Below are 54,995 nucleotides of genomic sequence, written 5' to 3'. Positions count from 1 at the left end.
GAAAACTTCGTCCATCGCATTGCCGGTATCGAGGGCGACTGGACGATGTCGGCCTATCGCGAGCAGGCCGTCAATGCCATCCGCAAGCAGGTGGGCGACAAAAAGGTGATCTGCGCGCTTTCGGGCGGCGTCGACTCCTCCGTGGCCGCCCTTTTGATCCACGAAGCCGTCGGCGACCAGCTGACCTGCATCCTTGTGGATCATGGCCTGATGCGCAAGAACGAGGCCGCCGACGTCGTTCAGATGTTCCGCGAGCACTACAATCTGCCGCTCATTCTCGTCGACGCCTCGGAGCGCTTCATCAGTGCGCTCGAAGGCGAATCGGACCCTGAAAAGAAGCGCAAGACGATCGGCAGGCTTTTTATCGAAGTCTTTGAGGAAGAAGCCAAAAAGCTCGGCGGCGCCGATTTCCTCGCCCAAGGCACACTTTACCCGGACGTCATCGAAAGCGTCTCCTTCACCGGCGGTCCGTCGGTGACCATTAAGTCGCACCACAATGTCGGTGGTCTGCCCGACCGCATGAACATGAAACTGGTCGAGCCCTTGCGCGAACTCTTCAAGGATGAGGTGCGCGTGCTCGGCAAGGAACTTGGGCTGCCGGACCATTTCATCGGGCGCCACCCATTCCCGGGTCCGGGTCTTGCCATCCGCTGCCCGGGCGGTATCACGCGTGAAAAGCTCGAAATCCTACGCGAAGCCGACGCCGTCTACCTCGACGAAATCCGCAAAGCCGGTCTCTACGACGTGATCTGGCAGGCCTTCGCCGTCCTTCTGCCGGTGCAGACCGTCGGCGTCATGGGCGATGGGCGCACCTATGAGTTTGTCTGTGCGTTGCGCGCGGTTACCTCCGTCGATGGCATGACGGCGGATTTCTACCACTACGATATGGGCTTCCTCGGCCAAGCGGCGACGCGGATCATCAATGAAGTCAAGGGCATCAACCGCGTTGTCTATGACGTGACTTCAAAGCCGCCAGGCACGATCGAGTGGGAGTAGACTTTTCCCGCCGAGCCTCGCTCGTCTAAAAAATCTCGACCTTGTCGGTTTCCGAAAGCCCCGTTCGTCGTTTCTATGGATGGCCGATGACATCGGCTCAAACAAGGAGACAGACGATGCGTGTGATGGTTTTGGTAAAGGCGACCGAAGACAGCGAAAAGGGGCTTCTTCCCAAGACCGAGATGTTCGAGGCCATGGGCAGGTATAATGACGAACTGACCAAGGCGGGAATCTTGCGCGACGCCGATGGGCTCAAGCCGTCCTCGCAGGGCAAGCGCGTTGCGTTCGATGGCGCGAACCGCACGGTTATCGACGGTCCCTTCACCGCACCGCGCGAACTGGTCGCCGGCTTCTGGCTCTGGGACGTCAAGGATATGGACGAAGCGGTTGCATGGGTGAAGCGCTGCCCCAACCCCATGCCGGGCCCCAGCGAGATAGAAATCCGTCCGCTATATGAGATGGCCGATTTTCAATGACGAGCAGACGGTGGTCGTAGGTTGAGCGCGTCCTCACTTTAACATGGTGTGTTGCGACCCCCGGGATCTCGCCGGGGGGGTATGGGTTTGCAAACGCGAGGCCAAGCGAAAGCCTTTTCGGCGTCGGTCACGACCGACACTGCGTCGCCGATAGCCGCATGGCTTCAACCACCATCTATATTCGCTTCAAATGCGCTTCAACTTATAAATTAGTGTTGACTAATGAATTAGCATTCACTAATGTATTCTCATGCTCGAGGCTGCTCCCATCACCAACGTCATGCGTACGCTCGCCGATCCAACCCGGCGCGCCGTGTTCGAGCGGATCGTTCGAACCGATGAAATCACGGTGGTAGAGCTGACGCGGGGAAGCGGCGTGACGCAGGGCGCCATATCGCAGCACCTGAAGTCGCTGAAACGTGCCGGCCTGGTTGCCGAACGGCCCGAGGGGCGCAACGTCTATTATCGCGCCAGGCCCGAAGGGCTGGAGCCGCTGTTCGACTGGATGAACCACTACGGCGTCTTCTGGCGGGAGCGTTTTGCCAATCTTCGCAGTCTTCTCAAGGAGATCGATCCATGAACGAAGCCGCATTAAACGCCGATACACACGACATCGTCGTCGACGAGGTCTTCCCGCATGCGCCGGAGACGATCTGGAAAACGCTGACCACCGGCGCATTGATCGGCCGCTGGATGATGGCGGCCAAGGATTTTGAACCCGTGAAGGGCAACCGCTTCACCTATCAGACCACACCGGCGGGAGAGTGGGACGGCACCATTCACTGCGAAGTGCTCGAGGCGATACCCAATCAACGCTTCGCCTATGCCTGGAAAGGCGGTCACGAGAGCAACACCGGCTATGGCTCGCGCCTCGACACGATCGTAACATTCGTCCTGAAACCGGTCGAAAACGGCACGCGGCTCACGCTGACCCATTCCGGCTTCATCGCGCCGAAGAACGATACAGCGTTCAGGAGCATGAGCGAAGGCTGGAGAAAGATTATCCCTCGTATCGGCGATGTCGCCGACGAAACGAACTAACTTCCCGATCCTGACATAACCATCTTTGGAGGAAACTCATGAGCAAGCCCTATACCGGCGGCTGCGCCTGCGGCGCCGTTCGCTATGAAATCGCGGCTGAACCCGTATTCTCTAACGATTGCCAATGCCGCGACTGCCAAAGGCGCAGCGGCACCGGACACGGATCCTATATGACCTTTGCCGGCGCGAACCCGAAACTCAGCGGCGAGGCGAAGCTGTGGGCGCTTGCCGGCGACAGTGCCAACATCAAGTCGCACGCCTTTTGCCCGACCTGCGGATCGCCGGTCTATCTGACCTTCGCTACCATGCCGGAACTCTTTACCATCCATGCGGCAAGTCTCGACGATCCGAACCGCTACGTACCGCAGGTCGTGACCTACGCCATGCGCGCGCTAACCTGGGATCATGTCGATCCGGCCCTGCCAAAGTTCGACAAGATGCCGCCGGACATGTGATCTCGTTCCCTATTCTGGCCGGATGGTTGCGGTTCGCATGGCGACCGCCAGTGCGACGAGCGCCAGAATCGCAGCAGCCGCGAAGGTCACCTGCATGCCTGCGATGATCGCATCTGCAGGTGCTGCCGCGATATCAAGCGCCGAGGATGCCCGGGCAAAAACCGCCCCCATCACCGATGCGCCGGTGATCAGGCCAAGATTGCGGGAGAGGCTGAGCATGCCCGAGATAACGCCGCGCTGGTCGGCGGCGACGTCCTTCATGGTCGCGGTATTGTTGGCCGCCTGAAACAGGGCATAGCCCGGCGTGAGGATGGCGATGGCGGTTACGTAGCCGGCAATGCCGAACGTCGCCGGCATCAGGCAAAGCGCAAGTGAACCCGCCACCATAAGGGAGAGGCCGGCAATAATGATGGTGCGCGTGCCGCGACGATCGACCATGCGCCCCGCCGGCACGCCGCTCAAGGCTGAGATGATCGGCCCGCCCGACATGACAATGCCAACGAGGGCGGCGCTCAGCCCAAGCCCGCGCGCCAGGTAGAAGGGGCCGACGACCAGCGTCGTCATCATGACGGTCGAGACGAGCCCGTTCATGGCAAGGCTGCCGCTCAAAACCCGGCTGCGCAGTATCGCCAGCCGAACCAGAGGAGATTTCGTCCATTTCTCCACAAGCACAAAAAGCATGCCCGCCACAACCGCAAGCCCGATCAGGCCTGCGCTGAAGCCGCCGAATCGGCCTCGACCAATCGTCATCGCCAGGGCATAGGCGGCAAGTGTCACCGCCAGCAGCAAGGTGCCCGGCATGTCGAAGCCGGTGCGGGTTGAAAGGCCTTTGCGGCTTTCGCCCGGCAGATAGCGATAGGCTAGAACGAAGTTGCCAACGCCGAGCGGCACCATCACCAGAAAGATCGCGCGCCAGCCAGCGCCGGCGATCAACACGCCGCCGAGCGAAGGACCGAGCGCCGTTCCGATTGCCGACATCGTTCCGAGCAAGCCCATTGCGCTGCCGATCCTTTCCTTCGGAATCGTTTCGCCAACAAATGCGATGCTGAGCGACATCAGGATAGCCGCTCCAAGCCCCTGCGCCGTGCGGGAGGCAACCAGCATCCACAATGTGGGGGCCGCGGCGCATAAGGCGGAGGCAAGGGTGAACAGCAGGATTCCGGCGAGGAGCACCTGCCGATGGCCGACAACGTCCCCGAGGCGTCCCACGCTTACGATGCAAACCGTGACGGCAAGAAGATAGGCGAGGATGATCCATTGCACGTGCTGGAATGGCGCGGAGAATGCCTGCGCCAGCGTCGGTAACGCGACGTTGGCGATGCTGACGCCAAGGGCGGAAAGCAGCGTCGAGAGTGCAAGCGCGGTGAGCGTCAACCGAGCGGATACCTCCTTGCTTCCGGCTGCCGGTTCCGTTCGATCAATCGCCATCTGGTCCATCCTTGGGCTCCTTGCCACTTCGCCCGGTAGGCTAAGCGCTTGCGACAGATGGCGGAAGACGCAGCATTTGCACTTCAATCGTGCGTTTGACGCCATATCTTGAAGTCCTTATTGTTGTGACATGACGCCGCCCGACCTGAACCTGCTCGTTACGCTCGATGTGCTCCTAGCGGAGGGCAGCGTCGCGCGCGCCGCCAAACGCCTGAGACTGAGCCCATCGGCGATGAGCAGGGCGCTCGCGCGTCTGCGCGAGACGACTGGCGACCCGCTCCTTGTCCGTGCCGGGCGTGGTCTAGTCCCGACACCGCGTGCGCTTGAACTGCGCGAGCGGGTGGGTCCACTCGTGGAGGATGTGCGGGCCGTTCTGCGCCCGCAGGAATCACTCGACCTCAGGGGCCTCAAGCGAAGCTTTACCTTGCGCACAAGCGACGGCTTCGTCGAAACGTTCGGGCCGCAACTGATGGCACGGGTCGGCACAGAAGCGCCGGGTATACGCCTGCGTTTTGTGCAGAAAGCCGACAGGGAAAGTGCCCCTCTTCGCGACGGCGGCGTCGATCTGGAAACGGGCGTCGTCGGCAAGGCGACGAGCCCGGAATTGCGCATCCAGACGCTGTTCCGCGATCGGTTCGTCGGTGTGGTTCGCAAAGGCCACGCACTCGCCGCGGGCGAGGTGACCACCCGGCGCTACGTCGGGGGGCGGCATGTCAGTGTTTCGCTGCGCGGGCTCGACAGGGGACCTATCGACGAGGGCCTGGAATTGCTGGGGCTTGAACGAGAAATCGTGGTGACCGTCGGCGGGTTTGCGAGTGCGCTCGCGCTTGCCCGCGGTTCGGACCTGATCGCCAGCGTGCCAGAACGGCACACGAGCGCCTTGCGCGCTGGCATGCACAGCTTCCCGCTTCCGGTTTCGATGCCTGTCGTCACCGTTTCGCTGCTTTGGCATCCACGCCACGATGCCGATGCCGCGCACCGCTGGCTCCGAGGCTGCGTGCAGGAGGCCTGCGCCGAACAAACCGAGCATGAATAAACTGGCTCGCTTGACATTGAGATAAGTGTTTGCTTATCTCAATCCATGGAACAAATCGTTTTCAAGGCTCTTGCCGATCCCACGCGCCGGGCCATTTTTGAAAAGCTCGCAACCGCGCCGCAAAATGCCACCGAGTTGCGTCAAGGCTTCGGCATAACCCAGCCTGCCATGTCGCAGCATCTTTCGGTCCTGCGCGAAGCGCGGCTTCTGAAGGAGCGCCGCGAAGGGCGGTTCACCCAATATGAAGTCGAGCCCGATGGCCTTTTGATATTGGTCAACTGGCTCGCCAAATATCGCACCTATTGGCCTGATCGCGCTGCCGATCTGGCGGACCTGCTCAAGGAGATGGACCAGTGAATGAAGCCCCGTCACGTTCCGAGCCACAACTCGAGTTTAGCTTCGAATTCGAGGCCGACCCAGAAAAGGTGTGGAAGGCGATCAGCGTCGAAGCCTTTCGCAAGCGCTGGCTCCCCGATCAGAATGTGCTCGAGATCTTGCACGAAACGCAACGCGAACAACTTGAGTTGCTCATCGAGGAGACCGAGCCGCCGCACCACCAAGGCATCGTGACTTTCAGCATACGTGCAAATGGCCGTGGCGGTACCATTTTTGGAATCGTTCACCGGCGAACCATAGCCCGGGTGGCTGCTAACGACGCCATGCCAAGAATGCTGCTCGCCGCCTAATACTCAAAACATCAATCGGAAATCTGGAGGTTGCGCATGCGCGACACGATGCAACTCGTCCCCATGGTGGTGGAACAATCCTCTCGTGGAGAACGCTCATTCGATATCTATTCGCGCTTGCTGCGCGAGCGCATCGTTTTTCTGAACGGCGAGGTGAACGATGCCATGTCGGCAACGGTCTGCGCGCAGCTGCTTTTCCTCGAAGCGGAAAACCCCAAGCTACCCATCGCGCTCTACATCAATTCCTATGGCGGCGTGATCACCAGCGGGCTTGCCATGTACGACACCATGCAGTTCATCCGCGCGCCCGTACACACATTGTGCATGGGAACCGCACGATCGATGGGGTCTTTTCTTCTCATGGGCGGCGAGCCGGGGCACAGGGTTGCGTTGCCGAACGCCAGCCTACATGTCCATCAGCCGCTCGGAGGATTTCAGGGCCAAGCGTCCGATGTCCTGATCCATGCCGAGGAAATGGCGCAGGTCAAACATCGCATGATCACACTTTACGCCAAGCATTGCGGGCGAACCTACGAAGAGGTGGAACGGACACTCGACCGCGACAAGTTCATGAACGCCGAGCAGGCCGTGGAGTGGGGGTTGATCGACCGGGTGCTGACGTCACGAAACAATGACATGGAGGCGCGCTAGGGAGGGACGCTCCTCCCTGATCGGCCGATGGGTAGGAGCCGCTGGCTTGCCCTGTCGCATCAACAAATTTTGACCGACCGTGGCTCGCGTTAAACGTGCAAGCACTTTCAATTTTTTAAGGGGTATGAATCGGCCCTTGTTTGGCTATTGAGGAAGGCGTTATCTGGATTTCGAGGCCCGCCTTCGGCGGGAGACGCAGAGGAAATGGCCATGGCTCAACGAACCTATTCCGCTCCCCACGGGGGCGCACCCGCACAGACGCAGCTCCTGACAGACCGCGCGGTGTTTACCGAAGCCTATGCCTTGATCCCGAAGGGAGTGATGATGGATATCGTCACGAGCCTCCTTCCATTCTGGGACGACACCCGGCTTTGGGTGCTTTCGCGTCCGCTCTCCGGCTTTGCCGAGACATTCTCGCAATATATCATGGAAGTAGCGCCCGGCGGCGGCAGCGAGCGGCCCGAACTCGACGCTGGCGCCGAGGGCGTGCTTTTTATTCTCGAAGGCGAACTGAGCGTCACGCTCGATGGCAAGATGCAGGTGGTGCAGCCGGGCGGCTTTGCTTTCATCCCGCCGGCAAGCAACTGGAAAGTTCGCAACGAGAGCAGCGCCCCGGTCCGCTTTCAGTGGATCCGCAAGGCTTACGAAGCCGTCGAAGGTATCGACATGCCGGAAGCCTTTTTCGCGAATGAAGCGGATATTGCGCCGGCTCCGATGGCGGGCACAGAGGGCAAGTGGGCGACGACGCGTTTTGTCGATCCGTCGGATCTGCGTCACGACATGCACGTGACGATCGTGACTTTCGAGCCTGGCGCCGTCATTCCCTTTGCCGAAACCCACGTCATGGAACATGGCCTCTACGTGCTCGAGGGCAAGGCAGTCTACCGGCTCAACCAGGATTGGGTTGAAGTGGAGGCGGGCGATTTCATGTGGCTCCGCGCCTTCTGTCCGCAGGCGTGCTATGCCGGCGGTCCGGGCAAATTCCGCTATCTGCTCTATAAGGATGTCAACCGCCACATGAAGCTCAGCCTGACGCCGCGGCGCTAGGCTCGGTTTTTAGTTTGTATCTTCGAGCGACTTCGGCGTCTCGAACCGCTTGAGTTCGCCGCGGTCGGTATCAACAGCTGTCCAGTCCTTGGCATTGAAATCGATCACGGCAATGCCGGCGGTCGGGAATTTTTCGCGCAGCCGCGAAAGATCGGGTTCGGGCCCACCAGCGACGTGCTGACGTGCGAATTCTTCAAGGCCGGGATTGTGGCCGACGAGCATCAGGGTCGAGATGGTGGCGGGTGCCTGCCTGACAACGTCGAGGAGTGCGTTAATGGGGGCATCGTAAAGGCGCGGCTCTGCCCTCCAGTCGAATTTTGCTCCAAATTCGGCGGATGCCAGTTCAAAAGTCTGCATGGCTCGTCGCGCGGTGGAAACGAGGGTAAGATCGGGAAGCAGATCCTGACGCGCGAGGAACGCACCCATCAATGGCGCCGTACGCCGGCCCCGTTTGGCGAGCGGCCGTTCATGGTCCTCGACGCCGGCCGGCCATTCCGATTTTGCGTGCCGAAAGAGGATGAGCCTGCGCATCGAAGTCCTCGCATTTACGACGTTATCCGAAATTCCCCCGAGAGATTTTTCGGCTCCGCAATCTCGGACACGACATAATTTACCGACGCACCGGGCGGACCCTGCCAGAACCGATCGAGCATCGAGGATACCGCATTGTCCGGCCCCTCGATAAAGGCCAATACGCTCCCGTCCGGTTCGTTGCGGACCCAGCCCCCCAATCCGAGCTTTCGCGCTTCCATGCGCGTCCAGACGCGGTAGCTCACGCCCTGTACGCGGCCCGATATGCGAATAAGCTTCGCCTGATGCTCCTCCGGCATCGCGCCTCCCTGCCGATTATTCGGTGGCGGCCCCGAATGTTATCAGTCCGACCGCAAGTATAGCAAAGATGATGCCGAAGGATTGAACAATCGACAGCTTCTCGCCAAAGAAAACCAGCGCGATGAGATTAACCGCAATAAGCTGGATGACAGCCGAGAGGCTGAAAGCCGATGCCATGCCGAACTCGCGCACCAGGCGCAGCATGATGAGATTGCCGACGGAATAGAGAACAATGGTTAGAACCAGCTTCGCATTGCTCGGCGCCAGCGCCCATGCCTTTGCGCAGGTTGCGGCGAGCAGGAACGTGAATGTCGAAGCGGTGAGCTGCAAAAAGCCCGTCAAGGTCATGTCGATCTCCGGTCGATAGGTGCGTGTTACGTCTCGGTCAGTCTGCTGTTAAAGCGGTCAGATCGACATGTCGATGCTAATGGTGCGAGTTCTCGATTGCAATATTGTCGACAATCTGATTTTCTTGCTTCGGAACGAGGATCCATCCATGAGCGCTACGGATTTTGACCCCATTGTCGATACGACCCGCAGGGCCGAAATCGTCAGCCTGCTCAAACGGGCGATCCTTACCGGCAAGCTCGAACCTGGCCAGAAACTCAACGAACTGCGCATCTCCGAGCAGATGCGGGTGAGCCGCGCCCCCTTGCGCGAAGCCATGCGTGAGTTGGTCCAGGAGGGCATTCTTACCAGCATCCCCTATGCGGGCACATTTGTGATCGAAGTGACGGCGAAGGATATCGAAGATGCCTATTCGCTCAACCAGGTTCTCGACGAATTTGCCATCGAAAGAACGTGGCCGCTCCGCACCGAGGTTTTCTTTGCCGAACTTGACAGACGTCATGCTGCGGTGAAGCAGGCGACCCTCGACATCGACACGACCAGGCAGATCGAGACGGCGCTGCAACTGCATGGCCTGATCTATGAATGGGCCGATCACCCGCTCCTGCTGGATACGTGGCAGCGCCTCACCAGCCGCCTGCAGATGTATTTCGCCTTGCATCAACGGGCACGCAACGAACCGGTGCCCTCGCTCGACGTGCACGAGGAGTATGTCCGTCTTCTCAAAGGCAAGGACATGAAAGCGGCGCAGCGGCACGCCCGTGAGCACATCGCCCTCGATTTTGAGGAACTTGTTGCTTTCGCGCGCGGGCTTGAGGAGAGGCAGGCCGCCAAGAAGCCGGGGAGCCGCAAACGCCTCGACAATTGAGCGCGGACCGGAGGCGCTCTCCACACAAAAGAACACGGGAACGGTTATCGTGCAGATCAAGTCCATCAAAGCCTACAGTCTTATGCAGCCCTTCGTCGGCGGCCGCTACAATATGTCGAAGGGGCGTGGTGCGGACGGTTTCGATGCAGTCCTCGTGGCCATTACCTCAGACACCGGGGCGACCGGCTGGGGCGAAATGGCGCCGCTTGGAAACTTCTATTCGGCTGCCTTTGCCGCAGGCGCCAGGGCAGGGGTTCCGGAAATCGCACCACATCTGCTCGGCAGGGATCCTCGCGGGCTCGCGCAGATAAACCGCCTGATGGATACTGTCTTCAACGGCCACCCCTATATCAAGGCGGCCTTCGACATGGCCTGCTGCGACCTCACGGCCCGCGGCGCCGAAGTGCCGCTGGTGACGATGCTCGGCGGCCGCGAAAGCGATATGGCCGATCTCTACAAGGTCGTCACCCACGGCTCCGTCGACGCGATGGTTGGTCTTGCCAGGCGCATCGTCGGCGAAGGGTTTCATCGCCTGCAGGTCAAGGTCGGCGGCAAGGTCCACGACGATATCGAGCGGGTCACCGCCGTCGCTGCCGCGGTGCCGAAAGGTACCGTGATCTTCTGTGATGCCAATGGCGGTTGGACCGCTTATCAGGCACGCCAGTTCGCCGATGCGACACGCGCCATCGACTACACGATGGAGCAGCCGTGCCTCGCGATCGACGATTGCCTCTCCGTCCGCCGTTCGCTCGATAAGCCCATGGTGCTCGATGAATCGGTTACTTCGCTCGAACAGATGCTCGAAATTCATCGCAAGGGCGCGGCTGACGGACTGACCCTCAAGATCTCGCGGCTCGGCGGCGTGACCAAGACCCGCCAGATCCGCGACCTCGCGGTTGATCTCGGCTTCATGATCACCGTGGAAGACACGGGCGGCGCCGAGGTCGATACCGCTGCCATGGCCCACCTCTCGCTGTCGACGCCAGAAGAACGGCGCATGCATGCCATAGCCTTTCACGAATGGGTAACGGTTCGCACTGCGCGCAACGCGCCCCCCGTCGTTGGTAGCCGCATGGGCGTGCCGGACGGTCCGGGGCTCGGCATCGATGTTGATCCCGATCTCCTCGGCAAGCCGTTTCTCGAACTGAGCCACTGACAATGAAAATCCGCCGCATTACCGCAACCCCGATCAACCTGACGCTCGAAGCGCCCTATGTCTGGGTGTTCGGCGAACTCGATGGCTTTTCGCCAACCATCGTTGAAGTCGAAACCGATGATGGGATTATCGGGCTCGGCGAAGCGCCGAGTTCGGCCGTCGCCGCGATCATCAATGACACGCTGGCGCCTCGCCTGATCGGGCGCGATCCGATCGATATTGCCGGCGCCGAGAACGTTTGCCTCCCGTTCTGGACCGGCGTCCAGAGCATCAACGATCGCACGCGCATCCTCGCCTTTGGCGCAATCGAGATGGCGCTCTGGGACATACGTGGCAAGGCCTGGAACCAGCCGCTCTATCAATTGCTCGGCGGGGCGGTGCGCAAGGAGATACCTTTCACCGATTATTTCTCCCTGCGCGGCGATGGCGCGACCAAGATTGGCGAGAAGACACCGGAGGAAGTTGCCGACTATTGCGTCGAGCTCAACGAGCAGTTTGGGACCACATTTTTCGAGGGAAAGTTCTCGACCGAAGACCCGAAGGTCTCGCTGCGTATGCTGGAACTCATCCGCAAGAAGCTCGGCGACGACGTGATGCTGCGAATCGATTCCAACCAAGCTTATTCACTTGCAACTGCTCGGCAACTTGTGCGAGCCTTGGAACAACTGAACGTTCGCAACTGGGAAGATCCTGTCGCGACAATCGAGGAAATGCGTGAATTGCGTCGCCATTGTTCGATACCGTTCTCGACGCACAACATCGACATTGCCCGCGCCATGGAATTGCGGGTGCCGGACGCGATTGTCGGCAACCCCGCGACCCACGGCGGCATCGGCCGCCTCGTCCGCTTCATTGGCGCCTGCGAACACGCCGGCATCGATTTCTGGTGCTATAGCGGCGATTCGGGCGTCGGCAGCGCCGCTTACCTTCACCTCTGCGCGGCGCTCGGCTGGATAAGGGAGCCAAATCAGTCGCTTTTCCGAATGCAAACCACCGACGTCATCGAGGAAGGGCCGTTTTCACCGCGAAACAATGTCGTTCCAGTGCCAGAAGGGCCGGGACTGGGGGTTACACTCGATCGGGACCGCCTTGCTGCCTGCCACAGGGATTTTGCAGAGAACGGCCCGAAGAACAAGTATCACGACCCTGCGAAGCCCGGTACCTACCGGCGCTTGCCGCTGAACTGAAAGGAGAATTTTCGCTTGCTGCCTGACCCGGCGCCAAGACCGGGCATTACGCGATCGGAGGAAAAGGCATCTTAAGTTTGTCGGTCACGGACGATCCGGCAACTCGGCGACCAGGAGCGCTGCCTAACTCATCGTCCGGTTAAAACATGATCCAGGGGAAAGAGCAGAAGCCATGAAAAACTATAAGTTCCTCGATATGCTCCGGCGCGGCCGGACCGATCTCGAAAACCATCTCATCGACGGCCTGGTCGACGGCAGGGTAAGCCGCCGAGAATTCATTCGTCACGGCAGCCTGCTTGGCCTGTCCCTGCCTTTCCTCGGCAGCGTCGGATTTGCCGCTGGGATGGGCGGCATGCCCAGTCTTGCGCGCGCGCAAGGCACGGCCGGAGCGACGATCCGCGTTGCCAGCAGCGTGCCTGCCGCAGCCATCGAACCCGTCAGCGTCGCCGATGCCGGCGGCCTCCTCATGTTGCAGCAGTGCGGCGAGTTCCTGTGCCTCGATGGCCCGGATCTCGTCCTGAAGCCGATGCTGGCCGAGAGCTGGAAGCCCAATGACAAGGGTGATGTCTGGACCTTCAATCTGCGCAAGGGCGTCAAGTTCCACAGCGGCGGCGAGATGAAGGCCGACGACGTCGTGGCGAGTATCGATCGCCTCGCCGACCCGGCGAACTCGTCCAATGCGCTTTCGGTCTTTACCGGGTTCCTGCAGAAGGGTGCTACCAAGAAGATCGACGATTATACGGTCGAGTTCCATCTCGACGCGCCAAACGGCAACTTCCCCTACATGGTGTCGTCGGACAACTACAACGCGATCATCATTCCTGCCGATTACAAGGGTGATTTCGAGAAGAACTTCAACGGTACCGGGCCGTTCAAGCTGGAGAAGTACACGCCGAAGGTCGGCGCATCTTTTGTGCGCAATGAGGACTACTGGGGCGAAAAGGCACTCCCGGCACGGACGGAATTCACCTTCTTCGGTGATATCCAGCCGATGATCCTTGCGCTTCAGGGTCGTCAGGTGGACGTAATCAACCAGATGCCGGTGCTTGCCGGCGTCGCACTACTCACAGATCCGAACGTCGAAATCATCAGCCTGAAATCCGTGGCCCATCACCAGGTCCACATGCGCACGGACATGGACCCGTTCAAGGATCCCCGGGTGCGCCGCGCCGTAGCGCTCAGCATCGACCGCAACAAGCTGCAAAAGGGCCTGATGCGCGGTCGTGCCTCGCTTGGCAATGACAGCCCGTTTGCGCCGGCCTTTCCGTCAACGGATACGACGGTTGCGCAGCGCCAGCAGGATCTGAAGCAGGCCAAGGAACTGATGGAGGCGGCTGGGGCCGGCAAGGGCTTCAAGGTTACGCTAACCACCGAGCGCTATCTTGAGATTCCGGAATATGCCCAGCTCATCCAGAATGCGGTCAAGGAGATCGGCATCGACCTCCAGCTCAACATTCTCGATCAGGGCGCCTATTACGGCGATGCGGTGTTCGGCAAGTCCAACTGGCTCGATTCCGTCATGGGCATCACCGACTACGGCCATCGCGGCGTGCCGAACGTCTACCTCTCCGCGCCCTTGAAGAGCGAAGGAACGTGGAACTCGGCGCACTTCAAGAACAAGGACTACGATACGCTCGCTGCCGGATACATCGCTGCGCTCGACCTTGAGGCGCAGAAGGAGACGGCCGGCAAGATACAGCGGCTGCTGCTCGATGAAACGCCGGTCATCTTCGGCTATTTCTTCGACTACCTCACGGCGACGGCAAAGGGCGTTTCCGGCGTACAGCCGACGGCAATGTCGCAGAACTATCTCGACCGCGCCTCGAAGGCGTAAGGGAGGAACGGACATCCTGCAACAGCCAGCTCCGCGCAGGTGGAGCTGGCTAACATGGGAGCTAGAGCCATACTTTCCTTTCTGCTGAAGCGCATTGCCCTTTCGATCGTAACCCTGTTCCTGCTCAGTATCATGGTGTTCCTGGGAGGGCAGGTGCTGCCCGGGAATGTCGGGCGAGCCATATTGGGACCGCTCGCCGACCAGCGTGCCGTCGACGCGCTCAACCATTCGCTCGGCCTCGACCGGCCGCTGCTTGTACAATACTGGGACTGGATTTCCCATTTTGTTCAAGGCGATATGGGCACTTCCTATATTTTCCGGGCGCCTGTTGCGCCTTTCGTCATCGATGCCCTCGGCAATTCGATGAAGCTTGCGCTCGTTGCTTTCATCATGGTGGTGCCGCTCGGCATTCTCGGCGGCATCATCGCCGCGCTGAATGTCAATCGGCCCATCGACCGCATCATCAGCCTGGGGGGCCTTTCGGCAACCGTTCTGCCGGAATTCGTCACCGGCATCATCTTCATTCTACTCTTCGGCGTCTGGCTGAACTGGCTGCCCATCGCAGCCGTCTGGCCGCCGGGTTCGGGCGTCTTCACCCAAATCTACTATTTGATCCTTCCGGCATTGCCGCTTTTCCTCGTGCTCTTCGGCTACATCGCGCGCATGGCGCGATCAGGCATGATCGAGGCGCTCGATGCCGACTATACGCGCACCGCCGTCCTCAAGGGCCTGCCCTGGCATACGGTCATCTGGCGGCACGTGCTGCGCAATGCGCTGCTGCCGACGATCACGGTGATCGCCACCCAGACCGGCTACCTCATTGGCGGGCTCGTCGTGGTCGAGACTCTCTTCCGTTATCAGGGCATCGGCTCGCTGATCTTCACGGCCGCACGCGGCAAGGATTTCCCAGTGCTTGAAGCCGGCATCCTGACGATCGGCATCGTCTATGCGGTGGCGACGCTGATTGCCGATCTTCTCTATTCCGTCCTCAATCCACGCATCCGACTGGGGACCGATCAATGACGGCGACCGATATCAAACAGCCCGACCTGCCCGCACCGCCCATCAAGCGTAGTCCCGCAATGGAAGTGGTGGCGGCGCTCGGCCGCTCCGGTTCTTTCATCACGGGTCTTGTCATCGTTGTCTTCTGGGTCCTCTGTGCGCTCTTCGGCGAATATTTCACGCCGCACGATCCGCTGGCGGATGACATTATCAACGCGCTCATGCCGCCCTCCGCCGATAACTGGTTTGGCACCGACCAGCTCGGTCGCGATGTGTTCTCGCGCGTCATCGTCGGGTCGCGCGATATATTGACGGTTGCGCCGCTGGCGACGTTGCTGGCCACCATTGCCGGCACAACGCTCGGCCTGTTCACCGGCTATTTCCGCGGGCTTGTCGATGATGTGATCAGCCGCATCCTCGAGGCGTTCATGGCAATCCCGGTCGTGATCGTGGCACTGCTCGCCATCGTTGCGCTCGGAACGTCGAAGACCACGGTCATCATCGTCATCGGCCTGAGCTTTGCGCCGATCATCGCCCGCACCGTACGTTCGGCCGTCCTGTCGGAGCGCGAGCTCGACTATGTCGCGGCGGCGCAATTGCGCCGCGAGAGTGCGTTGCACACGATGTTCGTGGAAATTCTTCCCAATGTCATACCGCCAATCCTTGTTGAGACCACCGTGCGTCTTGGCTATGCCATCTTCGCGGTTGCGACGCTGAGCTTCATGGGCTTCGGCATCCAGCCGCCATCGCCGGACTGGGGTCTGAGCATTTCAAGCAATTACGGGATGATCGGCGGCGGCTTCTGGTGGACCGTGCTCTTCGATGCGTTCGCCATCGCCTCGCTGGTGATCGGCGTCAATCTTGTGGCCGACGGCGTGCAGGGGGCCTTGAATGACTGACTTATCGACACCCAATGCGCTCGAACTGCATCATCTCTCCGTCGCCTATCGGGTTGGCGGCCGCAACCGCGCTGTGCTGCGCGATCTGAGCCTTACCATTCGCCCGGGCGAAGCCTACGGCCTTGTCGGCGAATCCGGCTGCGGCAAATCGACGGTTGCCCTGTCTGTCGTGCGCTATCTTCCCCGCAACGGGGTCATCACAGCCGGCGAAATCGCCCTTGCCGGCCACAATGTCATGAAGCTCGATAACGAGTCGCTGCGCCGCATGCGTGCCGAAAGCGTATCGATGGTCTATCAGGATCCCGGCAAGGCGCTGAACCCGTCGATCCGCATCGGGCGGCAAATGACCGAGATTTTCGAGCTGCGCGGAATTTCCGGCCAGGCTGCGGTCGATCAGGCCATCTCCATGCTCAACCGCGTCCGTATCTCCGATCCGGTACGGGTCATGCAGCGCTATCCGCATCAGCTTTCCGGCGGCATGCAGCAGCGCGTCGGCATTGCCATGGCGCTCGCCAGCGATCCGACAATGCTGATCCTCGATGAGCCGACCACCGGCCTCGACGCGACAGTCGAGGCGGAGGTGCTCGACCTCATTGCCAAGCTCAGGCAGGAACTTTCGGCGTCGATCCTCTTCATCAGCCACAACCTCGCGGTGGTCTCGCGCATGTGCGACCGCGTCGGCGTTCTCTACGCCGGCATGCTTGTCGAGGAGGGGACGACCGCGGAAGTTTTCAACAATCCGCGCCATCCCTACACTGTGGCACTGTTGCGCTGCCTGCCGCGGGGCGGCCAGCGCAAGGACCAGATCAGGCTCGACACAATTCCAGGATTTCTACCGGCGCCCGGCGCAACGATCACCGGCTGTCCCTTTGCCGATCGCTGCGCCCTTGCCGACAGCCGGTGCCATAATGAACTGCCGCCGCTGCACGACCTCGGTGGCCGCCTTTCTCGGTGCCACTACTACGAACGCGCGCAGGACCTGCCGCGCACGACGCCGGGAAGCATTACAGCAGCGCCGGCGGCCCATGGCCGGGAGCCGGTCTTGCGCATCAAGGACCTCAACAAGACCTATGCTGCCCATGGCCACTCCTTGCGTGCGGTCAACGACGTTTCCCTTGATCTGATGCCGGGCCAGACCCTTGGCCTCGTCGGGGAATCGGGAAGCGGCAAGACAACCTTTGCCCGGCTCCTCCTAGGTCTCGTCCCGGCCGACTCCGGCGGCTCGATGCAACTCGATGGCCAGCCGCTTGCCTCGAAACTCGAAAGCCGCAGTGCCGATCAGGTCAAGGCGATGCAGATCGTTTTCCAGAATCCCGATTCAGCGCTCAATCGCGCGCATTCGATCCGCCACATCATGGGCCGTGCCTTGCAAACGCTGGCCGGCCTGAAAGGCGCGGCGCAACAAAAACGCCTCATCGAGCTGGTCCGCTCTGTCCGGCTGACAGAGCGTCATCTCAGCGTAAAGCCGCGCCAGCTTTCGGGTGGCCTTAAACAGCGTGTGGCAATCGCCCGCGCCTTCGCCGGCGATCCGCGCATCGTCGTGTGCGACGAGCCCACCTCGGCGCTCGACGTGTCGGTGCAGGCGGCGATCCTCAATCTCCTTGCCGATCTGCAGACAAAGGAGCATGTCAGCTACATCTTTATCTCGCACGATCTCGCCGTCGTTCGTTACCTGTCCGACCATATCGCGGTGCTCTATCTCGGGCGGATCATGGAGATCGGCCCGTCCGAACGCGTGTTCTCCGGGCCGCACCATCCCTATACCGAAGCGCTGCTTTCGGCCGTACCGAAGCTCGACGAGACCGAACCGAGCCGCGTCCGGCTCGACGGGGAAATTCCAAGCGCCGTCAATCCGCCTTCCGGGTGCGTTTTCCATACGCGCTGCCCGCGCAAGATCGGCGCGATCTGCGAGGAAAAGGAGCCGCCGCTCTTCGATTCCGAACCCGAACACAGGATCCGCTGCCACATTCCGTTCGAGGAATTGGCGCGGCTGCAAAAGAAGCAAGAGGTGATACCGGCATGAGCGACGAGAGGGTGATGACCTATGACGAAATCGAAACGCTCGCGGCGAGGGCCCTGATCGCCTCTGACGTTGCTCCGGAGAATGCGGCGGCGGTCGCAAAATCAATCGCGGCGGCGGAACGTGACGGACAGGCGATCGTCGGCCTCTCCTATCTTCCGACTTATTGCGACCATGCCGCCTGCAAGAAGGTGGACGGCCATGCGCAGCCGCGCCTCGAGCAACTGTCGCCTGTTGCGATTCGCGTTGACGCCGGCACCGGCTTTGCCCATCCGGCGATCGCGCTCGGACTACCGGCGCTCATCGATGCGGCCCGGCAATCGGGCATTGCGGCGCTGTCGGTCACAAATTCCTATGCCTGCGGGTCGCTCGGCTATTTTGTCGAGGATCTTGCAGCCGAGGGGCTCATTGCGCTGATGACGGCCAATGCCTCACCCTCGATTGCGCCCTTCGGCGGCAAGACGCCGTTCTTCGGCACCAATCCGCTCGCTTTTGCCGTCCCACGTGACGGGCATTCGCCGCTGGTCATCGACCAGTCATCGAGCGTCGTTGCCAGGGTGGCCGTCATCGACGCCTATAATCGCGGTGTGCCGCTGCCTGACGGCTGGGCTATCGATGCGCAGGGCGTGCCGACCAACGATGCCGCCGCTGCGATGGAGGGTAGTCTTCTGCCGATCGGAGGCTACAAGGGTTTCGGGCTTGCACTGATGGTCGATATTCTTGCTGCCGGTCTTGGCGGCGCGCACTGGTCCTATGAAGCGTCATCCTTTGGCGATTGCGAAGGTGGGCCGCCGCGCACGGGCCAGTTCATCATCGCCATTGATCCCGACATGTTTGCCGGGCCCGGCTTCGCCGGCCGGCTCGAGCAGATGCTGACGGCGGTCAAGGAAACGCCTGCCGTGCGGCTTCCGGGCGACCGGCGTCTCGAAGCACGCCGCCAGCATGCCAACGGTGTAGCGCTGGCGGCCGCCGTGGTGGCGACCGTCGAGCGCTATGCGCGCGACGGCTCGCCGATGCCGGCTAAATAGGCCGAGTTACATTTCGCTCTTGATATAAGTGACCAGCTGGTCGAGCACGGTGCCCCAGCCATCGTGGAATCCCATCTCCTCGTGCTGCTTCTTGCCCGCACTGTCGCGATGGATCGCGATGGCCCGGTAGCGCGTGCCGCTTCCTTCGGGTTCCAACGTCAGATAGGCGGTGAAAAAGGGTTTTTCCGACGGGCGATAGCCGGGCAGCAGCGCATCGGTCCACACCAGTTTCTCATTTGGAACGACTTCGAGATAGCAGCCGACATTCGGAAACGACTGGCCTTCGGGGGAGAGCATGGTCGTCCGGAACACGCCGCCCGGCCGAAGATCGATCTCGCAATCGGTGGTCTGCCAGGGCTTCGGCGTGAACCATTTGACGATATGTTCGGGCGTCGTCCAGGCCTTCCATACAAGCTCGCGCGGCACATCGACAACACGTTCAAGAACGAGATCGAGTTCCGGATTTATTGCGGGTAGCTGCGTCATTTATCCTGCTCCTTGAGTTGAATGAGATAGTCGTCGAGCTGATCGAGGCGGCGTTCCCAGAGGGAACGTTGCTTCGCGAGCCAATCCTCGATCAATTGCAGCGGCTCCGGTTCGAGCCGGTAGGTTCGCACGCGGCCGGTTTTCGCCGACCGCACGAGGCCGCACCCTTCGAGCACCTTGAGGTGTTCGACGAAGGAGGGCAGCGCCATATCGAATGGCGCTGCAAGTTCGCTGACCGAAGCCGGGCTGTTTCCAAGCCGTTCGAGCACGCGTCGCCGCGTCGGGTCTGAAAGCGCGCGGAAGATGCCGTCTATCGGCGCCATCGCTTGTGCAGCGCCATGGGTAGCACCAAACATAATCGCACCTCCTTCCTTGCGGATGAACACTTAGGATATTTCCTAAGTGTTGGCAAGCCGGTTGCAATCGATCGCCGCAAATAACCCAACCATCAAATTTATTGGCTTGTCAGTGTGCACTGCAGCGATAATGTCCCGCCATGCAATCGCAGACCTCACCCTCCGTCCGGCTTGCGCTTGGCGGGCTTGTTGCCATGGCCGTCGGCATGGGTATCGGCCGCTTCATCTTCACGCCGATCCTGCCGGGCATGATGAGCGATCTCGGCCTGTCGCCGGGCGATGCGGGCCTTATCGCCTCCGCGAACTATGTGGGATATCTGCTCGGCGCGGTGGTGGCGGGCTTCAGCTGGTGGTCCGGCTATGAACGGCCGCTCGTCTACCTCGCGCTGGCATCGAGTGCCGCGCTCTGCTTCATCATGAGCATAAGCGATGGCGTCATCGTCTTTTCGCTGGTGCGGTTCCTTGCCGGCATGGCCAGCGCCTTTATGCTGGTCTTTGCGGCGACGATCGTCTTCAGCCACCTTGCCGCGGCCACCCGCCAGGACCTGCAGGCGATCCATTTCGGCGGGGTCGGCACCGGCATTGCCGTTTCATCGCTGCTCGTCGCCTTCAGTTCCGCCAATGGCTATGGTTGGCGGGAGGACTGGATTGGCGCTGCGATCCTTTCGCTACTGGGCCTCCTGGCCGTACTTATGCTCATCAGGACCGGTCCCGTTCGCAGTGGCGCCGCGGTAGAGGAGCCGCCGCTTGCCTGGACCCCCGCTTTCATCAAGATCAATGTCGCCTATGGCATATTCGGCTTTGGCTACATCATTACGGCAACCTTCATCATCGCCATCGTGCGCTCCAGCCAGGGCGGGCCGTGGATGGAGGCGCTGGTCTGGCTCCTGACCGGCCTCGCCGGGGCGGTATCGGTCTGGCTGTGGACGCCGCTTCTGCACCGGACCGGCCCGTTCATCGCCCTTGCGCTCGGATGCGCGGTGCAGGCGATCGGCGTTGCGGCAAGCGTCGTCCTGCCGGCGCCCTATGGTCCGATAATCGGCGGTCTCCTGCTCGGACTGACATTCATCGTCATCACCGCCTTCGGCTTCCAGGCGGGCCGGGTACTCTTGCCGCATTCGCCGCGCAAGGTCATGGCCGTAATGACGGCGGCTTTCGGTATCGGCCAGATCATCGGTCCGCTCGTGGGCGGCTACCTCGCCAACATCACCGGCGACTTCATCTTCGCGACGCTCGCCGCGGCGGCAAGCCTCATCATTGCCGCAGCCTTTGCCTATTCGGCGCGCCGCGGGCAGGGCGGCCGCTAGCTGGTTCGGCCGGCGTCCTGCGCCAATTGGTGCAGCAAGTTCATCGCCTCCTCGGCGCGATCTTCCGGCACGAACAGGTGATCGTGGTAATAGCCGGCGACCGGATTGACGCCCATGCCGGCCTTCGCAAGGCAAGCAGTGATCGCCGCCAGAAAGCCGACGGCCTCCAGCGAGGAGTGAACGTCGAGCGTTATCATCCGCGATCGGAATATCGCTGGAAGCCCGAATTGCTTAGCGATGGCTTCATCGACGATCAGCGTCAGGCCTTCCGCCTCGCGAAACATCATCACCGGCTCGACGCCAGCCGGGGCCGGGTCACTCTTGGCGATGGTCGCAAACATATACACGCCCTCGGCGAGAACCGGACGCATCGTTGCCAGAAGCTTGCCGAGATCCGTTTCACCAACCATCGCGTCCTCCATTGTTCCCTCATGCAACCAGCGACCTGGGCAAAAGTAAACGTCGAGCCTTGCCTAACTGCAGACACCGTGCACTAGGTTTAAGAAGAGTATTATCTAACCAACTGATTTTACAACCATAAATTGCTGTAGATTGTATAAGGAACGCGCCGCGTGTTTGTATCGTTTTTTCCCAAGCCCAAACTCTTCTTTATTTCTGCCGTGCTCTGGTCGCTTGCTGCATTGCTCTTCTGGTTTGCCATAGGTGAACAGCTTGGCGCCCGGTTCGGCCTGCCGCCTGCGGCGCCCGATGCGCCGCCGATCATCGGCATTGCCAGCTTCTGGTCGACGCCATTCATCTGGTTCTACATCTACTTTGCCATCGTCGTCGTTATCTTCGCCGCATTCTGGGCCTGGTTCTCCCCGCACCGCTGGCAGCGCTGGTCGGTGCTTGGCTCGGCCTTCATCCTGTTCGTCACCTATTTCCAGGTGCAGGCTACCGTCGCCGTCAACAACTGGTACGGACCGTTCTACAATCTCATCCAGACGGCAGTGTCGAAGTCCGCGCCGGTTACCTACGAGCAATTCTATGAGGGTGTGAGCCAGTTCCTCGGCGTCGCCCTTGTCGGGGTCACCGTCAGCGTGCTTCTCGCCTTCTTCGTCAGCCACTACATCTCCCGCTGGCGCACCGCGATGAACGAATTCTACATGTCGCACTGGAGCCAGCTTCGCCATATCGAAGGTGCCTCGCAGCGTGTGCAGGAAGATACGATGCGCTTTGCCGAAACCATGGAAGGGCTTGGCGTCCGGCTCATCGATTCCTTCATGACCTTGATTGCCTTCGTCCCGGTGCTGATCGCGCTTTCGGCCAATATCACCGAACTGCCAATCGTCGGCGAAGTGCCGCATCCGCTGGTCTTTGCCGCTGTTTTCTGGTCGATCTTCGGAACGGTGGTGCTCGCGGGCGTCGGCGTCAAATTGCCGGGACTACAGTTTCGCAACCAGCGTGTCGAAGCTGCCTACCGCAAGGAACTCGTCTATGGCGAGGATCACGACGACCGCGCGCAACCGCCGGTGGTGAGGGAGCTATTCGCCAATGTCCGGCGCAATTATTTCCGGCTCTATTTCCACTATATGTACTTCAACGTCGCCCGCTATCTCTACCTGCAGACCGACAATATCTTCTCGCTGATCGTGCTGATCCCTTCGATCGTCGCCGGCAAGATCACGCTCGGGACGATGAACCAGATCAGCGGCGCCTTCTCGCAGGTAACGTCGTCGTTCCAGTACCTCGTCAATTCGTGGACGACCATCGTCGAGCTTATATCGATCTACAAGCGCCTGCGCGCCTTCGAGGCGGTGATCTATGACGAACCGCTTCCGGCAATCGATCAGGCCTATGTGGCGACGCAGTCGGAGAACAGCTGAGGCATTCCGGTAAAGGCGGGCGATTGCAAATCGCCCGCCTGTGGCCTCGCCATCCTCACTTTCCAGTCGCCAGATCATTACAGCAATTTAATCGCTGTTGAGCGATGTTTGACCAATTCGTGCTGTTAAGTGCAATTCAGAACAACTATGAATTGCGCAACTTTTCACACGGAGAACGTGTCACTGTGTTCGTTTCATTCTTCCCAAGGCCGAAGCTCTTCTTCATTTCGGCAGTGCTCTGGTCGCTCCTCGCCGTCCTTTTCTGGTTTACCATAGGCGAACAGCTTGGGGCCCGGTTCGGCCTGCCGCCGGCGGCGCCCGATGCGCCTCCGATCATCGGCATTGCCAGCTTCTGGTCGACGCCGTTCATCTGGTTCTATATCTACTTTGCCATCGTCGTCGTTATCTTCGCCGCATTCTGGGCCTGGTTCTCCCCGCACCGCTGGCAGCGCTGGTCGGTGCTCGGCTCGGCCTTCATCCTGTTCGTCACCTATTTCCAGGTACAGGTCAGCGTCGCCGTCAACAACTGGTACGGACCGTTCTACAATCTCATCCAGACGGCAGTGTCGAAGTCCGCGCCGGTTACCTACGAACAATTCTATGAGGGCGTCAGCCAGTTCCTCGGCGTCGCCCTCGTCGGGGTGACCGTCAGCGTGCTTCTCGCCTTCTTCGTCAGCCACTACATCTTCCGCTGGCGCACCGCGATGAACGAATTCTACATGTCGCACTGGAGCCAGCTTCGCCATATCGAAGGTGCCTCGCAGCGTGTGCAGGAAGATACGATGCGCTTTGCCGAAACCATGGAAGGGCTTGGCGTCCGGCTCATCGATTCCTTCATGACCTTGATTGCCTTCGTCCCGGTGCTGATCGCGCTTTCGGCCAATATCACCGAACTGCCAATCGTCGGCGAAGTGCCGCATCCGCTGGTCTTTGCCGCTGTTTTCTGGTCGATCTTCGGAACGGTGGTGCTCGCGGGCGTCGGCGTCAAATTGCCGGGACTACAGTTTCGCAACCAGCGTGTCGAAGCTGCCTACCGCAAGGAACTCGTCTATGGCGAGGATCACGACGACCGCGCGCAACCGCCAGTGGTGAGGGAGCTCTTCGCCAATGTCCGGCGCAATTATTTCCGGCTCTATTTCCACTATATGTACTTCAACGTTGCCCGCTATCTCTACCTGCAGACCGACAATATCTTCTCGCTGATCGTGCTGATCCCTTCGATCGTCGCGGGCAAGATCACGCTCGGGACGATGAACCAGATCAGCGGCGCCTTCTCGCAGGTAACGTCGTCGTTCCAGTACCTCGTCAATTCGTGGACGACCATTGTCGAGCTTATATCGATCTACAAGCGCTTGCGCGCCTTCGAGGCGGTGATATATGACGAGCCGCTGCCGTCGATCGACGAGAACTACCTGCGCACGCAGACCGAAGACGCTTGAGACTGACGAAGTGAGGGGCGGCTCAGATGCCGCCCTTTGCGGTGGGTTTTGAGACTTCCGCCCGGGCAAGAGGCATGGCAACACCGCCCGTTTCCTTCAAATATTGACTGTACGTCGTGCACCGCACATCGGCTTTGGTGCAGACCTCTTCGGTAAAGCGCTCCAGCGCCCGCCAATAGGCATCGCCATTCATCAGCGTGAAGTGCAGCCCGATCTGGAAGGGGATGCGCTGGCCTTGATATTGCCGGTCGAAAGCGCCCTTGAAGGCGTCATAGGCGCGGCCCTCGAACACGTTCAACTGGTCGGGGCGCTCCACCGCGCCCGAATGGCGAACGTAAAGATTATAGTCCATGGCGATCACCGGGCGATTCTGCGGGCCTTCGCTGATCGTCGGCAGCCCGAACTGATAGATGCCGCTCGAATGCACCGGCAAGGCCGGCCCCCGCGAAACGCCGCTGCCGTCGAAGGCATAACCCTGATCGCGGAGCGCCGATATCAGCGCGGGACCCTCGGAAAGATAGGGCGCGCGGAATCCGCGTATCTCGTCGGCGACAAAATTCCTCCAGCCTTCGGGCTCCGCATCGCTTCCATATTTCGCCCAGGCGCCGGTCAGCACCTGCTTGTAGGTGACAAGTTCCCGCTGCCAGTCCGCCTTTGTCCAGTTCTTGCCGTCAAAGTGCCCGCAGGCATGGCTCGCGATTTCATTGCCTTCGTTGCGCGCCCGCCAGATATTGTCGAGGCGCTTTGCGATATCCTGTTTCGATGTGGCGAAGCCGATGTTCGAACGGCCCGGCGCCTGGCCGGGAGCCTGATAGGACTTCCGGTCCGACTGGTCGATCAGGAAGACGCAGGAAAGAAAATAGGTAAACTTCGCATTGCTGCGCTGCGCGAGTGCGCGGCTGCGATCCCAGAGCTCGTTGCTGCCGGAATTGTCAAACGAGATCAGCACATATTGCGGTTTGGTGCCCGGCGTATCGCGCGCCGCCACGCCGCCGTCGGCCAAGGCCGGCATCGAAAACAACAGGCTCATGGATGCGGCGGCGAGGATGGTCGAACGCATGATGGGGTAACGCGGCTCCGGGAAGGGAAATAACGTCGCTACAGGGCAATTGTGGCGATGATCGGACGCGGCGATCCACCGCAACCGATCAGCTTGGAACTATTCCAGTGCCGCTATAGTCTCAGGCATCTTTCGGGGAGGGCGGCCATGCTGGTACTGATTCTTGGGATCATTGTTTTTCTCGGCGTTCATTCGGTCCGCATCGTTGCGCCGCAATGGCGGCTCGCCAAGATCGAGCAGTGGGGCGAGAACAAATGGAAGGGCTTCTATTCGGTACTCTCGCTTGCCGGCTTCTTCCTCCTGGTCTGGGGATACGGCCTTGCCCGTCCCGACGCCCCGATCCTTTATGAACCACCGGTCTTCATGAAGCATATCGCCGGTCTCCTGATGCTGTTTGCCGCGATCTTCCTCGGCGTCTTCATCGCGAAGCCCGGCAGGATGAAACCCGCGCTCAAGCACCCGATGCTTATTGCCATCAAGACATGGGCATTGGCGCATCTTCTTGCCAACGGCGATCTGGCCTCGCTGATCCTGTTCCTGTCGTTCCTCGCCTGGGCGGTGGCCGATAGGATTGCCATCAAGCGGCAGGAGCGCGCCGGCCTCGTTAGCGCCCCCAACATTGTGGCAGGCCCGGTGTCCAACGACATTATCGCGGTCGTCATTGGCGTCGTACTCTACGGCCTGTTCGTGTGGAAATTGCACGCTTTGTTGATCGGCGTTCAGCCGATGTAACCGGCGGAGATGACCTAATTTTCGTTTGCCACTTACATCCTTTGAGTTTTCCGACTAAAAGCGCCTGAACTCCATGCGCGGGCGGCTCTGCTGCACCGCGTTTTTAACAATTGTACTTTGGCGCAAGCTGAACCAAGAGGCACTATGACTGACGACGGCTTTTTCCGTGAAGTGAATGAGGAACTGCGTTCCGACAAGGTGAAGGCTTTCTGGAAACGCTACGGCTCGCTGCTCATCGGCGGCGTAGTGGCAATCGTCGTCGGCACCGCGGCCTTCTCCTTCTACGAATACTGGACCGAGAGGCAGGCTTCGCAATCGGGCGACAAGTTCCTGGCTGCGCTCAACCTTGTTCGGGACGGCAAGAACGACGACGCACTCAAGACGCTCGATGAACTCGAGAAGGATGGCTATGGCGCCTATCCAGTGCTCGCACGCATGCGCGCCGCAGGCGTTCTTGCCCAGAAGGGCGACACCGCCGGCGCGGTCGCCGCCTTCGACAAGGTCTCCGCCGATAGTTCGATCCCGCAGGCCATTCGCGATCTTGCCAAGCTGCGCGCTGCCTTCATTCTCGTGGACACCGGTTCCTATGAGGACGTGGCAAGCCGCGTCGAGACGCTGTCTTCCGATTCAAGCCCGATGCGTCACTCCGCGCGCGAGGCGCTGGGTCTTGCAGCCTGGAAGGCTGGACGCGGCGCCGATTCCGCCAAGCTGTTCCAACAGATCGCCGACGACAAGTCGGCTCCCGCCAATGTTCGCCAGTTCGCCGATACCATGCTGGATATGTTGCGCAGCACCGGTGCGGCGCCTGCTGCAACAGCCGGCTGAGACAGGAAACCGAACGGATGAGTTTCACCCTTGCCATCGTAGGGCGCCCGAACGTCGGCAAGTCCACGCTTTTCAACCGCCTTGTCGGTCGCAAACTGGCACTCGTCGACGATTTGCCGGGCGTGACCCGCGACCGGCGCATTCATTCGGCCAAGCTGTACGATCTGAATTTCGATGTGATCGACACGGCCGGCCTTGAGGAAATGCCGAGCGAATCGCTCGAAGGCCGCATGCGCGCGCAGACCGAAGCCGCCATCGGCGAAGCTGACCTCATTCTGTTCCTGGTGGATGCCAAGGCGGGTGTCACGCCCACCGACGTCACATTCGCCGATCTCGTGCGCCGTTCCGGCAAGCCCGTAGTTCTCGTTGCCAACAAGGCGGAAGCGCGTGGCGCAGAGGCCGGGATGTACGATTCCTGGCAACTCGGCCTTGGCGAGCCTTGCCCGATATCGGCCGAACACGGCCAGGGCTTTCCCGATCTGCGCGACGCAATTATCGAGGCGATGGGCGAAGAGCGCGTCTTCCCGGACGAACATGCTGAAAAAGACGCAGATGATTCAGTCGCTGTCAGCATTCCGGCTGCGCCTGGGCCATCGGCGGATCTGATCGGCGACGATATTGACGATCCGGATGCCGAGGACGTCCCCGACTACGATTCGTCGAAGCCCTTGCGCATTGCGATTGTAGGCCGACCGAATGCCGGCAAATCCACGCTGGTCAATACGATGCTTGGCGAAGACCGTCTGCTGACTGGACCGGAAGCCGGCATTACCCGCGACTCCATCTCGGTCGACTGGGAATGGAAAGGCCGCAAGATCAAGCTATTCGATACGGCTGGGCTGCGCCGAAAATCCCGCGTCCAGGGCAAGCTTGAAAAGCTCTCGGTCGGCGATGCACTGCGTGCGATTCGCTTTGCCGAAGTGGTTATTATCGTTCTCGATGCGACGATCCCCTTCGAAAAGCAGGATCTGCAGATCGCGGACCTTATCATTCGCGAAGGTCGCGCCCCGGTCATCGCCTTCAACAAATGGGACCTCGTCGAGAACCGCCAGATGGTGCTCGCCGATCTCCGCGAGAAGACGGAACGCCTGCTGCCGCAAATCCGCGGCATTCGCGCCGTGCCGATTTCGGGCGAACGCAATCAGGGCATCGACAAGCTGATGGCGGCCGTCGCCACCACCGACGAAATCTGGAACCGGCGCATTTCCACTGGCCGTCTCAATCGTTGGCTCGAGGGTGTGACGACGCATCATCCGCCGCCCGCTGTTGCCGGACGCCGCCTCAAGATCAAGTACATCACACAGGTCAAGACCCGCCCGCCGGGCTTCGTCATCTCGTGTTCGCGCCCGGAAGCCTTTCCGACATCCTATGTGCGTTATCTGTCGAACGGCCTGCGCGAGACATTCGACATGCCGGGTGTGCCGATTCGCGTTGTGTTGCGCGCATCCGACAATCCGTTCGCGGGCCGCGCCAGGAAGAAGCGCTGAGGATCGCCGGATAAGATCCGGCGTGGGCCCGTTCGCTAAACTTCTGCCTGCGCCGTTAACTCTCCATCAAGGTTAATGCTTCATTTTTTAGCTCGAACTGTTCGGTTTGAGTGGGGTTATCGGCGTGCGTTTCTCTGAGTATGTGCGGGCATTGCGTTCCCTGCGAACCAACCAGACCGGTAAGAGCTATACGGCGCCTTTGCTCATTGGCGCGGCGCTTTATCTCTTTTCCCCGACCGTGACCGCATATCAGGATATGACGAGCCTCCTTTCCGGATCCGAATCGGGGCAGGGGCGCTGGAGTTCCTATCTCGAAAAATCGCCGGCAGGTTCAATCCAGAAGGCCAACATGTCGTTCGTCGATGAAAAGGCGATCACGGGTTCGATTCCTGCAAGCGGTGTCGATGCGCCCGGCATCGGTCCGATCGCCATCAAGGGTACGCAGAAGTCGCGTGGCGCCACTCCGGACGAGGAGCGGATCAACCGCGCCGAAAAGCAGGGGCGAATCGTTTCGATCAGCAAGAAGGCGCCGCCGAAAGCCTTCAACGCCGGCTCGATCCTTCAGCGCCAGAGCATGCTGGTTCGCCCGTCCAAGGATATTGAAGTCGCAATGGCATTCACCAAGCCGAATATCGCTGGCAAGGAATTTCAGATCGCGCTCGCATTTCACAACCGGGCTGCGGAAAAGCCGGCTTCCGACATGCCACCAATGCTTGCGAGCCTCGTCAATAATGACAAGCCTGATGTTCTGGCACTTGGCTACGCGCCGGCGACGCCGGATTATTCGAAGACCTCGCCGTTCGATTCGATCCTGAACGAGCCGAAATCGCCGGGACGATTTGTCCCGCAGCTCGGTGCCGGCGACCATTATTGGCTGGCAACGCCTTTGCCTCCCGTCGTTTTCACCAAGGAAGAACAAAAATGCCTGGCGACAGGCATTTATTTTGAGGCGCGCAGCGAGAGTATCAAGGGACAGGCGGCAGTGGCGCAGGTCATTCTCAACCGCGTGCGCAACCCGGCCTATCCGAAGACGATTTGCGGCGTCGTCTACCAGAACGATGACTGGATCAATCGCTGCCAGTTCTCGTTCGCCTGCGAGGGCCGCAAGCTCCACGTCACGGAGCCGAGGGAATGGAAAGTAGCGCAGCAGGTGGCGCAGGCCGTGACATCCGGACAGATTTTCCTGCCTGAAGTTGGGTCCGCCACCCATTACCATGCAGTCTATGTTCGCCCGAACTGGGCGCGAACAATGAAGCGGGTCGACAAGATCGGCGCGCACATCTTCTACCGCACATTTGGCGGCGGCTGGATTTGATCCGACTTTCGTCGTCTTGGAATTGGTGCGAGAACTGCTATATTGCTCTTGGAGTGGGGAACGAGCTTTCGCCCGCCCCCCGTTCCTGATTAGTTGAATTGAACCCGGATCGTGACTTGCCAGCCAGTCCGGGTTCTTTTCATAATCAGGGTGATGCTAAGTGGCTTGAACCACATGCTTCACCTCCAAGTTCGAGGGCAAGGCCTTTGCCATGGTCGAAGCGGCCCATCCTCCTCGATACGCCGGCTGGCTCGGCGCACCTGCTTCCCCCTCAAACTGTCGGTGCCGCATTTATCGGAAAGTTCGCTGTTGCCCGCAAGAAACGCAGGGTTGCGAATGCCTGTTGCGGGGCGTGCGTCTGGTTGGTGCACGGCAGAACAGATGCTCAACGGGCGGCGATCGGCGAGGATTCGAACCCGAATTTTCGCCAAAGAGGTGAGACATAAAGTCATATTTGCCTAACATATTGAATTTTACGGTGAAAATTACCCTTGAGAGTCTCCTTCCAGCGCCTTGACTAGCGCGGATCGGGACAATATGTTGCGCGCGACTTCGAAGCGGGGGTGAAGCCTCGCATTCAGCGTGTAAAGGACATGCCATTGGCCAACGGGAAAGAACCCGATAAGTCAGGTCCTGTCGGTGACACGCCGGGTGCTGGACGCAGACTGACTTCGGATGAACTGGAGAGTCGCAGTCGCTCTCTGGCGGCAAAATTGGCTGCCAGGGGTGTAGGTCTCAAGCCCAGTTCGCAAGACAAGGGGACGGAAACCGCCTCCGGTGTCGCGCAGGCCGTGAAATTGTCGAGCGAGTTCATCGCCGGCGTTCTGGCTGGTGCGGGGTTGGGCTGGTTAGCTGACCGATTTTTGGGTACTTCACCTTGGGGGCTGATCGTGCTGCTCCTCCTTGGTTTTTGTGCTGGAACGCTGAACATCCTGCGCTCGACGGGACGTGTGGCGGAGAACCAAGGTGCGGAGCTCGGCAAGGGTTCGGACACCAAGAAACCGGAATAGGCTTCGGCCAAGGTCGCAAGACTGGACCCGCAAGTAGAGACATTACAGACGAGGTTAGAGTGTCAAACGATCCGATTCATCAATTCCATATCAACAAGTGGATTCCCATTGATGTGGGTGGAGTCGACCTCTCCTTCACCAACTCGTCGGCCTTCATGGTCGCGACTGTTGCTGTCGCTTCGGCATTTCTCTATTTCACCTCGTCCAACCGCGGACTGATCCCGACCCGCCTCCAGTCGGTTTCCGAGATGGCCTACGAGTTCGTGGCCTCGACGCTGCGCGATTCGGCTGGCAGCGCCGGAATGAAGTTCTTCCCGTTCGTTTTCTCGCTTTTCATGTTCGTGCTCGTTGCCAACATGCTCGGCATGTTTCCGTACTTCTTCACGGTCACGAGCCAGATCATCGTTACATTCTGCCTCGCAATCCTCGTCATCGGTACCGTGCTGGCCTATGGTTTCGCCAAGCATGGCTTCAAGTTCCTCGGCGTCTTCGTACCGTCCGGCGTTCCCAAGCTTCTGCTTCTGCTCGTGGTGCCGATTGAAATCATTTCGTTCCTCTCCCGTCCGATCAGCCTTTCAGTTCGTCTTTTCGCCAACATGCTTGCTGGCCACATCACGCTGAAGGTTTTTGCCGGCTTCGTTGCCTCGATGAGCGCGCTCGGCGCTCTCGGCATTGGCGGCTCGATCCTGCCGCTCGCCATGACGGTCGCCCTGACGGGCCTCGAATTCCTGGTGGCTTTCCTTCAGGCCTACGTCTTCACCGTGCTCACCTGCATGTACCTGAACGACGCAGTACATCCTGGCGGTCACTGAGAAAACTTCACCGGCGGTCTCCGCCAAATGCAAATCTATCAATGAGAATTCTATCCAAAGGAGTTTAATATGGATCCGGTAGCAGCAAAGTACATCGGTGCAGGTCTCGCCTGTTTTGGTATGGCCGGCACGGCCCTCGGCCTCGGCAATATCTTCGGCAGCTATCTCTCCGGTGCACTGCGCAACCCGTCGGCAGCTGACGGCCAGTTCGGCCGCCTGGTATTCGGCTTCGCCGTTACCGAAGCTCTGGGCATCTTCTCGCTGCTCATTGCTCTTCTGCTTCTCTTCGCTGTTTAATTCACGACAGCGCACTGTTACTGGCTGCGCTGCGCGCGGCCAGTAATCTTATGCAGCAAACCAGTTTGCTGATTTGGGAAACGCCCGAACCCAAGGGGACAACATATGTTTGTGTCTTCGGCGCATGCCGCATCCACAACGGAAACAATCGTCGCTCAGACCGATACGCATGGCGCTGCCGGGACGGCCGCTCCTGCGGCACCTGACGCTCATGCAACCGAAACCCATACCGAAACCGGTGTGGCGCATGAGAAGGCTGTCTTCCCGCCCTTTGATACGACCCACTTCGCCTCCCAGGTTCTGTGGCTCGCACTGACATTCGCGGCGTTTTACCTCTTCCTCTCTCGGGTGATCCTGCCTCGCCTCGGCGGTATCATCGAGACGCGCCGCGATCGTATCGCGACCGATCTCGATCAGGCTGCCCGCATGAAGCAGGATTCGGACGAAGCTCTCGCCGCCTATGAGCAGGAACTTGCCGACGCCAAGAAGAAGGCAGGCTCCATCGCCCAGACCGCGCAGGACGAAGCCAAGGCCAAGTCCGATTCGGAAATGGCGAAGATTACCGCCGAACTCGAACAGAAGCTCAGCGAAGCCGAAGCCAGCATTGCCGCCATCAAGGACAAGGCAATGAAGGAAGTCGGAACCATTGCCGAGGACACGGCGACCGAGATCGTCAACAAGATCATCGGTGGCAATGTCGACAAGGCAAGCGTCTCTGCCGCTGTCAAAGCCGTCCGGGGCTGAGGAGAACGATAATGGAATTGGACGCAACATTTTACGCCCTCGTAGGCCTGATCATCTTCCTCGCGCTGATCGTCTACCTCAAGGTCCCGGGTGTCGTCGGCAAGTCGCTCGACAGCCGCGCCGATCGTATCCGTGACGAGCTTGAGGAGGCACGCCGCCTGCGTGAAGAAGCCCAGTCGCTGCTCGCTGAATTTCAGCGCAAGCGCAAGGACGCCGAAAAGGAAGCCGGCGAGATCGTGGCAATCGCCCAGCGCGAAGCACATGGCCTGCTTGAGGAAGCCAAGAAGAAGAGCGAAGAATATATTGCACGCCGCCACAAACTGGCCGAACAGAAGATTGCCCAGGCCCAGGTCGAAGCGGTCAACGAGGTTCGCGCCACGGCTGTCGATGTTGCAGTTGCAGCAGCGAGCAGGGTTCTCGCTGACAAGGTCGATACAAAAACGTCGGCTGACCTCTTCAAGTCTTCGCTGTCCGAGGTAAAGTCACGCCTCAACTAAATTTGGTTGAATGCCTGTCGAGAAGCCGCCTCCGGGCGGCTTTTTTTGTTTGCCGCTATAGGTGCGGGAGAGCGGTAGATGGTGCGCTCCGATGTGCCAAGCAATCCGGTCTCTGGTAGCGGCGCTATCCAAACAGGCAGCGCTCTAGACCTGCCGATCCTTGAGAGGCGAGAAACTGAAGCGGTGCAATCCGACGACCGGGCCATGGGCTTCCATGGCATTGCGATGATATTCGGTGGCATAGCCGACATGCGATTCGAGCCCGTACAGCGGCAGGTACTTGCCCGTCTGGGTCATCATGCGGTCGCGCGTCACCTTGGCAAGGATCGATGCTGCAGCGATCGACACCGATCGCTGGTCGCCCCGGATCAGTGCCGTTGCAGGGCAGGGCAAGCCGGGCGCCACGTCGCGTCCGTCGATCAGTGCATGGCCGGGCTGAATGGCGAGCCCGCAAACCGCCCTGCGCATCGCCTCGAGCGCGGCTTTCAGAATATCTGTGGCGTCGATTGCCGGCGCCGAAACGCTGGCCACCGCGCAGGAGAGCGCCGTGGCTGTAATGATATCGAAAAGTTCCTCGCGTCGCTGCGCTGTCAAACGTTTCGAGTCGTCGAGCCCATCGGGAATTTTTTTCGGGTTAAGGATCACCGCGGCGGCGACCACCGGGCCGGCCAGCGGACCGCGCCCGGCCTCATCGATGCCGACGATATATTCGACGCCGCTGCGCATGAGCTTACGCTCGCTGGTAAAGTCCGGTTTGACCGGCTCCAGGGGAAGAAGCAGAGAATCAGAACGCGATCGAGCCATGTTGCGACGAAACTCGCATTCGTTCTGATTCTCTGCAAGTCCTCAGGTAGCGATGGGGTAGGCTACCCAAGGTCACATCAGGCCGGGATGGGGGCGCAGCCTGACGGAAACCCTTGTTAAAACAAGGAAAGTTGCTCGCTCCCCGGAGTTGGGGAAAAAAGATCGGTGCGCAAGCGCCGTTTGGCGAGATTCATACCCAACCGCTTGGCCGCGATCTCGAAGCGGCGGCCGATCTGCCAGGCATAGGGCCCGTCGCCGCGCATGCGCTTGCCCCATTCAGCATCGTAGTCCTTTCCGTCGCGCATGGAGCGTACCAGCGACAGCACGTGGCGGTAACGATCTGGATAGTTGCGCAGCAGCCATTCCTTGAAAATCGGGCTGACTTCGAGCGGCAGCCTGAGCAGCACATAACCCGCCTCGAGCGCACCCACTGCTCTGGCGCTGTCAAGGACACGCTCGATCTCATGATCGTTAAGACCTGGGATGACCGGCGCAACCATGACACCGACCGGAACGCCGGCATCGGCGAGGCTGCGCAGTGCCTGCAGGCGGCGGGTCGGCGTCGAGGCCCGGGGCTCCATGGTTCGCGCCAGTTTGCCATCCAGCGTCGTGACCGAAAGGCAAACCTTTGCGAGACCCTTTTCCGCCATGCGTGCAAGGATGTCCTGGTCACGCATAACCAGCGCCGATTTCGTCACGATGCCAACCGGATGCTGGTGTGCCTCCAGCACCTGGAGTATGTCGCGCATGATGCGCCACTTCTTCTCGATGGGCTGGTAGGGGTCGGTATTGGTACCGATGGCGATCGTCTTCGCCGTATAGCCCGGCTTCGAAAGTTCCTTGTCGAGCATCTTCGCTGCATCGGGCTTGGCAAAGAGTTTCGATTCGAAATCGAGCCCGGCTGAAAGCCCCATATAGCTATGGGTAGGCCGCGCGAAACAGTAAATGCAGCCATGCTCGCAGCCGCGATAGGGATTGATCGAACGGTCGAAGCTGATGTCGGGCGATTCGTTGCGCGTGATGATGACGCGCGGCTTCTCGATCTGAACCTCGGTCTTGAAGGGCGGCAGATCCTCGATCGTCTCCCAGCCATCGTCATAGACGTGGCGGCTCTCCGCTTCGAAGCGTCCGGACGGATTCATGCCCGCGCCGCGGCCACGCCGACGTTCCGAGTCGATGCGCAGGCCCGCTTCGTCGATCACGGCATTGGCGTGTTGTGCGCGGCCTTGCCCGAAGGCGGCTTTGTCCGCTTGCACCACAATGTTCATTTGCGTTCTCCTTGGACCGAAGCGAATCTCGATTCGCTCATCACAGCCGCAACATGAATCTATTCCTAGCAAAAATCGAGAACAAAGCAAGAACAATATTGCGCGGTCCCACCCATGTGTGCGCGGAAAGGACAGATGGATATTCGGCCGATTATGCGATAGAGCGTTCGAAATGATCTCCGTTCTGATTGAAACCCAAAATTCGGATGAACCTCTGGCAAGAACGCTTGCCGGGCTGGTGGGTGGCGCTGTCGAGGGATTGCTCAGCGACGTCGTCGTGGTCGATGAGGGATCCGTCGATCAGACGCACCGGGTCGCTGACCAGGCGGGCTGCATCTTCTTGCAGGACCAGACGCTGCTTGATGGTTTTCGCCGGGCGCGAAGCGAGTGGTTTCTTTTTCTGGAGCCGGGCGCGCGCCTGCTCGACGGCTGGATCGAGCCCGTTGCCATGCATGTGGAGCGAATGCAGGGGCCGGCCTGCTTCACCCGTTCTCATGCGCATCGCAGGCCGTTCCTCAGCCGGGTGTTCAAGCCGGGAAATCCGCTCGCAGACGGATTGCTTATATCCAAGCGTCAGTCGATGGCGCTGTTCAACCCGGGCAAGAAATCAGTGGATATTGCGCGAGGTCTGGCAATGAAGCGTCTGCGCGCAGAAATTATTCCCGCCCCGTTGAAGGGCTAGAACTCCTATAGCAAGCTGCTTTGAGCTTTTCCGGTACGCTTCAGGTGCTCGTCGAGCCTCGGCATGATCTCGACGAAGTTGCACGGCATATGCCGGTAATCGAGCTGATGCTGCAGGATACCGTCCCACGCGTCCTTGCAGGCGCCGGGCGAGCCCGGCAGCACGAAGACGAAGGTGGCGTTGACGACGCCGCCGGTCGCACGCGACTGGACCGTCGAGGTGCCGATCTTGTCGTAGGAAATGCGATGAAAGACTTCCGAAAATCCGTCCATGCGCTTTTCAAAGAGGGGTTCGAGCGCTTCGGGCGTCACATCGCGGCCGGTAAAGCCGGTGCCGCCGGTGGTGATGATGACGTCGATATCCGGATCCATCGACCAGGACAGCACCTTCTCGCGGATTTTGTTGACGTCGTCGGTCACTATGGCGCGTTCCGCCAGCGTGTGGCCGGCAGCAAGGAGGCGTTCAGCCAATGTGCTCCCGGACTTGTCGTCCTCGAGCTTGCGCGTATCTGAGACCGTCAGCACGGCGATCTTCACCGGAACGAAGGGTCTTGTTTGGTCGACGCGCGCCATGCTCAGATTCCCTCCATGGCACTGTGCGTTGCAACGACGAACCAGTCAGGATGATCACGACGGAGTTTTGCCGCCGCCACTTCGGCGTCGCTGTCGCTGTCGTAAATGCCAAAGCAGGTTGCGCCTGAACCGGACATGCGCACCAGCCGCGGCGATGTCCGTTCGAGCGCAGCGATCGTATCGTCGATCCCGGGGGTCAGCGCTCGCGTCGCCTGGAACAGGTGGTTGTGCGTTGCCTTGAGATAGTCGCAGACGTCATCGAGCGACTGCATCGCGCGCAGAGCCGGCAAGGGCGGGTTGTCGCGCTTGTCGAGGGCGGCAAAAACCTGCGGTGTGGAGATCGAAGCACCGCAATTGGCAAGCAGGAGCGGCAGTCGCGGAAATGTCGTCATCGGCTCGATCTCGTCGCCAACCCCGCGCGCAATGAGCGGCTGGCCGTGGAGGCACATCGGAATATCGGCGCCCAGCGGCAGACCGATGGACGCTAAAGCGTCGATGCCGACATCAAGGGCCCACAGGCTGGAAAGCGCGCTAAGCGCTGCGGCGGCGTCGGTCGAACCGCCGCCTATGCCCGATGCGACTGGAAGATGCTTTTCGAGATGGATGGCAACAGGTGTTGCCTGATCTGGGAACGCCGCGCGCAGCGCATCGCGCGCCTTGAGAACGAGGTTGGACGCATCATCGGGCAGGGCATGACCGTAAGGACCCGATATGGCGAAGTCATCAAGCGCCGCACGCTTAACGCTTATTCTGTCGCCGAAGCCGGCAAAGACAACGAGACTGTCGAGAAGGTGATAGCCATCGCTGCGCCTTCCGGTCACGTGCAGCGCGAGATTGATCTTGGCCGGAGCGGTCAGAGTGATCGTTCGATCAAGGCTGTCGAGCATTGCGATCAATCTTTGCGCAGTCGATATTCGCCGGTCTCAGGATCCTGCACAAGGGTTCCCTGTGCGTGATTTTGTACTTCCTTCTCCGCTTCGCGCACGCGCCGCGAAACGCGCTGCGCTTCCTTCTTGAACGAGCGGTAGCCGTAAACGGCAGCGACGCCGACAAGAGCGAAAAAGATCAATTGGGGCATCAAGCGCAAACCTCGAAAAGCAATCCTATCGACTTCATTCTAGCACGCCGTGGAGGGGATGAAAAACAGTCTCCGCGTCTATCAGAGACCGAATCGCGACCATAGCGCACGCTCTTCGGCAGCGCTGATGAGACCACCGGCAATATTGGCGCCGAGCTCGCCCATTCTGGTCTCGGCAGAAGGCAGCTTGCGCCCGAAGAGACCACGTGGCTGCGCGATCACCCTGAGCCGCGTTTTCGGGCCGTACTGCCCGCGAAGATAGGAGCGCATGTCGCCGAGCCCATCAACGAGGCCGAGTTCCAGCCCGCGCAGTCCCGTCCAGAACTGGCCGGTGAAAAGGTCGGGATTATCGGTCAGCTTCTCGCCGCGCCGTTCCTTGACGAGGTTGATGAAGGTCTCGTGGATCTCGAGCTGCAAGGACTTCAGATGTTCGACATCTTCCTTGTTCTCGGGCCGGAACGGATCGAGCGTCGCCTTGTTCTTGCCTGCCGTATAGACGCGGCGTTCGACACCGATCTTCTTGATGAGATCGGTAAAGCCGAAACTCGCGGAGACGACGCCGATCGAACCGACGATGGATGAAGGGTCGGCGATGATCTCGTCGCCGGCGATGGCGATCATGTAGCCACCGGATGCGGCAACATCCTCGACGAACATATAGACTTTCTTGTTCTTCTCCGCGGCGAGGTCGCGAATGCGCCGGAAGATCAGGCGCGATTGCACGGGCGATCCGCCCGGTGAGTTCACTGAAATTGCAACGGCCGGCGAATCCTTGTCGCCAAATGCCTTTTCGAGAACGGAGGCCGCGGTCGCAAGTGAGAGATTCTGCCGGAATGGGCCGCCACCCGTCATGATTGTGCCATGCAGCCGGACAACCGGTATTTCGACGTGATCGGGCCGCCAGCGGCGTGGCAATAGTTTCCGCACGAATCTCACCAAGCGTGTCTCCTTTGTAAACAATGCTTTCGGAGCATGTAGGCGGTGCGCGACAATTCGCAATGCCGCGATCTAAAAAAGCGCGGCGAGACCGTTATTGATCGCGTCCGCCCGTTCGGTGAAGCCGTTGCCGCTTGCGTGGTGCATGACCAAGGCCGGCTCCAACGTCAGGCCGGCGCGGCTGCCGCGCGTTCCCCTGATCACGATACGGATAGCAGCTTCCTGCGGGCGAGGTTGAACCGGCACGATCATCAATCCGCCGAATCTGCCTTTGAGAGCCTCGAGAAGATCGGCAATCGAGGTCGGGCGGGCAATAATCCCGATGCCGCCGCCCGGCTTGACAATGGCGGCCGCCGTTCTGATCCATTGCTCCATCATGCCGGGCGTCATGACGTGCGCCTCCGCCTTCACCGGGTCCGGCGTCGAGCGATCCGTCGGCAGGTTGAAGGGCGGGTTCATGATGGCGAAGTCGAATTCATTGTCGCCGAGTCCTGCCGAGATTCGCGCTTTTCCGGCAAGGGTCACGTCCGCCTCGATAACCTCGGCGCGCTCCGACAGCTGCGCATTTTGTGGCAGATCAAGCGAATTGCGTGCGAAGGCGGCCATGTAGTTGGAACGCTCCACCAGCACGGCGCTGGCATGGGGGCAGCGCGACAGGACGGCAAGGCCGGCGGCGCCGGCTCCTGCCCCGAGATCGGCAACGCGCCCGGAAAAGCCGCTGGGCACGGTGGCTGCAAGTATCATGGCATCGACGCCGGAACGGTGGCCCTTGGCGGCAGGCTGAAGCAGATGGAACCGGCCGCGGTGGAACGCGTCAATCGTGTGGGCAACGTCCCGGGCGAGCATGGTTCAGCTGCGCAGCTCCTGTTCTACTCCAGCATCTTTCAAAAGCTGCCGGGCTTCCATCTCGCGCTCTCCATCGACCATGATCCGGCGCGCGAGGACTCCAAGTGATCCTTCCATGATGCTCATGTTCGAATCGGCAATGAAATGGGCGATCCCCGCCTCTTTGAGGAGTGACTCCACGAAGGAAATCACGACGGGGTCGTTGGTGCGCATTATTTCGATCATGGCCATACCGCGTTGGAGCACAGGGTTCAGGCCAGCGCTTATCACGAATTTGTATCCCTTGCTATTTCTGCGCGCCAATTCGCCGCTTGCGGGATATATCCTGTCAAAATAAGGTGTCGCCGCATCAGGCCAGAACCGCAGGAGTTTCGTTTTGGGCGTTGTTGTCAGTCTTGACGAGAAGAAGAATACGACGGGATCAGTGCAGCCATTGGTCGATTTGACCAAGGCGGACATGGGCCGCGTCAACGAACTCATCCTTTCCAAGGCTGGTTCGGACGTCGAGATGATCCCGGAAGTGGCGAACCATCTGATCTCGTCCGGCGGCAAGCGTTTGCGCCCGATGATCACGCTCGCTGCCGCGCGCATGTTCGGCTATCAGGGCGACGGGCACGTAAAGCTCGCGACCAGCGTCGAGTTCATGCATACCGCGACCTTGCTCCACGACGATGTCGTCGATGAAAGCGACCTGCGGCGTGGCAAGAGCACGGCCCGCATGATCTGGGGCAATCAGGCGAGTGTTCTCGTCGGCGATTTCCTGCTTGGACAGGCCTTCAAGATGATGGTGGATGTCGGCTCGCTTGACGCGCTCGACGTGCTCGCAACCTCCGCTTCCATCATCGCCGAGGGCGAGGTGATGCAGCTTGCAGCCGCGAAAAATCTCGAAACGACGGAAGATGAGTATCTCGCCGTGATCAAGGCGAAGACCGCCGCGCTGTTCTCCGCCGCCGCCGAAGTCGGCCCGATCATTGCTGCCGCTTCGCGTACGGATCGCCAGGCGTTGCGCTCCTATGGGCTCAATCTCGGCCTTGCCTTCCAGCTTGTCGATGATGCGCTCGACTATGGCGGCAACGCCAAGGATCTCGGCAAGAACACGGGTGACGATTTCCGTGAAGGCAAGATCACGCTGCCGGTCGTGCTGACCTACCGGCGCGGAACCTCGGAAGAGCGCCAGTTCTGGAAGGAAGCGCTTGAAAACGGCGCTAATGACGACAAGGGCCTCGAGAAAGCCAAAGGATTGATGACGCGGTATGGCGCGCTCAATGATACAATACAGCGTGCGCGCCATTTTGGCGGCATTGCCCGCGATGCGCTGGCCCCCCTCGACCGCTCGCCGGAAAAGGATGCGCTCCTCGAAGTCATCGATTTCTGCATCAGCAGGGTCAATTGACACGAAATTGATCAACCAAAGTCGCTGTGGCGTCATCGCGGCGGTTCTAATCTTTCAATGAATGTTGAGAGAAAACCGTAAAAAGGCCATGGTTGGCTCACTGGATTCGGCCAAACATGCAAACTGGAAAGATAATGAGGTTTTCTGTTATGCGGCGTAGTAAATTGCTCGGCTCCGTTATGGGGGCAACACTCGCCGTCTTGACCGTGGGTGCCGCTGCGGCGGAGGCAGCCACCAGCAAGGCCCCGCCACCTTTGAACGCAGGCACGCTTTCAGGCGCGTTCCTCTCCGCACGAAGCGCCGAGCGCGACAATGATTTCGGGAGCGCGATCAACTTCTACCGGCAGGCGCTGACATTCGATCCGAAGAACACCGAGCTGCGCCAGAGCCTGCTCCTTGTGCTTTTGACCGACGGCCAGTTCAAGCAGGCCCTGCCGATCGCCGAAGAGTTGAAGGCTGTACCCGAGATCGAACGCTTCTCCCGCCTTGCGCTCGGCATCGATGCGATGAATCGCAAGCAGTATCAGAAGGTCAATACCCTGATGATGCTGTCGCTGCAGTCGGACCTCGACCGGATGATCACCGGGCTGATCTCGGCCTGGGCAAAGGCCGGTGCTGGCAAGCCGAACGAGGCGCTGTCGATGATCGCCAAGCTTGAGGGTCCCGAAGGCTTCAACCTGTTCAAGACATATAATTCGGCGCTGATCGCCGACATGGCCGGGCAAAAGGACAAGGCTGCCAAGTTTTACCAGGACGCGATTGACGACAAGGTCAGTGTCGCTGCGGCGCCCGATACCTATGAGCGGCTGGTTGAGGCGTTTGCCTCGTTCAAATTCAGAAATGGCGATCGCGACGGCGCGGTGGCTCTGATTCAGCAAGCTTCGGAAATGCTGTCGGGACGTATGGTGCTGACCGAATTCGGCAGGGAAATTGCCGATGCCAAGACGGTGAAGCCGCTGATCCAGACGCCGCAGCAGGGCGCTGCCGAAGTGCTTTATACGATTGCGACTGCGATCGATCGCAATGGCGCCGAGGCCTTCTCCAAGCTTTATCTGCAGATGTCGTTGCCGCTGCGTCCGGACAACGACGCCACTCTGTTCCAGCTCGGCGATATCAGCGCGAAGCTCGAACAGCCTGAAAAGGCAATCGACTATTTCGGCCGCATTCCGGCCGATTCGCCCTATAGCCGCGATGCGAAGATGCAACTCGCGATCAATCTGGCGATCCTCAAGCGCAATGACGAGGCGATTGCCGAGTTGAACAGCCTGCTCGGGAGCAATCCCCAGGACATGCGTACCTATCTTGCGATCGGCAGCATCTATTCGCAGGACAAGAATTTCCGGCAGGCCGCCGAGACCTATGACAAGGCCGTGGCGGCGCTGGCAAACCCCAAGCGGGAAGACTGGTCGATCTATTACCAGCGCGGCATCGCCTATGAGCGGCTGAAGGAATGGGACAAGGCAGAGCCCAATTTTCTCAAGGCGCTCGATCTTTATCCGGACCAGCCGCAAGTGCTGAACTATCTGGGCTATTCCTGGATCGACATGAACATGAAGCTCGAGCAGGGCCTCGACCTGATCAAGAAGGCCGTCGCGGCGCGTCCCCAGGACGGCTATATCGTCGACTCGCTGGGTTGGGCATACTATCGCCTCGGTCGCTATGACGAGGCGGTTGCACAGCTCGAACAGGCGGTGAAGCTGCGGGCCGAAGATGCGACGATCAACGACCATCTGGGCGATGCCTATTGGCGCGCCGGCCGCAAGCTCGAAGCAACGTTCCAATGGGCCCATGCGCGCGATTCCAAGCCCGAGCCGGAAGATCTGGCGAAGATCGAGGAAAAGCTCAAAAACGGATTGCCCGATGAAAAGGATCCGGGTGTCGCCAAAAACGGCACCGAGACGCCCAAGCCGCCCGTCGAGCCTGCGCCTGCGCCGGCACCCGACAAGAAGGGCTGATCACGTCGTTTTGCTTGACCGGTAGGAGTGCACGCCTTAGGACGTGCACTCCAATCCTTCTTGCCAAAAGGTCGCCCGGTGTCTTCCTCCTTGCCCGATCACTTGCAGCCGGCCCGCTCGTTCCAGGGTCTCATTCTGACGCTTCACAATTACTGGGCAGAGCACGGCTGCGTGATCCTGCAGCCATATGACATGGAAGTGGGAGCGGGCACGTTCCACCCGGCGACGACCCTGCGCTCGCTCGGACCGAAGCCTTGGAAAGCCGCCTATGTGCAGCCATCGCGCCGCCCGAAGGATGGGCGCTACGGCGAGAACCCCAACCGTCTTCAGCATTATTACCAGTATCAGGTGATCATGAAGCCATCGCCGGCGAATCTTCAGGAACTCTACCTCGGTTCCTTGCGCGCCATCGGCCTTGATCCGCTCCTGCACGATATCCGGTTCGTCGAAGACGACTGGGAAAGCCCGACGCTCGGTGCCTGGGGCCTCGGCTGGGAATGCTGGTGCGACGGGATGGAGGTCTCGCAGTTCACATATTTCCAGCAGGTTTGCGGTATTGAATGTTCGCCCGTGTCCGGCGAATTGACCTATGGTCTCGAGCGTCTCGCCATGTACGTGCAAGGCGTCGACAATGTCTATGATCTCAACTTCAACGGACTTGAGGGCGACGAGAAAGTCACCTACGGCGATGTATTCCTGCAGGCCGAGCAGGAATATTCGCGCTATAATTTCGAGCATGCCAACACGGCCGTGCTGCTTCGCCACTTCGAGGAAGCCGAGGTCGAATGCGAGGCCCTGCTCAAGGCGGGCGCTCCCAAGGAAAGCGATAATTCCGCCATCCATAAGATGGTGCTACCGGCTTATGACCAGTGCATCAAGGCCTCCCATGCCTTCAACCTTCTTGATGCGCGCGGCGTCATCTCGGTCACCGAGCGGCAGAGCTATATTCTGAGGGTACGCAATCTCGCCAGGCAGTGCGGCGAGGCGTTTCTGCTCACGGAAGCCGGTGGAGCTTCGTATCAGAAATGAAGAAGATTTCTTCCTTCAAGATCGCATCGGCGCGCAAGCTGCGCAGCGATATGACGGACGAGGAGCGCAAGCTTTGGCGCCAACTCTGGCGCATACCGTTGGAAGGTTCGCATTTCCGCAGGCAGGTACCGATCGGGCCGTACTGCGCGGATTTCCTTTCGCACCGGCTGAAACTGATCATTGAAGTAGACGGATTTCAGCATGCTCTGGCAGACCAGCGCCGGCACGATATTCGCCGCACGGCATGGCTGGAAGGTGAGGGATATCGCGTCTTGCGCTTCTGGACCCACGAGATCCGGACTGAACTTGAAAGCGTTCTTGATACGATTTTCGCGGTCGTCAAAGAACAGATGATTTGTCACCCCACCCCGAACCTGCGGTTCGACCCTCCCCATCAAGGGGAGGGTGGCCCGGGCGCCGACCTTAACACCTCCCCCTTCGATGGGGGAGGTCGCACCGCAGGTGCGGGTGGGGGTGTAAACTCACTTCCCAAAAAGCGCTTAACTTTTGATCTTGGCCCCGTATTCGAGGGCAGGAGTTACCATGCCTGATCTATTGCTCGAACTCCGCTCGGAAGAAATTCCCGCTCGCATGCAGCGCAAGGCTGCGGGGGATCTAAAAAAGCTTGTCACGGATGGTCTCATCGAGGCTGGCCTGACCTATGAGGCTGCAGGCGACTACTGGACCCCGCGCCGGTTGACGCTGGACGTCCGCGGACTGACCGCACGCTCCAAAGATATTCACGAGGAACGCAAGGGACCGAGCGTCAAAGCGCCGGAACAGGCAATTGCCGGCTTCCTTCGCTCCGCCGGTCTCTTTGATATCTCCGAGGCGCATGTCCACACCGACCCCAAGAAGGGCGATTTCTACGTTGCCCACTTGAAAAAGCCCGGTCGTCCCGCCGAAGCGATCATCGCCGAGTTGATGCCGAAAATCATCCGCGAGTTCCCCTGGCCGAAATCGATGCGCTGGGGTACCGCCTCGGCGAAGCCCGGAAGCCTGCGATGGGTGCGTCCGCTGCAGTCGATCCTCTGCACTTTCGGTCCGGAAACCGAGGAGCCCGTTGTCGTCGATTTCGAGGTCGATGGGCTGCGCGCCGGCAACGTCACCTATGGCCATCGGTTCCTCAGCGACGGCAAGCCGATAACCGTTCGCCGTTTCGATGACTACGTGGCTAAGCTTGAAAAGGCCAAGGTGGTGCTCGACGCCGACCGGCGGAAGGAAATAATCCTTTCCGATGCCCAGAACATTGCCTTTGCGTCCGGCCTTGACCTCGTCGAGGATGAGGGCCTGCTTGAGGAAGTATCCGGGCTTGTTGAATGGCCTGTGGTCCTGATGGGCGAGTTCGAGGAAGAATTCCTCGCCATCCCGCCGGAAGTGGTCCGACTGACGATCAAGACCAACCAGAAATGCTTCGTTACGCGCAAGCAGACGCTTCATCCCACCCCGGATCTAACGTCCGCCCCTTCCCATCACGAGGATAAGAATGGCCGTGAGGCCTCCAACTCGCCTTCAAATGGGGGAGGCCACAGCGAAGCTGCGGGTGCGGGTGAAAATCCCCTGTCGAACAAATTTATCCTCGTTTCGAATATCGAAGCCAAGGATGGCGGGCGCGAGATTGCATTCGGTAACGGCAAGGTCGTGCGTGCCCGGCTATCCGATGCCCTTTATTTCTGGAACACGGACCAGCATGACCTGCCGGACATGCACACGCTGGCCGCCGCTGCGATAAGGTTCGATCTCGATCTTGCGAAGCCGCTCGACCAGCGCATGGCGCGCCTCGACGCCCTCAACGTTACGTTCCACGCCAAGCTCGGCACCCAGGGCGAGCGCATTATCCGCATAAGGGCGCTGGCCCGCGAGATCGCACCGCTCGTCGGCGCGGATCCGGCGCTTGCCATGCGCGCTGCCGTTCTCGCCAAGGCGGACCTTACGACCGAGATCGTCGGCGAATTCCCGGAATTGCAGGGCGGCATGGGCCGTAAATATGCGCTCTTGCAGGGCGAGCATCCTTCGGTCGCTGCTGCAATCGAAGACCATTACAAGCCGCAGGGCCCCTCCGATATCGTGCCGAGCGACCCGGTTTCGGTGGCGGTGGCTTTGGCCGACAAACTCGACACGCTTGTCGGGTTCTGGGCGATCGATGAAAAGCCAACGGGATCAAAGGACCCGTTTGCCCTTCGCCGGGCGGCGCTCGGCGTCGTTCGACTTTTGCTTTCCAATGACTGGAAGATCGAACTGATGCCGGTCTTCGAAATGGCACTTTCGCAGTTGCGCGAAGACAGTATCGAAAAGCGCGTCGAAGGCTACGAGCAACATCAGGCCGCTCAGCAGTCGGGCGACGTCGACGGCGAAGAAGATGTCATCAACGCCGTTTCCGGTTTTGAAAAGCGCCTTCGCAGCGATGTAATCGAAGAGGCGCATCCTGTGCTGCTGGATTTGCTCGCCTTCTTCCATGACCGCATGAAGGTCTACCTCCGCGATCTCGGCGCCCGCCATGATCTTATTGATGCGGTGCTTACCGAGCGCGCCGACAACCTGTTGCTGATCGCCCGCCGTGTCGAGGCGCTCGTCGTCTTCCTCAACACCGAGGAAGGTCAAAACCTGCTCGCGGGCACCAAGCGCGCCGCGAACATTCTGAGCGCCGAGGAAAAGAAGGGAACGCAGATCGCCGGTGCTGTCGATGCTGCGCTCTTCAATCTGAACGAGGAGCAGGCATTGTCCGCAGCGGTGAATCAAGCCGAGAAGGAAGCCGCGCAAGCGATTCAAAAGGAAGACTTTTCCGGCGCCATGATTGCACTTAGTGCATTGCGCGAACCAGTTGATTCATTTTTTGAGAAGGTGCTCGTCAACGACGAGAACCAGGCTATCCGGGCAAACCGCCTGGCGCTGCTCGCGCGCATCCGCACGGCCACGAATACCGTTGCGGACTTCTCGAAGATCGTTGGGTGACAAAGGGTTAGGCGCTCCCTCTTCAGGTGGAGCGCCCTACGTTCACTGCAGGCCTGTGCGCAGCGGCGTGTCCGCCACATCAGCGAGTGCCCTTTGCGGCACTGGCTCGCCGGCCGGCACGAGTTCGGCGGCATTCGCTGCAATCGGCGAGGCAGATACCGCAGCGGCGGCGGTTGCCGTTGAAACTGGAACTTCGCGCCCCTGCAGGCGAGCCATATATTGCCGCGACCGTTCGCGCCGCTCGGCATAAGCTTTCAGTCGCGCAGCTTCCGCGGCCTGCTGTGCCTCACAAGGCGTGCAGATCGGGTTGCCGGTTGCGTCGAAACTGTCAAAACCGACATAGAAGATCGAGTTCGGCGTTGCCGATCCGCTCACAACGTCGATGGAGCCGCCTGCGTAAGCGGGGGCCATTAGCATGATCATGGCGGTGGCAGCGATAGTCTGGCGCAGCATTTCGTCCTAATCCCCGTGACGTTTCTTTGTTAAAAGCGAGCTTTAACAGCGATTTATTGCCAAGCCTTGATTCGGATCGATACAATTTTACGCATGAACTCATTCGGCGTGTTCATCAGCCGATACTTGCGAGGCGATAGCGGCATCGTGTAGGCAAGTCCGGTATCGGAGAGCGCCTTGGCGACGATTTTGAAGACAGACGATCAGGCAGTGCGATCGGCAGCCAGTGCGCTCGCCGAGGGTAAGCTCGTCGCGATTCCGACCGAGACCGTCTATGGCCTTGCCGCCGATGCCACCAATGGCGACGCCGTCGCCGGCATATTCGAAGCCAAGGGCAGGCCGCACTTCAACCCGCTGATCTGCCATGTTTCGGATATCGACATGGCCGAACGCTACGCTGTGATCGATCCACTGTCGCGGCGTTTGATGCAGGCATTCTGGCCGGGGCCGCTCACCCTCGTTCTGCCGCTCAAGCCCGATACCGCCATTCACCCCCTCGTTGCCGCCGGTCTCGACACGATTGCGCTGCGCATGCCGCGCGGCGTCGCCGGCAGGATCATCGCGGCGCTCGGCCACCCGCTTGCCGCGCCAAGCGCCAACACCTCCGGCAAGATCAGCGGCACCAGCGCCGAAGCGGTCAACGAGGATCTGGGCGCGCGGATCAACCTCATTCTCGATGCCGGCCCCTCGGAGGTCGGCCTGGAATCGACCATCGTCAAGGTCGACGGGACGTGCGTCGCACTGCTGCGTCCGGGCGGCTTGGCGGCTGAAGACATCGAATCCGTCACAGGAACCAGGCTCGAACGCATTGATCAGCGTGCGGCGATCGAGGCGCCAGGTATGATGGCTTCGCACTATGCGCCCTCGGCGCGTGTGAGGCTGAACGTGCATGACGTGAGGGAAGGTGAGGTACTGCTGGCATTCGGGCCGAGCCGTGCCCAAAAGGCTGAAAAAAATGCCAGTGCCACCCTCAATCTCAGCGAGACGGGGAACTTGCGCGAGGCGGCCGCCAACCTCTTCGACTTCATGAAGCGCCTCGATCGCCTGAAACGTCCGGTGATCGCCGTGGAGCCCATACCATTCGATGGACTTGGCGAAGCGATCAACGACCGGCTTGTTCGTGCCGCCGCGCCCCGTGACGCGGCAATTGCTGAAATGGATGAGATAAAATGAGTTTGACGCCTGCTCTTCTTGCGCGCTTTTCCGCCATCGTCGGCGAGGGCAATGCGCTGCGCAATGCCCACGATATAGAGCCCTACCTGATCGAACCGCGCGAGAAATTCGGCGGCAGGACAGCGCTGGTCCTGCGACCCTCGACCGTCGAGGAAGTCTCGGCGATCCTGAAAGTCGCGACCGAAACCGGGACGGCGATCGTCCCGCAAGGTGGCAATACCGGTCTCGTCGGCGGGCAGATGCCCGATGGCAGCGGACAGCAGGTGATCCTTTCGCTTTCGCGGCTCAACCGCATTCGCTCCATCGACCCGGCAGGCAACCTTGCCATCGTCGAAGCCGGCGTCATCCTCCAGACGTTGCAGGAGACAGTGGAACGCGAAGGCCGGCTGTTTCCGCTGTCGCTCGGTTCAGAAGGATCATGCCAGATCGGCGGCAATCTTTCGTCGAATGCCGGCGGTACGGCCGTGCTTGCCTATGGCAATACGCGTGAACTCTGCCTCGGCGTCGAAGTCGTGTTGCCGACCGGCGAGATTCTCAATGACCTTCGCTATGTCAAGAAGGACAATACGGGCTACGACCTCAAGGACCTTTTCGTCGGCGCGGAAGGAACGCTTGGCGTGATCACCGCGGCGGTCATGAAGCTCTTTCCCTTGCCGCGCGGCAAGGGCGTCGCCTATGCCGGGCTGGCTAGCCCCGAGGATGCATTGAAACTGCTGGCGATAGCGCAAAGCCATGCCGGACCGTCGCTCACCGGTTTTGAGCTGATGCCGCGCATCGGGGTCGTGTTCTCCGTCGCGCATACGGATGGCGTGCGTGATCCGCTGCAGGGCGTCCACCAATGGTATGTCCTTATCGATATATCCTCGTCACGTTCCGCCGAGGATGCGCGCGAGACCATCGAGGCGATCCTCACCGAAGCCTACGAGGCCGGTCTCGTCGAAGATGCGACGATCGCCGATAGCACGGCGCAGGAGAAATCCTTCTGGCACATGCGCGAGGCCATGTCGCTCGCCCAGAAGCCCGAGGGCGGATCGATCAAGCACGATATTTCCGTGCCAGTCGCCCGCATTCCCGAATTCATCGCCGAGGCTGATGCAGCTGTGCTCGATCTTGTTCCTGGCGCGCGCATCGTCTGCTTCGGCCACATGGGCGACGGAAACCTCCACTACAATATTTCCCAGCCGGTTGGTGCGGACAAGGAGGCGTTTCTCGCGCGCTGGGTCGAGGTGAACACAAGGGTCCACGATATTGTCCGCGCCTATCGGGGCTCGATTTCCGCCGAGCACGGCGTCGGCCAATTGAAGCGCAAGGAAATCGCCGAGACAAAATCACCGGTGGCGCTCGATCTGATGCGCCGCATCAAGAAGGCATTCGATCCGGCCGGAATCATGAACCCGGGCAAGGTGCTTTAGCTTCAAAGCGCATTTAAGCTTGGACCGCCCTCGGTGCAGGGTCTGGCGGGCTTTGGCTTTCACCCCAAAGCCATCTCCCCCTCGTGAGGGATGGGCGGCAGCCCAGAGGGAGACGGCCCAGTGTACGGCTGTATCCCTAACCTTTCATTCATCCGCCTTACCAAAGTCTTGGAGCCGGTTGGTTTTCGATAACCATCCTTCGCGATGAGAAAGAGTTAACCCCGTTCATTAAGCGGGATTGGGAGAGTCGGCGCCTATTGTTTCCCCATACGAGACCGAAAACGGTCCGCTCTACAGGGAAATAAAACGAGATGACCGGAATACCGGCTCTCAGGATCGACAGAAGGCGTCACATGAACAAAGCCGGAGCCAAGCCGGTTTGGGCAGGTCGGGAGTTCCGGCTTGATCCATTCCACCTGCCACAAACGGTCACCTATGCCACGCGCGATGACCGCGGCGATGTCACTTTCACGCTGCATGAGCGCGGCGCGGTGGTAAAACGCCTGCTGCCGGCGAGCCATTTGCCGGTCTCGCTGGCATTGCCGGCTTGCGCCTTTCTGGGCGTGACCGCGCGGGCAACCGAAGACGAACTCGGCGATATCACCGTCACGCTCGAACTCATGCACACCGACCCGCATCTTTCCGTGCCTTTGCTGGTCGCCCACGATCTCAACGACATCGCCGCCGACTGGCGTGCCTGGTCCTCGTTGTTCGCCCTGCCGATGATGCTGGTCGAAGAGGACGGTATTGCGCGGCAGCTCGAACAGAGCATCGGCCCCGTGACCGTTTCCGCGCCAAAGGAGCGCCGGCAGGGCCGCGAGCCTCGTCGCCGCCGGCCAAGGTTCCTCGCCCGGCGCAAGGTCGGCGATCTCGGACTGCGATTGGTCATCGGGGGCCAGGAGGTGATTGCCCAGGGCTCCAGATAGGCCGGAGCCCCGGCGATCAGAACATCGGCTTGACCACGGTCCACAATCCGCCGAAGACGAGGCCGAGGAAGATCAGCCAACCAATAACGCTATTCGACTTGAAGAGGCGCAGGCACTCGGATGGGTTGTCGATATCGAGGGTCATGATTTGCCGGTACATATGCGCGCCGGCGGCCAGCAGGCCAGCGACCGCTGGCATCGGCACTTCCGCCATGGCGAAGGCCCAGAGAAACAGCGCCAGCGCTCCTCCATAAAGGATCATGAGCGCTTCGCGCGTGCGGTTGCCGAAAAGGCGGGCGGTTGAACGCACACCGACAAGCGCGTCGTCTTCCTTGTCCTGGTGGGCGTAGATCGTATCGTAGCCGATGACCCAGAGGATCGATCCGGCATAAAGCAGGACAGCCGGCCAGGCGAGCGCGCCGAAATGCGCCGACCAGCCGACAAGCGCGCCCCAGGAAAAGGCAAGCCCGAGCACGAGTTGCGGCCAATTGGTGATTCGTTTCATGAACGGATAAATCGCGACGATCACCAGCGATGCGATGGCAAGCAGGATCGTGAAACGATTGAACTGCAGCAGCACCGCCAATCCGACCAGGGTTTGCAGAACGAGGAAGACCTTGGCCTGCTTGCGCGTCACCTGTCCCGATGGCAACGGCCGCGAGCGCGTGCGCGCCACCTTGTTGTCGATATCCTCATCGGCAAGGTCGTTGTAGGTGCAGCCGGCGCCGCGCATGGCGATGGCGCCGACGAGGAACAGAATAAGGTGATAGGGCGAGGGCAGGACCGACCACACCGGGTCGCCCACCTTTGCGCCAGCGCTGGCGGCGAGCGCCGCGCCCCACCAGCAAGGCCAAAGCAGAAGCCACCAGCCGATGGGACGGTCCCAGCGCGCCAGCTGGGCATAGGGCCACAGCCAGTTCGGAAGCGTGCGATAGACCCAATGGCCCGACGGCGCGTCGAATACGCGGCCGCGCGATTGTGTCGACTGGATCGTGTCTTTGTCTGAAGTCATGACCTGACCTTGCAGCGGGCAGCGATGCAGTCAAGCATTATAGACGGATTTCCGGGCAAATTTGCGCGAGGTGCTTGACCCTCAAGCGTCAAGGCCATACCGACACGGCAACTCGTAAACATGCGGAGCACGATGTCGATGAAAGTCCTGCTTATTGGGTCCGGTGGCCGGGAACACGCGCTGGCTTGGAAGATCGCGGCATCGCCGGTATTGACGAGGCTCTATTGCGCGCCGGGCAATCCCGGCATCGCCAAGATCGGGGAGTGCGTCGCGCTCGACCCCGCCAACCATGCGCAGATCGTCGCTTTCTGCAAGGAAAACGCCATTGATTTCGTCGTGGTCGGACCCGAAGCGCCTTTGGTTGCCGGCATAGCCGACGAGCTTCGCGCCGCCGGCATTCTGGTTTTCGGTCCAACCAAGGCTGCGGCTCGGCTTGAAGGCTCGAAGGGCTTCACCAAAGACCTTTGCGCCCGTTTCGATATTCCGACCGGCGCCTACCAGCGTTTCACGCAAGCCGATGCCGCCAAGGCTTATGTCCGGCAACAGGGCGTGCCGATCGTCGTCAAGGCCGATGGGCTCGCCGCCGGCAAGGGCGTGGTGGTGGCATTCGAGTTGCAGGAAGCGCTCGACGCTGTTGAAGCCTGTTTTTCCGGGGCCTTTGGCGGCGCGGGCGCCGAGGTCGTGGTGGAGGAATATCTCGATGGCGAGGAGGCAAGCTTCTTCTGCCTTTGTGACGGAAAGACCGCGCTTCCATTCGGCGCTGCCCAGGATCACAAGCGCGTCGGCGAACGCGATACAGGCGTCAACACCGGCGGCATGGGCGCTTATTCGCCCGCCCCGGTTATGCCGCAGGCGATGATCGACCGGACGATGCGCGAACTGATCGAGCCGACCATGCGCGGCATGGCGGAAATCGGCGCGCCGTTCAGCGGCATCCTCTTCGCGGGCCTGATGATCACGAAGGACGGGCCGAAGCTGATCGAGTACAACACCCGGTTCGGCGATCCGGAAACCCAGGTTCTGATGCTACGCCTGAAGGACGATCTGCTGCTGCTGCTCAAGGCCGCTGCCGACGGCATGCTCGAGCAGGTTTCGGTGCGCTGGAACGATGAACCTGCATTGACCGTCGTCATGGCCGCCCGGGGCTATCCGGCAGCGCCTGAAAAGGGCAGCGTCATAAGGGGGCTCGATTCGGCTGCCGCCGACGGTTGCGTCGAGATATTTCATGCCGGGACGGTAGAGAAAGACGGCGAACTCGTCGCCAATGGCGGGCGCGTACTGAACGTTACCGCAAGCGGCCGTACCGTGGCGGAGGCTCAGGCCGCAGCCTACGCTGCCATTGCCAAGATAGATTGGCCCGAGGGTTTCTACAGGCGCGACATCGGCTGGCGCGCCATAGAGCGCGAGAAGACCGCCCTATAGAAAGGGATCGAGCGCAGCAAGCTGCCCTTCCACCGTTTGCCTGGACTTAGGCACGAAGTATTTGAAGCAGTAATGGGTTACCACGACGCGCTGGTCGGGCGCCGCCGGCTCGGAGGCTTCGCGTAGACTGGTCCACAACTGCTCCACGGTCGCCTTGCGTGCCGAAAGGCCATTCAGCCTTTCGTCGGTATCCAACTTCAGCGAGATCGAAGCTGTTATCGACTGGTCGACCTTGCCTGTGCGCGGGTCATTCCTTTCAAGCAGTGTCGAGGCTTCGGCAAGAAAGTTCGCTGCGGCGGCGTGCAACGTTACTGTCATTTCCTTCAGGCGACGGTAATCAATAAGCGGCGGCTGTGCCGCTGCCATCAATATATCGTCCCGCGGCGAAGGGCGATTGCCCGGCGTCGGCAGGTCGTCAGGCGGTATCGCATCGACCAGTTCGCCGAACGGCCACGCCCGCCGCAACTGCGCCACGGTCATATCTGTGATGTTGACGTCGATGTCGCGGTTGGTTCCGGCCGGGCGGTAGGGGCACTTCTGCTTGTTGCAGTTGCTCGGCGAGGTAAATTGCCAAAGGGCGTAATCGCGCCAGTTGCCTTTGGGAAAATGCGGCGCGATATCGCTTTCGTAGCGCGCGTACCAGAGCTGCAGGCGCGACAGGATCGGAAGCTCCAGGCGATGGTCGGCGATGTAACGTGCGGTCGTGCCATTCGTATAAAGGACCGGATAGCGCCCGATCCTGAACTTGATGTGCTCGGCGAAAATCTCCGCATCCTGCAGCGACATGAACTTCGACGGATCGTTCTCTTCGATATCGATAGCGACGAGTTCGTCGTCGCTCGGTTCGGCATAATCGACGAAATGGTTGGCCTGTTCGATGGGATTGCCCGGGCGCGCGAGATGATAAGCGCCCCATTTTAACCCCAGCGCCTTCGCCAGAATCCGGCGTGTCTGGTAAAGCTCGCGTGAGACTGCATAATTGCGCCATATGCGCTTGCACAACTCCTGCTGCATCGCATCGGCAATGCGCTTGCACTGGTAGTTTGCCGGCAGGCCGTCCGATCCCTTGTGGATGAACGCCGCAATCCTGGGGTCCTTGGCGATTTCAACGAGATTGAAGGAATTATGCTCGTAGCCGTCGAGAACGATGGCGCGCGCCTTGTTCGACCATGGGGTGGTGAATTCGGATGCCGCCTGCGCCGGGTCGCCGAGAAACAAGGCCGCAAGGACCGTTGCAATGGCAAATCTGGGCACGCGGATCGTCAAACGGAAATCCTTCACACGGTGCGATCAAACCCATACTAACCAAGGATGGTCGCCGCATCGCGGTTAATATTTGGTTAGTCACCGATTTTGCACCCGCTGCGCCATGAAGAAGCGAAAGCGCTTCTCCAAATATCTTACGTTTACGTAAAAATACGCTTGCTTGCGCCCCGATGCGGTTGCAATGTGCGCCCGCTGCCATCACGCATGAGGAGACGTGACATGTACCGCGCGCCCGTCGAGGAAATCATCCACACGCTCAGAGTGACCGCCGGTCTTGACGCCGCGTTGGAACAGGGCCGCTTCGGCGACCTTTCGGGCGACCTTGTCGATGCCATTGTCGAAGAGGCCGGACGTTTTGCCTCGACGCGCGTTGCGCCCCTGCTTGAAGTCGGCGACAAGCACGGCACGCCGCTCAAAGATGGCGAAGTGACGACCCCGCCCGGCTGGAAGGAAGTCTATCGCGAGTGGATCGCCGGCGGCTGGAACGCCTTGACCGGCCCCGAAGAGTTCGGCGGGCAGGGCCTGCCGATGATGCTTGCGATTGCAACATTCGAGATGTGGAACTCGGGCTCCATGGCCTTCGGGATCGGCCCGACGCTGACCCTTGGCGCCATCGAGGCCCTGGAAGCGCATG

At 60.3% G+C, this 54,995-nt stretch carries 60 protein-coding genes (2 of these 60 only partly in view); 41 read left to right on the top strand and 19 right to left on the bottom strand.

Translation table 11 applies throughout. The annotated features are described in order from the left end of the window. The 5 genes from guaA to GF108_RS11395 form a co-directional block, all read left to right on the top strand. A protein-coding gene (gene guaA / locus GF108_RS11415; RefSeq protein ID WP_153668025.1) for a glutamine-hydrolyzing GMP synthase crosses the window boundary here: on the top strand, positions 1–996 show its 3' portion. The gene continues 567 nt to the left of window position 1, outside the view; the window shows 996 of its 1,563 coding nt (coding positions 568–1,563); its start codon lies off the left edge, out of view; it ends in the stop codon at positions 994–996. Between the two features lie 116 nt (positions 997–1,112). Beyond that, the gene (locus GF108_RS11410; protein WP_153668024.1) at positions 1,113–1,472 is read left to right on the top strand and encodes a YciI family protein; all 360 of its coding nucleotides are present in this window, start codon (positions 1,113–1,115) and stop codon (positions 1,470–1,472) included. Between the two features lie 250 nt (positions 1,473–1,722). Then, entirely contained in the window at positions 1,723–2,052 is a 330-nt protein-coding gene (locus GF108_RS11405; RefSeq protein ID WP_153668023.1) for a helix-turn-helix transcriptional regulator, read from the top strand. Beyond that, positions 2,049–2,513 carry an SRPBCC domain-containing protein gene (locus GF108_RS11400; RefSeq protein WP_153668022.1) on the top strand — a complete coding sequence of 155 codons (465 nt, stop codon included), beginning with the start codon at positions 2,049–2,051 and terminating at the stop codon, positions 2,511–2,513. The genes GF108_RS11405 and GF108_RS11400 overlap by 4 nt, the downstream gene beginning before the upstream one ends. 38 nt (positions 2,514–2,551) lie before the next feature. Continuing rightward, positions 2,552–2,968, top strand: a complete 417-nt coding sequence (locus GF108_RS11395; protein ID WP_153668021.1) for a GFA family protein — start codon at positions 2,552–2,554, stop codon at positions 2,966–2,968. 9 nt (positions 2,969–2,977) lie between these two features. Here the strand turns inward: GF108_RS11395 and GF108_RS11390 are convergent, their stop codons facing one another. Further along, the gene (locus GF108_RS11390) at positions 2,978–4,405 is read right to left on the bottom strand and encodes an MFS transporter (RefSeq protein ID WP_153668020.1); all 1,428 of its coding nucleotides are present in this window, start codon (positions 4,403–4,405) and stop codon (positions 2,978–2,980) included. Positions 4,406–4,526: 121 nt separating this feature from the next. Between GF108_RS11390 and GF108_RS11385 the strand changes: the two genes are divergently transcribed. The 5 genes from GF108_RS11385 (at position 4,527) to GF108_RS11365 (ending at position 7,816) form a co-directional block, all read left to right on the top strand. Then, entirely contained in the window at positions 4,527–5,432 is a 906-nt protein-coding gene (locus tag GF108_RS11385) for a LysR family transcriptional regulator (protein WP_153668019.1), read from the top strand. Positions 5,433–5,477: 45 nt separating this feature from the next. After that, the gene (locus GF108_RS11380; RefSeq protein WP_153668018.1) at positions 5,478–5,789 is read left to right on the top strand and encodes a helix-turn-helix transcriptional regulator; all 312 of its coding nucleotides are present in this window, start codon (positions 5,478–5,480) and stop codon (positions 5,787–5,789) included. Further along, entirely contained in the window at positions 5,786–6,118 is a 333-nt protein-coding gene (locus GF108_RS11375) for a hypothetical protein (protein ID WP_153668017.1), read from the top strand. Before GF108_RS11380 ends, GF108_RS11375 begins: the two co-directional genes overlap by 4 nt. Positions 6,119–6,154: 36 nt before the next feature. Then, entirely contained in the window at positions 6,155–6,769 is a 615-nt protein-coding gene (locus GF108_RS11370; RefSeq protein ID WP_091919517.1) for an ATP-dependent Clp protease proteolytic subunit, read from the top strand. Positions 6,770–6,979: 210 nt separating this feature from the next. Beyond that, the gene (locus GF108_RS11365; RefSeq protein WP_153668016.1) at positions 6,980–7,816 is read left to right on the top strand and encodes a bifunctional allantoicase/(S)-ureidoglycine aminohydrolase; all 837 of its coding nucleotides are present in this window, start codon (positions 6,980–6,982) and stop codon (positions 7,814–7,816) included. A 9-nt stretch (positions 7,817–7,825) separates the two neighbouring features. On the opposite strand, the gene GF108_RS11360 is transcribed toward GF108_RS11365, so the two are convergent. The 3 genes from GF108_RS11360 to GF108_RS11350 are packed head-to-tail and all read right to left on the bottom strand — an operon-like array spanning position 7,826 to position 8,995. Continuing rightward, positions 7,826–8,347, bottom strand: coding sequence for a histidine phosphatase family protein (locus tag GF108_RS11360; RefSeq protein ID WP_153668015.1), 522 nt, complete (start codon positions 8,345–8,347; stop codon positions 7,826–7,828). Positions 8,348–8,361: 14 nt separating this feature from the next. Next, positions 8,362–8,646, bottom strand: a complete 285-nt coding sequence (locus GF108_RS11355; RefSeq protein ID WP_153668014.1) for an acylphosphatase — start codon at positions 8,644–8,646, stop codon at positions 8,362–8,364. 16 nt (positions 8,647–8,662) lie between these two features. Beyond that, positions 8,663–8,995, bottom strand: coding sequence for a hypothetical protein (locus tag GF108_RS11350; RefSeq protein WP_153668013.1), 333 nt, complete (start codon positions 8,993–8,995; stop codon positions 8,663–8,665). Between the two features lie 148 nt (positions 8,996–9,143). Between GF108_RS11350 and GF108_RS11345 the strand changes: the two genes are divergently transcribed. From GF108_RS11345 to GF108_RS11310, 8 genes are all read left to right on the top strand, one after another. Then, positions 9,144–9,863, top strand: a complete 720-nt coding sequence (locus GF108_RS11345; protein ID WP_091950265.1) for a GntR family transcriptional regulator — start codon at positions 9,144–9,146, stop codon at positions 9,861–9,863. Between the two features lie 49 nt (positions 9,864–9,912). Next, positions 9,913–11,019, top strand: a complete 1,107-nt coding sequence (locus tag GF108_RS11340; RefSeq protein ID WP_370462133.1) for a mandelate racemase/muconate lactonizing enzyme family protein — start codon at positions 9,913–9,915, stop codon at positions 11,017–11,019. Between the two features lie 2 nt (positions 11,020–11,021). Then, positions 11,022–12,206, top strand: a complete 1,185-nt coding sequence (locus tag GF108_RS11335; RefSeq protein ID WP_153668012.1) for a mandelate racemase/muconate lactonizing enzyme family protein — start codon at positions 11,022–11,024, stop codon at positions 12,204–12,206. Positions 12,207–12,378: 172 nt separating this feature from the next. Then, entirely contained in the window at positions 12,379–14,040 is a 1,662-nt protein-coding gene (locus tag GF108_RS11330; RefSeq protein WP_153668011.1) for an ABC transporter substrate-binding protein, read from the top strand. Positions 14,041–14,094: 54 nt separating this feature from the next. After that, positions 14,095–15,063, top strand: a complete 969-nt coding sequence (locus GF108_RS11325; protein WP_153668010.1) for an ABC transporter permease — start codon at positions 14,095–14,097, stop codon at positions 15,061–15,063. Continuing rightward, the gene (locus tag GF108_RS11320) at positions 15,060–15,941 is read left to right on the top strand and encodes an ABC transporter permease (RefSeq protein WP_091949861.1); all 882 of its coding nucleotides are present in this window, start codon (positions 15,060–15,062) and stop codon (positions 15,939–15,941) included. Before GF108_RS11325 ends, GF108_RS11320 begins: the two co-directional genes overlap by 4 nt. Continuing rightward, complete coding sequence (locus tag GF108_RS11315; protein WP_153668009.1) at positions 15,934–17,964, top strand: ABC transporter ATP-binding protein; 2,031 nt, start codon at positions 15,934–15,936, stop codon at positions 17,962–17,964. The genes GF108_RS11320 and GF108_RS11315 overlap by 8 nt, the downstream gene beginning before the upstream one ends. Continuing rightward, a complete protein-coding gene (locus GF108_RS11310; RefSeq protein ID WP_153668008.1) occupies positions 17,961–18,989 on the top strand; it encodes an Ldh family oxidoreductase in 1,029 nt (342 codons plus the stop codon). The genes GF108_RS11315 and GF108_RS11310 overlap by 4 nt, the downstream gene beginning before the upstream one ends. A 6-nt stretch (positions 18,990–18,995) precedes the next feature. Here the strand turns inward: GF108_RS11310 and GF108_RS11305 are convergent, their stop codons facing one another. Continuing rightward, entirely contained in the window at positions 18,996–19,475 is a 480-nt protein-coding gene (locus GF108_RS11305) for an SRPBCC family protein (RefSeq protein WP_153668007.1), read from the bottom strand. Further along, entirely contained in the window at positions 19,472–19,831 is a 360-nt protein-coding gene (locus GF108_RS11300; protein ID WP_153668006.1) for a helix-turn-helix transcriptional regulator, read from the bottom strand. The genes GF108_RS11305 and GF108_RS11300 overlap by 4 nt, the downstream gene beginning before the upstream one ends. A gap of 140 nt (positions 19,832–19,971) precedes the next feature. On the opposite strand from GF108_RS11300, the gene GF108_RS11295 reads away from it, so the two are divergent. Next, positions 19,972–21,138 carry a YbfB/YjiJ family MFS transporter gene (locus tag GF108_RS11295; RefSeq protein ID WP_153668005.1) on the top strand — a complete coding sequence of 389 codons (1,167 nt, stop codon included), beginning with the start codon at positions 19,972–19,974 and terminating at the stop codon, positions 21,136–21,138. On the opposite strand, the gene GF108_RS11290 is transcribed toward GF108_RS11295, so the two are convergent. Then, on the bottom strand, positions 21,135–21,548 hold the full coding sequence (locus GF108_RS11290; RefSeq protein WP_153668004.1) for an ACT domain-containing protein: 414 nt from the start codon (positions 21,546–21,548) through the stop codon (positions 21,135–21,137). The genes GF108_RS11295 and GF108_RS11290 overlap by 4 nt on opposite strands. 162 nt (positions 21,549–21,710) lie before the next feature. Between GF108_RS11290 and sbmA (GF108_RS11285) the strand changes: the two genes are divergently transcribed. Then, a complete protein-coding gene (gene sbmA, locus GF108_RS11285) occupies positions 21,711–22,964 on the top strand; it encodes a peptide antibiotic transporter SbmA (protein ID WP_370462132.1) in 1,254 nt (417 codons plus the stop codon). A 185-nt stretch (positions 22,965–23,149) separates the two neighbouring features. Continuing rightward, on the top strand, positions 23,150–24,403 hold the full coding sequence (sbmA, locus tag GF108_RS11280) for a peptide antibiotic transporter SbmA (RefSeq protein ID WP_370462131.1): 1,254 nt from the start codon (positions 23,150–23,152) through the stop codon (positions 24,401–24,403). Between the two features lie 22 nt (positions 24,404–24,425). On the opposite strand, the gene GF108_RS11275 is transcribed toward sbmA (GF108_RS11280), so the two are convergent. Further along, positions 24,426–25,463, bottom strand: a complete 1,038-nt coding sequence (locus GF108_RS11275) for a polysaccharide deacetylase family protein (protein ID WP_153668002.1) — start codon at positions 25,461–25,463, stop codon at positions 24,426–24,428. Between the two features lie 147 nt (positions 25,464–25,610). Here GF108_RS11275 and GF108_RS11270 point away from each other — a divergent pair, with 147 nt between their 5' ends. The 9 genes from GF108_RS11270 to GF108_RS11230 all read left to right on the top strand — a co-directional run bounded on the left by GF108_RS11270 (position 25,611) and on the right by GF108_RS11230 (position 33,182). Beyond that, positions 25,611–26,195, top strand: a complete 585-nt coding sequence (locus GF108_RS11270; RefSeq protein ID WP_153668001.1) for an NnrU family protein — start codon at positions 25,611–25,613, stop codon at positions 26,193–26,195. Positions 26,196–26,339: 144 nt separating this feature from the next. Further along, the gene (locus GF108_RS11265) at positions 26,340–27,020 is read left to right on the top strand and encodes a tetratricopeptide repeat protein (RefSeq protein WP_091949873.1); all 681 of its coding nucleotides are present in this window, start codon (positions 26,340–26,342) and stop codon (positions 27,018–27,020) included. A 17-nt stretch (positions 27,021–27,037) separates the two neighbouring features. After that, the gene (der, locus tag GF108_RS11260) at positions 27,038–28,507 is read left to right on the top strand and encodes a ribosome biogenesis GTPase Der (RefSeq protein WP_091919485.1); all 1,470 of its coding nucleotides are present in this window, start codon (positions 27,038–27,040) and stop codon (positions 28,505–28,507) included. A gap of 151 nt (positions 28,508–28,658) precedes the next feature. Continuing rightward, entirely contained in the window at positions 28,659–29,822 is a 1,164-nt protein-coding gene (locus tag GF108_RS11255) for a cell wall hydrolase (protein ID WP_228019534.1), read from the top strand. A 599-nt stretch (positions 29,823–30,421) separates the two neighbouring features. Continuing rightward, positions 30,422–30,832 (top strand): AtpZ/AtpI family protein, encoded by a 411-nt coding sequence (locus GF108_RS11250; RefSeq protein WP_051614808.1) that lies wholly within the window; start codon positions 30,422–30,424, stop codon positions 30,830–30,832. Between the two features lie 59 nt (positions 30,833–30,891). Then, positions 30,892–31,644 carry a F0F1 ATP synthase subunit A gene (locus GF108_RS11245; RefSeq protein WP_027230118.1) on the top strand — a complete coding sequence of 251 codons (753 nt, stop codon included), beginning with the start codon at positions 30,892–30,894 and terminating at the stop codon, positions 31,642–31,644. Positions 31,645–31,713: 69 nt separating this feature from the next. Next, on the top strand, positions 31,714–31,941 hold the full coding sequence (locus tag GF108_RS11240; protein WP_008125314.1) for a F0F1 ATP synthase subunit C: 228 nt from the start codon (positions 31,714–31,716) through the stop codon (positions 31,939–31,941). A gap of 105 nt (positions 31,942–32,046) precedes the next feature. Continuing rightward, complete coding sequence (locus GF108_RS11235) at positions 32,047–32,685, top strand: F0F1 ATP synthase subunit B (RefSeq protein WP_027230117.1); 639 nt, start codon at positions 32,047–32,049, stop codon at positions 32,683–32,685. A 17-nt stretch (positions 32,686–32,702) separates the two neighbouring features. Beyond that, positions 32,703–33,182: a F0F1 ATP synthase subunit B gene (locus GF108_RS11230; RefSeq protein WP_162737267.1), complete on the top strand. Its 480-nt coding sequence runs from the start codon at positions 32,703–32,705 to the stop codon at positions 33,180–33,182. 144 nt (positions 33,183–33,326) lie between these two features. Here GF108_RS11230 and GF108_RS11225 read toward each other — a convergent pair whose 3' ends face one another. Then, a complete protein-coding gene (locus tag GF108_RS11225) occupies positions 33,327–33,986 on the bottom strand; it encodes a ribonuclease HII (RefSeq protein WP_036813274.1) in 660 nt (219 codons plus the stop codon). A 116-nt stretch (positions 33,987–34,102) separates the two neighbouring features. Continuing rightward, positions 34,103–35,254, bottom strand: coding sequence for a PA0069 family radical SAM protein (locus GF108_RS11220; RefSeq protein WP_027230114.1), 1,152 nt, complete (start codon positions 35,252–35,254; stop codon positions 34,103–34,105). Between the two features lie 172 nt (positions 35,255–35,426). Between GF108_RS11220 and GF108_RS11215 the strand changes: the two genes are divergently transcribed. Continuing rightward, on the top strand, positions 35,427–35,936 hold the full coding sequence (locus GF108_RS11215) for a glycosyltransferase (RefSeq protein ID WP_091919475.1): 510 nt from the start codon (positions 35,427–35,429) through the stop codon (positions 35,934–35,936). 5 nt (positions 35,937–35,941) lie between these two features. On the opposite strand, the gene moaB is transcribed toward GF108_RS11215, so the two are convergent. From moaB to GF108_RS11185, 6 genes are all read right to left on the bottom strand, one after another. Next, the gene (moaB, locus tag GF108_RS11210; protein ID WP_153668000.1) at positions 35,942–36,508 is read right to left on the bottom strand and encodes a molybdenum cofactor biosynthesis protein B; all 567 of its coding nucleotides are present in this window, start codon (positions 36,506–36,508) and stop codon (positions 35,942–35,944) included. 2 nt (positions 36,509–36,510) lie between these two features. Beyond that, a complete protein-coding gene (locus GF108_RS11205; RefSeq protein ID WP_370462156.1) occupies positions 36,511–37,401 on the bottom strand; it encodes a 4-(cytidine 5'-diphospho)-2-C-methyl-D-erythritol kinase in 891 nt (296 codons plus the stop codon). Further along, on the bottom strand, positions 37,401–37,586 hold the full coding sequence (locus tag GF108_RS11200; RefSeq protein WP_027230110.1) for a hypothetical protein: 186 nt from the start codon (positions 37,584–37,586) through the stop codon (positions 37,401–37,403). The genes GF108_RS11205 and GF108_RS11200 overlap by 1 nt, the downstream gene beginning before the upstream one ends. Before the next feature lie 81 nt (positions 37,587–37,667). Further along, entirely contained in the window at positions 37,668–38,525 is an 858-nt protein-coding gene (locus tag GF108_RS11195) for a S49 family peptidase (RefSeq protein ID WP_153667998.1), read from the bottom strand. A 69-nt stretch (positions 38,526–38,594) separates the two neighbouring features. Then, entirely contained in the window at positions 38,595–39,368 is a 774-nt protein-coding gene (locus GF108_RS11190) for a tRNA1(Val) (adenine(37)-N6)-methyltransferase (RefSeq protein WP_153667997.1), read from the bottom strand. Positions 39,369–39,371: 3 nt separating this feature from the next. Then, on the bottom strand, positions 39,372–39,593 hold the full coding sequence (locus tag GF108_RS11185) for a DUF2007 domain-containing protein (protein ID WP_027230107.1): 222 nt from the start codon (positions 39,591–39,593) through the stop codon (positions 39,372–39,374). Positions 39,594–39,744: 151 nt separating this feature from the next. Between GF108_RS11185 and GF108_RS11180 the strand changes: the two genes are divergently transcribed. The 5 genes from GF108_RS11180 (at position 39,745) to GF108_RS11160 (ending at position 46,697) form a co-directional block, all read left to right on the top strand. Next, complete coding sequence (locus tag GF108_RS11180) at positions 39,745–40,761, top strand: polyprenyl synthetase family protein (protein WP_153667996.1); 1,017 nt, start codon at positions 39,745–39,747, stop codon at positions 40,759–40,761. A gap of 149 nt (positions 40,762–40,910) precedes the next feature. Then, positions 40,911–42,716: a tetratricopeptide repeat protein gene (locus GF108_RS11175; RefSeq protein ID WP_153668262.1), complete on the top strand. Its 1,806-nt coding sequence runs from the start codon at positions 40,911–40,913 to the stop codon at positions 42,714–42,716. A gap of 78 nt (positions 42,717–42,794) precedes the next feature. After that, positions 42,795–43,745 carry a glycine--tRNA ligase subunit alpha gene (locus GF108_RS11170; protein WP_370462130.1) on the top strand — a complete coding sequence of 317 codons (951 nt, stop codon included), beginning with the start codon at positions 42,795–42,797 and terminating at the stop codon, positions 43,743–43,745. Beyond that, entirely contained in the window at positions 43,742–44,296 is a 555-nt protein-coding gene (locus GF108_RS11165; protein ID WP_153667995.1) for an endonuclease domain-containing protein, read from the top strand. Before GF108_RS11170 ends, GF108_RS11165 begins: the two co-directional genes overlap by 4 nt. After that, positions 44,289–46,697, top strand: a complete 2,409-nt coding sequence (locus GF108_RS11160; RefSeq protein WP_153667994.1) for a glycine--tRNA ligase subunit beta — start codon at positions 44,289–44,291, stop codon at positions 46,695–46,697. Before GF108_RS11165 ends, GF108_RS11160 begins: the two co-directional genes overlap by 8 nt. 42 nt (positions 46,698–46,739) lie before the next feature. Here GF108_RS11160 and GF108_RS11155 read toward each other — a convergent pair whose 3' ends face one another. Further along, on the bottom strand, positions 46,740–47,150 hold the full coding sequence (locus GF108_RS11155; RefSeq protein ID WP_153667993.1) for a hypothetical protein: 411 nt from the start codon (positions 47,148–47,150) through the stop codon (positions 46,740–46,742). Between the two features lie 177 nt (positions 47,151–47,327). Between GF108_RS11155 and GF108_RS11150 the strand changes: the two genes are divergently transcribed. The 3 genes from GF108_RS11150 to GF108_RS11140 all read left to right on the top strand — a co-directional run bounded on the left by GF108_RS11150 (position 47,328) and on the right by GF108_RS11140 (position 50,661). Beyond that, positions 47,328–48,323 carry an L-threonylcarbamoyladenylate synthase gene (locus tag GF108_RS11150; protein WP_153667992.1) on the top strand — a complete coding sequence of 332 codons (996 nt, stop codon included), beginning with the start codon at positions 47,328–47,330 and terminating at the stop codon, positions 48,321–48,323. After that, positions 48,320–49,735: an FAD-binding oxidoreductase gene (locus tag GF108_RS11145; protein ID WP_153667991.1), complete on the top strand. Its 1,416-nt coding sequence runs from the start codon at positions 48,320–48,322 to the stop codon at positions 49,733–49,735. The genes GF108_RS11150 and GF108_RS11145 overlap by 4 nt, the downstream gene beginning before the upstream one ends. Positions 49,736–50,088: 353 nt before the next feature. After that, positions 50,089–50,661, top strand: a complete 573-nt coding sequence (locus GF108_RS11140; protein ID WP_027230101.1) for a DUF6101 family protein — start codon at positions 50,089–50,091, stop codon at positions 50,659–50,661. Positions 50,662–50,677: 16 nt separating this feature from the next. Here GF108_RS11140 and ubiA read toward each other — a convergent pair whose 3' ends face one another. Continuing rightward, complete coding sequence (gene ubiA, locus GF108_RS11135; RefSeq protein ID WP_153667990.1) at positions 50,678–51,673, bottom strand: 4-hydroxybenzoate octaprenyltransferase; 996 nt, start codon at positions 51,671–51,673, stop codon at positions 50,678–50,680. 138 nt (positions 51,674–51,811) lie between these two features. Here ubiA and purD point away from each other — a divergent pair, with 138 nt between their 5' ends. Further along, positions 51,812–53,095, top strand: a complete 1,284-nt coding sequence (gene purD, locus GF108_RS11130) for a phosphoribosylamine--glycine ligase (RefSeq protein ID WP_153667989.1) — start codon at positions 51,812–51,814, stop codon at positions 53,093–53,095. Here purD and GF108_RS11125 read toward each other — a convergent pair. Beyond that, complete coding sequence (locus GF108_RS11125) at positions 53,090–54,361, bottom strand: glycoside hydrolase family 25 protein (protein WP_246663912.1); 1,272 nt, start codon at positions 54,359–54,361, stop codon at positions 53,090–53,092. The genes purD and GF108_RS11125 overlap by 6 nt on opposite strands. Positions 54,362–54,580: 219 nt before the next feature. Between GF108_RS11125 and GF108_RS11120 the strand changes: the two genes are divergently transcribed. Beyond that, on the top strand, positions 54,581–54,995 hold the 5' portion of the coding sequence (locus tag GF108_RS11120) for an acyl-CoA dehydrogenase family protein (protein WP_153667988.1). It continues 1,358 nt past the right edge of the window; the window shows 415 of its 1,773 coding nt (coding positions 1–415); the start codon lies at positions 54,581–54,583; its stop codon lies off the right edge, out of view.

The organism is Phyllobacterium sp. SYP-B3895 (genome assembly GCF_009647635.1).
GTDB lineage: Bacteria > Pseudomonadota > Alphaproteobacteria > Rhizobiales > Rhizobiaceae > Phyllobacterium > Phyllobacterium pellucidum.
This window is presented reverse-complemented; position numbering and strand designations above follow the sequence as displayed.

Bases quoted from the DNA above. Each gene is read 5' to 3' on its own strand.
- GF108_RS11330 (WP_153668011.1), top strand. From the start codon at position 12,379: ATGAAAAACTATAAGTTCCTCGATATGCTCCGGCGCGGCCGGACCGAT.
- GF108_RS11215 (WP_091919475.1), top strand. From the start codon at position 35,427: ATGATCTCCGTTCTGATTGAAACCCAAAATTCGGATGAACCTCTGGCA.
- GF108_RS11295 (WP_153668005.1), top strand. From the start codon at position 19,972: ATGCAATCGCAGACCTCACCCTCCGTCCGGCTTGCGCTTGGCGGGCTT.
- GF108_RS11175 (WP_153668262.1), top strand. From the start codon at position 40,911: ATGCGGCGTAGTAAATTGCTCGGCTCCGTTATGGGGGCAACACTCGCC.
- GF108_RS11335 (WP_153668012.1), top strand. From the start codon at position 11,022: ATGAAAATCCGCCGCATTACCGCAACCCCGATCAACCTGACGCTCGAA.
- GF108_RS11385 (WP_153668019.1), top strand. From the start codon at position 4,527: ATGACGCCGCCCGACCTGAACCTGCTCGTTACGCTCGATGTGCTCCTA.
- GF108_RS11265 (WP_091949873.1), top strand. From the start codon at position 26,340: ATGACTGACGACGGCTTTTTCCGTGAAGTGAATGAGGAACTGCGTTCC.
- GF108_RS11160 (WP_153667994.1), top strand. From the start codon at position 44,289: ATGCCTGATCTATTGCTCGAACTCCGCTCGGAAGAAATTCCCGCTCGC.
- GF108_RS11390 (WP_153668020.1), bottom strand. From the start codon at position 4,405: ATGGACCAGATGGCGATTGATCGAACGGAACCGGCAGCCGGAAGCAAG.
- GF108_RS11165 (WP_153667995.1), top strand. From the start codon at position 43,742: ATGAAGAAGATTTCTTCCTTCAAGATCGCATCGGCGCGCAAGCTGCGC.
- GF108_RS11300 (WP_153668006.1), bottom strand. From the start codon at position 19,831: ATGTTTGGTGCTACCCATGGCGCTGCACAAGCGATGGCGCCGATAGAC.
- GF108_RS11350 (WP_153668013.1), bottom strand. From the start codon at position 8,995: ATGACCTTGACGGGCTTTTTGCAGCTCACCGCTTCGACATTCACGTTC.
- GF108_RS11310 (WP_153668008.1), top strand. From the start codon at position 17,961: ATGAGCGACGAGAGGGTGATGACCTATGACGAAATCGAAACGCTCGCG.
- GF108_RS11270 (WP_153668001.1), top strand. From the start codon at position 25,611: ATGCTGGTACTGATTCTTGGGATCATTGTTTTTCTCGGCGTTCATTCG.
- GF108_RS11220 (WP_027230114.1), bottom strand. From the start codon at position 35,254: ATGAACATTGTGGTGCAAGCGGACAAAGCCGCCTTCGGGCAAGGCCGC.
- ubiA (WP_153667990.1), bottom strand. From the start codon at position 51,673: ATGACTTCAGACAAAGACACGATCCAGTCGACACAATCGCGCGGCCGC.
- GF108_RS11235 (WP_027230117.1), top strand. From the start codon at position 32,047: ATGTTTGTGTCTTCGGCGCATGCCGCATCCACAACGGAAACAATCGTC.
- GF108_RS11380 (WP_153668018.1), top strand. From the start codon at position 5,478: ATGGAACAAATCGTTTTCAAGGCTCTTGCCGATCCCACGCGCCGGGCC.
- GF108_RS11140 (WP_027230101.1), top strand. From the start codon at position 50,089: ATGAACAAAGCCGGAGCCAAGCCGGTTTGGGCAGGTCGGGAGTTCCGG.
- GF108_RS11365 (WP_153668016.1), top strand. From the start codon at position 6,980: ATGGCTCAACGAACCTATTCCGCTCCCCACGGGGGCGCACCCGCACAG.
- GF108_RS11275 (WP_153668002.1), bottom strand. From the start codon at position 25,463: ATGCGTTCGACCATCCTCGCCGCCGCATCCATGAGCCTGTTGTTTTCG.
- GF108_RS11395 (WP_153668021.1), top strand. From the start codon at position 2,552: ATGAGCAAGCCCTATACCGGCGGCTGCGCCTGCGGCGCCGTTCGCTAT.
- GF108_RS11325 (WP_153668010.1), top strand. From the start codon at position 14,095: ATGGGAGCTAGAGCCATACTTTCCTTTCTGCTGAAGCGCATTGCCCTT.
- GF108_RS11225 (WP_036813274.1), bottom strand. From the start codon at position 33,986: ATGGCTCGATCGCGTTCTGATTCTCTGCTTCTTCCCCTGGAGCCGGTC.
- GF108_RS11400 (WP_153668022.1), top strand. From the start codon at position 2,049: ATGAACGAAGCCGCATTAAACGCCGATACACACGACATCGTCGTCGAC.
- GF108_RS11290 (WP_153668004.1), bottom strand. From the start codon at position 21,548: ATGGTTGGTGAAACGGATCTCGGCAAGCTTCTGGCAACGATGCGTCCG.
- moaB (WP_153668000.1), bottom strand. From the start codon at position 36,508: ATGGCGCGCGTCGACCAAACAAGACCCTTCGTTCCGGTGAAGATCGCC.
- GF108_RS11405 (WP_153668023.1), top strand. From the start codon at position 1,723: ATGCTCGAGGCTGCTCCCATCACCAACGTCATGCGTACGCTCGCCGAT.
- GF108_RS11320 (WP_091949861.1), top strand. From the start codon at position 15,060: ATGACGGCGACCGATATCAAACAGCCCGACCTGCCCGCACCGCCCATC.
- GF108_RS11185 (WP_027230107.1), bottom strand. From the start codon at position 39,593: ATGATCGAAATAATGCGCACCAACGACCCCGTCGTGATTTCCTTCGTG.
- GF108_RS11355 (WP_153668014.1), bottom strand. From the start codon at position 8,646: ATGCCGGAGGAGCATCAGGCGAAGCTTATTCGCATATCGGGCCGCGTA.
- GF108_RS11410 (WP_153668024.1), top strand. From the start codon at position 1,113: ATGCGTGTGATGGTTTTGGTAAAGGCGACCGAAGACAGCGAAAAGGGG.
- GF108_RS11370 (WP_091919517.1), top strand. From the start codon at position 6,155: ATGCGCGACACGATGCAACTCGTCCCCATGGTGGTGGAACAATCCTCT.
- GF108_RS11190 (WP_153667997.1), bottom strand. From the start codon at position 39,368: ATGCTCGCCCGGGACGTTGCCCACACGATTGACGCGTTCCACCGCGGC.
- GF108_RS11155 (WP_153667993.1), bottom strand. From the start codon at position 47,150: ATGCTGCGCCAGACTATCGCTGCCACCGCCATGATCATGCTAATGGCC.
- GF108_RS11305 (WP_153668007.1), bottom strand. From the start codon at position 19,475: ATGACGCAGCTACCCGCAATAAATCCGGAACTCGATCTCGTTCTTGAA.
- GF108_RS11360 (WP_153668015.1), bottom strand. From the start codon at position 8,347: ATGCGCAGGCTCATCCTCTTTCGGCACGCAAAATCGGAATGGCCGGCC.
- der (WP_091919485.1), top strand. From the start codon at position 27,038: ATGAGTTTCACCCTTGCCATCGTAGGGCGCCCGAACGTCGGCAAGTCC.
- purD (WP_153667989.1), top strand. From the start codon at position 51,812: ATGAAAGTCCTGCTTATTGGGTCCGGTGGCCGGGAACACGCGCTGGCT.
- GF108_RS11240 (WP_008125314.1), top strand. From the start codon at position 31,714: ATGGATCCGGTAGCAGCAAAGTACATCGGTGCAGGTCTCGCCTGTTTT.
- GF108_RS11315 (WP_153668009.1), top strand. From the start codon at position 15,934: ATGACTGACTTATCGACACCCAATGCGCTCGAACTGCATCATCTCTCC.
- GF108_RS11145 (WP_153667991.1), top strand. From the start codon at position 48,320: ATGAGTTTGACGCCTGCTCTTCTTGCGCGCTTTTCCGCCATCGTCGGC.
- GF108_RS11200 (WP_027230110.1), bottom strand. From the start codon at position 37,586: ATGCCCCAATTGATCTTTTTCGCTCTTGTCGGCGTCGCTGCCGTTTAC.
- GF108_RS11345 (WP_091950265.1), top strand. From the start codon at position 9,144: ATGAGCGCTACGGATTTTGACCCCATTGTCGATACGACCCGCAGGGCC.